Source organism: Micromonospora sp. NPDC049900, from assembly GCF_044461025.1.
Classification (GTDB): domain Bacteria; phylum Actinomycetota; class Actinomycetes; order Mycobacteriales; family Micromonosporaceae; genus Micromonospora.
Genome location: NZ_JBITKM010000015.1, coordinates 57,672 through 113,985 on the forward strand (window position 1 = coordinate 57,672; position 56,314 = coordinate 113,985).

Annotated in this window: 52 protein-coding genes (2 of these 52 only partly in view); 24 read left to right on the top strand and 28 right to left on the bottom strand. The window is 72.4% G+C overall.

Annotated elements, in window-relative coordinates:
* Window positions 1-541, bottom strand: partial view of a hypothetical protein gene (locus ACIBMZ_RS25375; protein ID WP_396697885.1) — the 5' portion only. It extends 410 nt beyond the left edge of the window; only the first 541 of its 951 coding nucleotides appear in the window; its start codon is at window positions 539-541; its stop codon lies off the left edge, out of view.
* A gap of 131 nt (window positions 542-672) precedes the next feature.
* Window positions 673-1,269 (bottom strand): pentapeptide repeat-containing protein, encoded by a 597-nt coding sequence (locus tag ACIBMZ_RS25380; RefSeq protein ID WP_396697887.1) that lies wholly within the window; start codon window positions 1,267-1,269, stop codon window positions 673-675.
* Between the two features lie 74 nt (window positions 1,270-1,343).
* Between ACIBMZ_RS25380 and ACIBMZ_RS25385 the strand changes: the two genes are divergently transcribed.
* The 3 genes from ACIBMZ_RS25385 (at window position 1,344) to ACIBMZ_RS25395 (ending at window position 4,834) form a co-directional block, all read left to right on the top strand.
* The gene (locus ACIBMZ_RS25385) at window positions 1,344-2,576 is read left to right on the top strand and encodes a serine hydrolase domain-containing protein (RefSeq protein WP_396697889.1); all 1,233 of its coding nucleotides are present in this window, start codon (window positions 1,344-1,346) and stop codon (window positions 2,574-2,576) included.
* A 74-nt stretch (window positions 2,577-2,650) separates the two neighbouring features.
* Window positions 2,651-3,292 carry an NAD(P)-dependent oxidoreductase gene (locus ACIBMZ_RS25390; RefSeq protein WP_396697891.1) on the top strand — a complete coding sequence of 214 codons (642 nt, stop codon included), beginning with the start codon at window positions 2,651-2,653 and terminating at the stop codon, window positions 3,290-3,292.
* A 180-nt stretch (window positions 3,293-3,472) separates the two neighbouring features.
* Entirely contained in the window at window positions 3,473-4,834 is a 1,362-nt protein-coding gene (locus tag ACIBMZ_RS25395; protein WP_396697893.1) for a M28 family peptidase, read from the top strand.
* A gap of 55 nt (window positions 4,835-4,889) precedes the next feature.
* Here ACIBMZ_RS25395 and ACIBMZ_RS25400 read toward each other — a convergent pair whose 3' ends face one another.
* Both ACIBMZ_RS25400 and ACIBMZ_RS25405 read right to left on the bottom strand, forming a co-directional pair.
* Complete coding sequence (locus ACIBMZ_RS25400; RefSeq protein WP_396697895.1) at window positions 4,890-5,354, bottom strand: PPOX class F420-dependent oxidoreductase; 465 nt, start codon at window positions 5,352-5,354, stop codon at window positions 4,890-4,892.
* Between the two features lie 19 nt (window positions 5,355-5,373).
* The gene (locus tag ACIBMZ_RS25405; RefSeq protein ID WP_396697897.1) at window positions 5,374-6,003 is read right to left on the bottom strand and encodes a DUF6642 family protein; all 630 of its coding nucleotides are present in this window, start codon (window positions 6,001-6,003) and stop codon (window positions 5,374-5,376) included.
* Between the two features lie 303 nt (window positions 6,004-6,306).
* Here ACIBMZ_RS25405 and ACIBMZ_RS25410 point away from each other — a divergent pair, with 303 nt between their 5' ends.
* Entirely contained in the window at window positions 6,307-7,095 is a 789-nt protein-coding gene (locus tag ACIBMZ_RS25410; RefSeq protein WP_396697899.1) for a D-Ala-D-Ala carboxypeptidase family metallohydrolase, read from the top strand.
* A gap of 75 nt (window positions 7,096-7,170) precedes the next feature.
* Here the strand turns inward: ACIBMZ_RS25410 and ACIBMZ_RS25415 are convergent, their stop codons facing one another.
* From ACIBMZ_RS25415 to ACIBMZ_RS25425, 3 genes are all read right to left on the bottom strand, one after another.
* Entirely contained in the window at window positions 7,171-7,701 is a 531-nt protein-coding gene (locus ACIBMZ_RS25415; RefSeq protein WP_396697901.1) for a hypothetical protein, read from the bottom strand.
* Window positions 7,702-7,828: 127 nt separating this feature from the next.
* On the bottom strand, window positions 7,829-8,524 hold the full coding sequence (locus tag ACIBMZ_RS25420; RefSeq protein ID WP_396697903.1) for a response regulator: 696 nt from the start codon (window positions 8,522-8,524) through the stop codon (window positions 7,829-7,831).
* Window positions 8,521-9,759, bottom strand: coding sequence for a sensor histidine kinase (locus ACIBMZ_RS25425; protein ID WP_396697905.1), 1,239 nt, complete (start codon window positions 9,757-9,759; stop codon window positions 8,521-8,523). The genes ACIBMZ_RS25420 and ACIBMZ_RS25425 overlap by 4 nt, the downstream gene beginning before the upstream one ends.
* Before the next feature lie 133 nt (window positions 9,760-9,892).
* Here ACIBMZ_RS25425 and ACIBMZ_RS25430 point away from each other — a divergent pair, with 133 nt between their 5' ends.
* From ACIBMZ_RS25430 to ACIBMZ_RS25440, 3 genes are read left to right on the top strand one after another with little or no spacing between them, the layout of a single operon-like run.
* Window positions 9,893-10,822: an ABC transporter ATP-binding protein gene (locus tag ACIBMZ_RS25430; RefSeq protein WP_396697907.1), complete on the top strand. Its 930-nt coding sequence runs from the start codon at window positions 9,893-9,895 to the stop codon at window positions 10,820-10,822.
* On the top strand, window positions 10,819-11,610 hold the full coding sequence (locus ACIBMZ_RS25435) for an ABC transporter permease (RefSeq protein ID WP_396697909.1): 792 nt from the start codon (window positions 10,819-10,821) through the stop codon (window positions 11,608-11,610). Before ACIBMZ_RS25430 ends, ACIBMZ_RS25435 begins: the two co-directional genes overlap by 4 nt.
* Window positions 11,607-12,308, top strand: a complete 702-nt coding sequence (locus ACIBMZ_RS25440; RefSeq protein WP_396697911.1) for a hypothetical protein — start codon at window positions 11,607-11,609, stop codon at window positions 12,306-12,308. The genes ACIBMZ_RS25435 and ACIBMZ_RS25440 overlap by 4 nt, the downstream gene beginning before the upstream one ends.
* A gap of 45 nt (window positions 12,309-12,353) precedes the next feature.
* Here the strand turns inward: ACIBMZ_RS25440 and ACIBMZ_RS25445 are convergent, their stop codons facing one another.
* The 8 genes from ACIBMZ_RS25445 to ACIBMZ_RS25480 form a co-directional block, all read right to left on the bottom strand.
* Window positions 12,354-13,982 (bottom strand): M28 family metallopeptidase, encoded by a 1,629-nt coding sequence (locus tag ACIBMZ_RS25445; protein WP_396697913.1) that lies wholly within the window; start codon window positions 13,980-13,982, stop codon window positions 12,354-12,356.
* A 124-nt stretch (window positions 13,983-14,106) separates the two neighbouring features.
* Complete coding sequence (locus ACIBMZ_RS25450) at window positions 14,107-14,793, bottom strand: 4Fe-4S single cluster domain-containing protein (protein ID WP_396697915.1); 687 nt, start codon at window positions 14,791-14,793, stop codon at window positions 14,107-14,109.
* Window positions 14,786-15,763: a ComEA family DNA-binding protein gene (locus tag ACIBMZ_RS25455; protein ID WP_396697917.1), complete on the bottom strand. Its 978-nt coding sequence runs from the start codon at window positions 15,761-15,763 to the stop codon at window positions 14,786-14,788. The genes ACIBMZ_RS25450 and ACIBMZ_RS25455 overlap by 8 nt, the downstream gene beginning before the upstream one ends.
* A complete protein-coding gene (locus ACIBMZ_RS25460; protein ID WP_131054253.1) occupies window positions 15,747-15,962 on the bottom strand; it encodes a DUF2997 domain-containing protein in 216 nt (71 codons plus the stop codon). Before ACIBMZ_RS25460 ends, ACIBMZ_RS25455 begins: the two co-directional genes overlap by 17 nt.
* Window positions 15,959-16,414: a hypothetical protein gene (locus ACIBMZ_RS25465; RefSeq protein ID WP_396697918.1), complete on the bottom strand. Its 456-nt coding sequence runs from the start codon at window positions 16,412-16,414 to the stop codon at window positions 15,959-15,961. Before ACIBMZ_RS25465 ends, ACIBMZ_RS25460 begins: the two co-directional genes overlap by 4 nt.
* Before the next feature lie 28 nt (window positions 16,415-16,442).
* Window positions 16,443-18,071 (bottom strand): AAA family ATPase, encoded by a 1,629-nt coding sequence (locus ACIBMZ_RS25470; protein WP_396697920.1) that lies wholly within the window; start codon window positions 18,069-18,071, stop codon window positions 16,443-16,445.
* A 107-nt stretch (window positions 18,072-18,178) separates the two neighbouring features.
* Window positions 18,179-19,651: a serine hydrolase domain-containing protein gene (locus ACIBMZ_RS25475; RefSeq protein ID WP_396697922.1), complete on the bottom strand. Its 1,473-nt coding sequence runs from the start codon at window positions 19,649-19,651 to the stop codon at window positions 18,179-18,181.
* A 44-nt stretch (window positions 19,652-19,695) separates the two neighbouring features.
* Window positions 19,696-20,199 (bottom strand): ArsR/SmtB family transcription factor, encoded by a 504-nt coding sequence (locus ACIBMZ_RS25480; protein WP_396697924.1) that lies wholly within the window; start codon window positions 20,197-20,199, stop codon window positions 19,696-19,698.
* A gap of 111 nt (window positions 20,200-20,310) precedes the next feature.
* Between ACIBMZ_RS25480 and ACIBMZ_RS25485 the strand changes: the two genes are divergently transcribed.
* The 5 genes from ACIBMZ_RS25485 (at window position 20,311) to ACIBMZ_RS25505 (ending at window position 24,384) form a co-directional block, all read left to right on the top strand.
* Window positions 20,311-21,231 (top strand): ParA family protein, encoded by a 921-nt coding sequence (locus ACIBMZ_RS25485; protein WP_396697926.1) that lies wholly within the window; start codon window positions 20,311-20,313, stop codon window positions 21,229-21,231.
* Entirely contained in the window at window positions 21,228-21,464 is a 237-nt protein-coding gene (locus tag ACIBMZ_RS25490) for a Rho termination factor N-terminal domain-containing protein (protein WP_396697928.1), read from the top strand. The genes ACIBMZ_RS25485 and ACIBMZ_RS25490 overlap by 4 nt, the downstream gene beginning before the upstream one ends.
* Before the next feature lie 50 nt (window positions 21,465-21,514).
* Window positions 21,515-22,366 (top strand): aldo/keto reductase, encoded by an 852-nt coding sequence (locus tag ACIBMZ_RS25495; protein ID WP_396697929.1) that lies wholly within the window; start codon window positions 21,515-21,517, stop codon window positions 22,364-22,366.
* 150 nt (window positions 22,367-22,516) lie between these two features.
* Entirely contained in the window at window positions 22,517-23,530 is a 1,014-nt protein-coding gene (locus ACIBMZ_RS25500; RefSeq protein WP_396697931.1) for an ATP-binding cassette domain-containing protein, read from the top strand.
* Window positions 23,527-24,384 carry an ABC transporter permease gene (locus ACIBMZ_RS25505; protein ID WP_396697933.1) on the top strand — a complete coding sequence of 286 codons (858 nt, stop codon included), beginning with the start codon at window positions 23,527-23,529 and terminating at the stop codon, window positions 24,382-24,384. Before ACIBMZ_RS25500 ends, ACIBMZ_RS25505 begins: the two co-directional genes overlap by 4 nt.
* A 69-nt stretch (window positions 24,385-24,453) precedes the next feature.
* Here the strand turns inward: ACIBMZ_RS25505 and ACIBMZ_RS25510 are convergent, their stop codons facing one another.
* The 3 genes from ACIBMZ_RS25510 to ACIBMZ_RS25520 form a co-directional block, all read right to left on the bottom strand.
* Window positions 24,454-27,705: an ATP-binding protein gene (locus tag ACIBMZ_RS25510; RefSeq protein ID WP_396697935.1), complete on the bottom strand. Its 3,252-nt coding sequence runs from the start codon at window positions 27,703-27,705 to the stop codon at window positions 24,454-24,456.
* Between the two features lie 88 nt (window positions 27,706-27,793).
* Window positions 27,794-29,128, bottom strand: a complete 1,335-nt coding sequence (locus ACIBMZ_RS25515; RefSeq protein ID WP_396697937.1) for an AAA domain-containing protein — start codon at window positions 29,126-29,128, stop codon at window positions 27,794-27,796.
* A 195-nt stretch (window positions 29,129-29,323) separates the two neighbouring features.
* Window positions 29,324-30,934 (bottom strand): DHA2 family efflux MFS transporter permease subunit, encoded by a 1,611-nt coding sequence (locus ACIBMZ_RS25520; protein ID WP_396697939.1) that lies wholly within the window; start codon window positions 30,932-30,934, stop codon window positions 29,324-29,326.
* Between the two features lie 280 nt (window positions 30,935-31,214).
* Between ACIBMZ_RS25520 and ACIBMZ_RS25525 the strand changes: the two genes are divergently transcribed.
* Both ACIBMZ_RS25525 and ACIBMZ_RS25530 read left to right on the top strand, forming a co-directional pair.
* Window positions 31,215-31,565 (top strand): PadR family transcriptional regulator, encoded by a 351-nt coding sequence (locus ACIBMZ_RS25525; RefSeq protein WP_396697941.1) that lies wholly within the window; start codon window positions 31,215-31,217, stop codon window positions 31,563-31,565.
* On the top strand, window positions 31,562-32,581 hold the full coding sequence (locus tag ACIBMZ_RS25530) for a hypothetical protein (protein WP_396697943.1): 1,020 nt from the start codon (window positions 31,562-31,564) through the stop codon (window positions 32,579-32,581). The genes ACIBMZ_RS25525 and ACIBMZ_RS25530 overlap by 4 nt, the downstream gene beginning before the upstream one ends.
* 45 nt (window positions 32,582-32,626) lie before the next feature.
* On the opposite strand, the gene ACIBMZ_RS25535 is transcribed toward ACIBMZ_RS25530, so the two are convergent.
* Window positions 32,627-32,995: a globin gene (locus ACIBMZ_RS25535; RefSeq protein ID WP_396697945.1), complete on the bottom strand. Its 369-nt coding sequence runs from the start codon at window positions 32,993-32,995 to the stop codon at window positions 32,627-32,629.
* 603 nt (window positions 32,996-33,598) lie between these two features.
* Between ACIBMZ_RS25535 and ACIBMZ_RS25540 the strand changes: the two genes are divergently transcribed.
* Complete coding sequence (locus ACIBMZ_RS25540) at window positions 33,599-33,790, top strand: helix-turn-helix transcriptional regulator (protein WP_396697947.1); 192 nt, start codon at window positions 33,599-33,601, stop codon at window positions 33,788-33,790.
* On the top strand, window positions 33,780-34,280 hold the full coding sequence (locus tag ACIBMZ_RS25545; protein ID WP_396697949.1) for a hypothetical protein: 501 nt from the start codon (window positions 33,780-33,782) through the stop codon (window positions 34,278-34,280). The genes ACIBMZ_RS25540 and ACIBMZ_RS25545 overlap by 11 nt, the downstream gene beginning before the upstream one ends.
* Here the strand turns inward: ACIBMZ_RS25545 and yidD are convergent.
* Window positions 34,264-34,662: a membrane protein insertion efficiency factor YidD gene (gene yidD, locus ACIBMZ_RS25550; RefSeq protein ID WP_396697951.1), complete on the bottom strand. Its 399-nt coding sequence runs from the start codon at window positions 34,660-34,662 to the stop codon at window positions 34,264-34,266. The genes ACIBMZ_RS25545 and yidD overlap by 17 nt on opposite strands.
* Before the next feature lie 205 nt (window positions 34,663-34,867).
* On the opposite strand from yidD, the gene ACIBMZ_RS25555 reads away from it, so the two are divergent.
* Together ACIBMZ_RS25555 and ACIBMZ_RS25560 are read left to right on the top strand one after the other, a co-directional pair.
* A complete protein-coding gene (locus tag ACIBMZ_RS25555; RefSeq protein ID WP_396697953.1) occupies window positions 34,868-37,075 on the top strand; it encodes a choice-of-anchor J domain-containing protein in 2,208 nt (735 codons plus the stop codon).
* Window positions 37,076-37,185: 110 nt separating this feature from the next.
* Window positions 37,186-37,623 (top strand): VOC family protein, encoded by a 438-nt coding sequence (locus ACIBMZ_RS25560; RefSeq protein ID WP_396697955.1) that lies wholly within the window; start codon window positions 37,186-37,188, stop codon window positions 37,621-37,623.
* A 24-nt stretch (window positions 37,624-37,647) separates the two neighbouring features.
* Here the strand turns inward: ACIBMZ_RS25560 and ACIBMZ_RS25565 are convergent, their stop codons facing one another.
* Window positions 37,648-38,877, bottom strand: a complete 1,230-nt coding sequence (locus ACIBMZ_RS25565) for a multidrug effflux MFS transporter (RefSeq protein ID WP_396697957.1) — start codon at window positions 38,875-38,877, stop codon at window positions 37,648-37,650.
* A gap of 79 nt (window positions 38,878-38,956) precedes the next feature.
* Here ACIBMZ_RS25565 and ACIBMZ_RS25570 point away from each other — a divergent pair, with 79 nt between their 5' ends.
* Window positions 38,957-39,400: a MarR family winged helix-turn-helix transcriptional regulator gene (locus ACIBMZ_RS25570; protein WP_396697959.1), complete on the top strand. Its 444-nt coding sequence runs from the start codon at window positions 38,957-38,959 to the stop codon at window positions 39,398-39,400.
* A 59-nt stretch (window positions 39,401-39,459) separates the two neighbouring features.
* Here ACIBMZ_RS25570 and ACIBMZ_RS25575 read toward each other — a convergent pair whose 3' ends face one another.
* On the bottom strand, window positions 39,460-40,566 hold the full coding sequence (locus ACIBMZ_RS25575; protein ID WP_396697961.1) for a hypothetical protein: 1,107 nt from the start codon (window positions 40,564-40,566) through the stop codon (window positions 39,460-39,462).
* A 280-nt stretch (window positions 40,567-40,846) separates the two neighbouring features.
* Here ACIBMZ_RS25575 and ACIBMZ_RS25580 point away from each other — a divergent pair, with 280 nt between their 5' ends.
* A complete protein-coding gene (locus ACIBMZ_RS25580; protein WP_396697963.1) occupies window positions 40,847-41,074 on the top strand; it encodes a hypothetical protein in 228 nt (75 codons plus the stop codon).
* On the opposite strand, the gene ACIBMZ_RS25585 is transcribed toward ACIBMZ_RS25580, so the two are convergent.
* The 5 genes from ACIBMZ_RS25585 to ACIBMZ_RS25605 all read right to left on the bottom strand — a co-directional run bounded on the left by ACIBMZ_RS25585 (window position 41,052) and on the right by ACIBMZ_RS25605 (window position 47,415).
* The gene (locus ACIBMZ_RS25585; protein WP_396697965.1) at window positions 41,052-41,336 is read right to left on the bottom strand and encodes a putative quinol monooxygenase; all 285 of its coding nucleotides are present in this window, start codon (window positions 41,334-41,336) and stop codon (window positions 41,052-41,054) included. The two genes, ACIBMZ_RS25580 and ACIBMZ_RS25585, sit on opposite strands and share 23 nt — an antisense overlap.
* A gap of 88 nt (window positions 41,337-41,424) precedes the next feature.
* Window positions 41,425-42,183 (bottom strand): MerR family transcriptional regulator, encoded by a 759-nt coding sequence (locus tag ACIBMZ_RS25590; RefSeq protein ID WP_396697967.1) that lies wholly within the window; start codon window positions 42,181-42,183, stop codon window positions 41,425-41,427.
* 74 nt (window positions 42,184-42,257) lie between these two features.
* The gene (locus ACIBMZ_RS25595; protein ID WP_396697969.1) at window positions 42,258-44,546 is read right to left on the bottom strand and encodes a putative bifunctional diguanylate cyclase/phosphodiesterase; all 2,289 of its coding nucleotides are present in this window, start codon (window positions 44,544-44,546) and stop codon (window positions 42,258-42,260) included.
* 234 nt (window positions 44,547-44,780) lie between these two features.
* A complete protein-coding gene (locus tag ACIBMZ_RS25600; protein ID WP_396697971.1) occupies window positions 44,781-46,277 on the bottom strand; it encodes a hypothetical protein in 1,497 nt (498 codons plus the stop codon).
* A gap of 40 nt (window positions 46,278-46,317) precedes the next feature.
* A complete protein-coding gene (locus tag ACIBMZ_RS25605; protein WP_396697973.1) occupies window positions 46,318-47,415 on the bottom strand; it encodes a hypothetical protein in 1,098 nt (365 codons plus the stop codon).
* 267 nt (window positions 47,416-47,682) lie between these two features.
* Here ACIBMZ_RS25605 and ACIBMZ_RS25610 point away from each other — a divergent pair, with 267 nt between their 5' ends.
* The 4 genes from ACIBMZ_RS25610 (at window position 47,683) to fxsT (ending at window position 54,718) form a co-directional block, all read left to right on the top strand.
* A complete protein-coding gene (locus ACIBMZ_RS25610) occupies window positions 47,683-47,964 on the top strand; it encodes a hypothetical protein (RefSeq protein WP_396697975.1) in 282 nt (93 codons plus the stop codon).
* Window positions 47,965-48,114: 150 nt separating this feature from the next.
* Window positions 48,115-49,614 carry a hypothetical protein gene (locus ACIBMZ_RS25615; protein WP_396697977.1) on the top strand — a complete coding sequence of 500 codons (1,500 nt, stop codon included), beginning with the start codon at window positions 48,115-48,117 and terminating at the stop codon, window positions 49,612-49,614.
* Window positions 49,611-50,669: a MoxR family ATPase gene (locus ACIBMZ_RS25620; RefSeq protein ID WP_396697979.1), complete on the top strand. Its 1,059-nt coding sequence runs from the start codon at window positions 49,611-49,613 to the stop codon at window positions 50,667-50,669. The genes ACIBMZ_RS25615 and ACIBMZ_RS25620 overlap by 4 nt, the downstream gene beginning before the upstream one ends.
* Complete coding sequence (fxsT, locus tag ACIBMZ_RS25625) at window positions 50,666-54,718, top strand: FxSxx-COOH system tetratricopeptide repeat protein (RefSeq protein WP_396697981.1); 4,053 nt, start codon at window positions 50,666-50,668, stop codon at window positions 54,716-54,718. The genes ACIBMZ_RS25620 and fxsT overlap by 4 nt, the downstream gene beginning before the upstream one ends.
* 84 nt (window positions 54,719-54,802) lie before the next feature.
* Here fxsT and ACIBMZ_RS25630 read toward each other — a convergent pair whose 3' ends face one another.
* On the bottom strand, window positions 54,803-56,314 hold the 3' portion of the coding sequence (locus tag ACIBMZ_RS25630) for an HEXXH motif domain-containing protein (RefSeq protein ID WP_396697983.1). Its footprint extends 342 nt past the window's final position; 1,512 of the gene's 1,854 nt are visible here — the last part of the coding sequence; its start codon lies off the right edge, out of view; the stop codon is at window positions 54,803-54,805.

The window sequence follows — 56,314 nt, forward strand, 5'->3', positions numbered from 1 at the left end:
GGTCGGCGGAGCCGCCGCGCTTGCGGACCGGGCTGGTGGCACCGGCCAGGCCCCAGTGCAGCCAGTCGCGGACGCCCGCCTCGGTCAGGTCCACTGTCGCGGGGATGTCGGACCGGCTGACCGTGAGCGTCGGTGACGGGGCCGACGGGGTGGGCGTGGGCGCCACGGTGGCACTCGGCGAGGGGCTCGGGCTGCGTTCCCTCGGCCGCAGACCCGGCACAGCCTCGGCGGTGGCGCTGCCGCTGGGCAGCGCCGGACGCCCGACCACCGCCGGCAGGCCGTCCGGGTCCGGCTGGTCGTCCGGGGCCGGCTCCGACCACCAGTTGACGTAGCCGACGAGGGCCAGCAGGCCGGCGAGGGCGGCGACGGCCTCCACCGTGGTACGCCGACGTCGGCGGGCACGGACGAGCCTGCGGGCGGCGGCCCGGGTCGTCCCCTCGACCGGCGATGGCGCGGACCGGGTCGATTCCGCGCGGCGGCGGTCCGACCGGGTGCGGCGCGACACCGGCTCGACCGGCCGCGCGGGCTTCTCCTCCGCCACCGACTCTCCACTTCTGCCGGACCGGATCCGCGCCGGCACGCTCGACCCGGACGCGGGGCCGTCTCACATTCGCATCACCGACACCCGTCGCGCTAGTGCGGGTGTCGTGTCCGGTTCGTCGCCCGGACGACTCAGCCGAGGACCTGGAAACCGAGGGCACGGACCATCGTGACGGCCTGCACCGCGTCGACGATCGCGCCGGAGCGCTGCACCGCGGTCGGATCCAGCCCGGAGAGGTCACTGCCGCGCAGGTCCGCACCGGACAGCCGGGCCCCACGCCACTGCACGTCGGACAGGTCGCCGCCGCTCACGGTCGCCCCGGTCAGATCGGCGCCGGACAGGTCGGTCTCCCGCATGCGTACGCCGGTGAGGCGCGCGCCGCGCAGGTCGGCACCGGCGAGCGTGACGAACGACCAGTCGCCGCCGTCGACGGTCAGCGGACGCAGGTCGCACCGGTCGAAGCTGCTGCCGACCAGCTTGCAGCCGGTGAACTCCGCCTCGAACAGGTTGCAGCGGGTGAACACGCACCGGGTGAAGGCCGAGTCGACGTGCCGGGAGACGTTGAACAGCACGTCGCCGAAGGTGCAGGCGTCGAAGACGGCACCCCGGCTGGTGGCCTCGGTCAGGTCGACCCGGTGGAAGGTGCACCCGACGTAGTGCCGGTCGATCAGCTCCTCGGCGTACCAGTCCTCGTCGTGGAAGGTGACGCCCTCGATCGGCTCCGGCATGAGGCGGAGCGTAACCAGTGACACCGACAACCTTCCGTTTCCCGGCACCCGTACCGGCCGGTAGGTTCGATCGGATGAGCACGCTACCCCGCATCGAGCCGGCCGAGGTCGGTCTCGACCCGGCCCGGCTGGCCCGGATCGACGCGCACTTCGGCCGGTACGTCGACGACGGTCGGCTCGCCGGGTTCCAGGTCCTCGTCGCCCGGCGCGGCGAGATCGCGCACAGCACGACGTACGGGCTGCGGGACCGGGAGGCCGGTACGCCGGTCGAGGCGGACACGCTCTGGCGGATCTACTCGATGAGCAAGCCGATCACCTCGGTGGCGGCGATGCTGCTCTGGGAGGAGGGCCGCTTCGAACTGACCGACGAGATCGGGCGCTGGCTGCCCGAGTTCGCCGACATGCGGGTCTATTCGAAGGGTTCGACGCTGAAGCCGTACACCGTGCCGGCGATCGAGCCGATCCGGGTCTGGCACCTGCTCACCCACACCTCCGGGCTCACCTACGGCTTCATGCAGACCTCGGTGGTCGACGGCCTCTACCGGGCCGCCGGGTACGACCTGTACCCGCCGTCGGACGTGGACCTGGCGCAGGCCTGCACGGTCTTCGGTGAGCTGCCGCTGCTGTTCCAGCCCGGCACCGCCTGGGGCTACTCGGTCGCCACCGACGTGCTCGGCCGACTGGTCGAGGTGGTCTCCGGGCAGAGCCTGGACACCTTCCTGCACGAGCGGGTCCTGCGTCCGCTGGGCATGACCGACACCCGCTGGCACGTGACGGGGGCCGACGCCGAGCGGCTGGCCGCGCTCTACGTGCCGGACCCGGCAACCGGTCGGGCGGTCCGCCACGACCGGCTCGGCGACCTGGCGTACGCGAAGCCGGCGCTGCTCTCCGGCGGCGGTGGTCTGATCTCGTCGGCCGCCGACTACCACCGGTTCACCCAGATGCTGCTGCGCGGCGGCGAACTCGACGGGGTACGCCTGCTCGGCCCGCGTACGGTGCGCCTGATGACCCGCAACCACCTGCCCGGCGGCGCGGACCTGGGCACGCTGTCCACCGGCGGGTTCGCCGAGACCACGCTGGACGGCATCGGGTTCGGCCTCGGCTTCGCGGTGGTCGACGACCCGGTGCCGAGTCGGCTGCCGAGCAGCGTCGGCGAGTACTACTGGGGCGGGGTGGCCAGCACCGCGTTCTGGGTCGACCCGTCGGAGCAGCTCACCGCCCTGCTCTTCACCCAGCTCATGCCGTCGAGCACCTGGCCGTTGCGCGCGCAGCTCCGGCAGCTCGTCTACTCCGCACTGCTGGACTGAGGGACGGTCGCACCGCTGGCGGAAGGATCGCCGTTCTGCCGACGTGCGCCGGGGCGGGTCCATAGCCTGGGGTGGTGAGCAACATCGTCGTGTTCGGGGCGGGCGGCACCGCGGGTTCGCGGATCGTCGTCGAGGCGTTCGAGCGGGGACACCGGGTGGTGGCCGCGGTACGCCGACCGGAGGCCGTCTCGTACCTGCCGCCGGGCGTCCGGGTGGTCACCGGCGACGCCACCAGCGAGCGCAGCGTACGGGAGGTGGCGCCGGACGCGGACGCGCTGGTGGTGGCGATCGGCGGCGGTGACCGTACGCTGTGGCCCGATGCGGCGAGGACTCTGCTCGACGTGCTGAGCGGGATGCCGGCCGCACCCCGGGTGATCCACGTCGGTGGCGGGTCCACCCTGCTCACGCCGAGCGGACGCCGGTTGCTCGACGAGCCGGACTTCCCCGCCGAGTACCGGGAGGCCGCGCTCGGCCAGGCCGACGCGCTGGACGTCTACCGGTCCGCCGCCGACGGGGTCACCTGGACCTACCTGTCCCCGCCGCCGTTGGAGTTCCATCCCGGCGAGCGCACCGGCCACTACCGCACCGGGACCGACCAGCCAGTGACCGACGACGATGGCCGCAGCGCGCTCAGCTACGAGGATCTGGCGGTCGCGGTGGTCGACGAAATCGAAAGCCCACGTTTCCGGAATATGCGTTTCACTGCCGCGTACTAATTCCTCGATCTTGAGAACGAGCAGCTAGCGGGTTAGATTCGAGCCGCAGTGACCCGGGGTGTTCACCCCTGACTCCCGGGTCCGTACCTCGAATCAGGAGGCTTGCTCTTGTCATCCCTCGACGACGCCGTGACACCCTCACACGAATCGTCCCGCTCCACTGTGTTCAACCGTCGGCGCATGCTGACCGTCGCGCTCGGTGGCGCCGCCACCGTGGCGCTCCCGGCACCGGCCTGGGCCGCCGACGACACGCGGCCGGGCGCGCACCGCCCGCCCAAGCTCACCCCCCAGGACCGCAAGGTCATCGCCCAGCTCTCTCCCCGCCGGGCGCTGGAGCACCTGAAGGTCCTCTCCGAGGACATCGGCCCGCGCATCGGCGGCACCGAGTCCGAGCGCCGGGCCGCGAACTACCTGGCGGGCCAGTTCGACAAGCTGCGGTACGACACCACGCTGCAACCGTTCCCGGTGGCCGACAAGTTCCTCGCCCAGCTCAGCTCCCCCGCCGGCCTGCCCACCGACCTGAACTGGCAGGTCGGGGCCAGTGCCCACGCCGCGTTGGACACCTCGGTCACCGCCGCGGTCATCGACGTGCGGGCCGGTACGGCGGCCGACTTCACCGCCGACGTCGCGGGCAGGATCGTGCTGGTGGACTACGTCGCCGCCCAGCGCGAGGCGGTGGCGGCCCGGGCGGTGGCAGCCGGTGCGGCCGGTGTGGTCTTCCTCCCGGCCGACCTGGTCGAGCCGCGCCGGGCGTCGGCGTTCTCGCCCACCCTGCCCGGCTCCGCCGCCGCGCCGCTGGGCATCCCGGTGGTCGGCGTCGCCCAGGCACAGAAGCACCGGCTGCGGGCGCTGCTTGCCTCGGGACCGCTCACCCTCACCATCGCCACCACCGCGCATCGCGGCCTGACCTCGTACAACGTGCTGGCCGAACGGCGTGGACGGTCCGGGGCCAACGGCCCGGTGGTCATGGTCAGCGCGCACTACGACTCGGTGATCGGCGCGCCGGGGGCCAACGACGACGGCTCCGGCACCGTGCTCTGCCTGGAGCTGGCCCGGGTGCTCAAGGCGATCCCGATCAACGCCACCGTCCGGTTCGGCCTCTGGGGCTCGGAGGAGCAGGGCCTGATCGGGTCGCGCTACTACGTGCGGGAGCTGCCGCAGGTGGAGCGGGACCGCATCCTCGCCGTCTACCAGAACGACATGGTCGCCACGAGCTGGGACCCGGCAACGCGCTACTGGTTGCTCTCCTTCACCGGCGAGGCCAACCGGGCCACCGACGAGGTCTCCGCCGCGGCACTGCGGCTCGGCTACCAGCCGCAGATCTCCCCGGTCACCCAGCGCGGCGCCAGCGACCACCAGTCGTTCCAGGAGGTCGGCATCGCCAGCGCGAACTTCTCCTGGCGGGGTGAGGAGTCTCCGGCGCTGCTGGAGCCGCCGTACCACAGCCCGGAGGACACCATCGCCAAGAACATCAGCCTGGAGCGGTTGCAGGTGTCAATGGAGCTGATCGGCTGCGCGACGTACGCGACGGCCGGACACTGACACCCACCACCGGGGCGGGCGGGGCGCGGCGGGAGCCGTACCCCGCCCGTCGGCGTCAGTCGGCCAGACGGGCCGGGAAGCCGCCGGTGGCGATCGGCCCCCACGAGGTGATGGTCACCCGGATCAGCGACTTGCCCTGCCGCACCATCGCCTCCCGGTACTCGTCCCAGTCCGGGTGCTCCCCGGAGATGCTGCGGAAGTACTCCACCAGCGGCTCCAGCGCGTCGGGCAGGTCGAGGACCTCGGCGGTGCCGTCGAGCTGCACCCACGGTCCGTTCCAGTCGTCGGAGAGCACGCACGCCGAGACCCGGGGGTCGCGGCGGATGTTGGCGACCTTCGCGCGTTCCGGATAGGTGGAGATCACCAATCGGCCGGCGGCGTCCACCCCGGCGCTGACCGGCGAGGACTGCGGGCGGCCGTCGGGGCGGGTGGTCATCAGCACCACCCGGTGCCGGGGGCGGACGAAGTCGAGCAGGTCGTCGCGGTCGACGCGGGTGTTGCGAGCGATCGTGCGTGGCATCGTTCGTTTGTACCAGCCGTCAGCCGATCCGGCCCGGGGACGGCTGTCGGGGCACCCGGGTACGGACCGAGGGCCGCCAGGCGCGGCCGTTGGCGTAGATCACCCGGAAGCCCAGGTACGACGCGAGCGGCGCCCAGTGTGCCGAGCCCATCCGCAGCTCGGCGGCGTTGTGCCGTCGGCCGTTGGCCAGCACGTCGAGCAGGACGGTCTCGAACGCCGCCGACTCGACCCAGTCGACCTCGCGGGTGAACCCGCAGATCAACGCCGCGCCGGTCACCTCGAGGAACTCCCGCAGCACGGATTCGGGGGCGCGCAGCACCGAACAACTGCCGAAGTAGAGCCGGCGGCCCTCGCAGCGCCCGGCCATCAGCTCCATCACCTCGGTCAGCTCGACCGACTGCCAGTCGGTCAGGCACAGCCGGTTCGGCTCGCCGTGCATCGCGAAGAAGCCCAGCCGGTGGTCGGCGTACTGCTTGAGCAGCCAACGGTCGACGAAGTAGAACAGCTCGTCCCGGGTGGCCGCGTCCTTGTGGATGAAGCGGACCTTGCCCAGCCGTTCGAGCAGTTCGAGGGTGGGCAGCACGGATCCCCGCTCGTTGAGGTCCCGGTGCCACTGGCCCTCGACGCAGAAGATGCCTCCGCGTGCCACGCCCGCCTCCCCGTCGTCGCCCGCGCTGAGGTTACCGGGCCACCTCGGCCCGGCGACATCACCCGTCCTGCGGTCCGCTGCGACTTTCCGTACCGGGACGGCGGCTTTGCGGCGTGGCCGACGTGAATGCCCGTTTCCCGGAATCGGATTAATTCCGGGTCAACCGGCAAGTACGCATCATCCCGAGAGGAATTCGCGTTAACCGTCACCAACCGGCTGTCGAGGTGCGAGTGTGGATTCACGGGACGGCGATCCACGTCCCGGAATGCCACCCCATTCGCTCTCCTAGCAGGAGGACTCTCTGTGCGCGCACATCTGATGAAGCGGGCTGTCCTCGCCCTCGCTCTGGCCGTGCCGGGTGCCGCGATCGCCTCGGCGGTCGCCGCGCCGCCGGCCCACGCCGACGGCTGCTACACCTGGAACCGCACCCTGTCCCGGGGCAGCTCGGGCGGCGACGTCCGCGAGCTGCAACTGCGGATCGCCGGTTGGGCGGGCAACAACAACGTGGTGGAACTCGACGGCCAGTACGGCCCGAAGACCGCTGCCGCGGTACGCCGTTTCCAGTCCGCGTACGGCCTGCGCTCCGACGGGGTGGCCGGGCCGCAGACATTCGCGAAGCTGTACCAGATCCAGGACAACGACTGCACCCCGCGCCACTTCACCTGGAACGAGATGGACGACGGCTGTGGCCGGGGCGGCTGGACCGGTGGTCCGCTGACCACCGCGCAGACCCGGCAGAACGCCCTGCGCACGATGTGGAAGCTGGAGGCGCTGCGCAAGGGCCTCGGCGACCAGCCACTGAAGGTGACCAGCGGATTCCGCAGCCGCACCTGCAACAGCCAGGTGGGTGGGGCCTCGAACAGCCAGCACCTCTACGGCAACGCGGCCGACCTCGTCTCCGACAACCACTCGCTGTGCCAGATCGCGCGCGCCGCGCGCAACCACGGCTTCAGCGGCATCATCGGCCCCGGCGTGAGCGGCCACAACTCGCACGTGCACGTGGACTCACGCCGCGAGAACAACCGCGACGGGAGCACGAACAACACGTACTGGGCGGCACCCGACTGTGGGATCACACCCGGCTACCGCTGATTCGCGACGCCGGCCCGGGCGTGGGCGGGGGGATGCCCGTACCGCCCCGGGCCGGCGTCGTACCGGCGAGCCCGCTCAGCTCGCCCGCGGCCAGCGCGGCGCGGTGGCGGGGGGTGCCACCGGCCGGCCGGGGGTCCGGACACCGGCGCGGGCGGCCGGTGCGGCCACCCTCGGCACCGGGCCCCGCGCCGGGTAACCGGCGGGGTTCGTCCGCGGCGGATACCCGGCCGCGCCCGCACGCATCTGGTGACCGGTGGACCGGTCGGCGCCCGCCGGGCGGGCGGCCGGGGGACGGCCCTGTTGCGGCCCGTTCACCAGGAACGGGAACGGTACGTGGACGAACGGATTCCCGTGCCGGATGAGCGCATCGAGCTGTCGTTCGTTGAGCCCGTGGTCGAGCAGTACCTTCCGACCCCAGCGATGCAGCCGGCAGGGGAACCTCGCGCCGTCGTTGCGGCAGAGCGCCCCGGTGGGCCATTCCTCCGCCGCGTGTACCACTACCGCCCGTACCGCCAGGCGGACATCCTCGGGGGTCAACGGCGTCGGGACCGGCAACTCGCCCAGGATCTGATCGATGGGATCCGTCGACTGACCATCAACTCGCACGGCAGGCCTCCCGCAGTTCGGTGGCGATGCGCCTGAGCATCGCACCTCGCCCATTGATACGGCCGGGCGAGCGGGAAAGTTCAAACCTCCTCGGCCCGCCGTTAACCGAGAGTGCCGGACGGCCCGATCAGACCAGCCCGGCGTCGTGCACGAGGAGCGCGACCTGCACCCGGTTGTTGAGACCGAGCCGGGTCAGCAGCCGCGAGACGTACGCCTTGACGGTCGCGACGCTCATGAACAGCTCGGTGGCGATCTCGGCGTTGGTCCGCCCCTGGCCGATGGCCATCGCCACCGCGCGTTCCCGGTCGGTGAGACCGCCGAGCAGTCGGGTGGCACGTTCCTGTCGGGGATCGGTGGCGGTACCCACCGTGACGTGCGTGATGAGGGTCCGGGTGACCGTCGGTGACAGGGTCGCCTCCCCGGCCGCCACCCGACGTACCGCCTGCACGATCTCGGCGGGCGGGGTGTCCTTCAGCAGGAACCCGCCGGCACCGGCCCGCAGCGCCCGCAGCACGTGCTCGTCGGCGTCGAAGGTGGTCAGCACGAGCACCTCCGGCGGCTGGGGCAGCGCCCGCAGCGACTCGGTGGCGGCCAGCCCGTCCACCCTCGGCATCCGGATGTCCATCAGCACCACGTCCGGCCGGCAGGTGGCGACCGCCTGGACCACCTCGCCGCCGTCGGTCGCCTCGCCGACCACCTCCAGGTCGGGGGCACCGCCGAGGATCATCGACAGCCCGGCGCGGACCAGCGCGTCGTCGTCCACGATCAGGACGCGGATCGGACCCGGATCGGTCACCGGCGGTGCCTGCTGCGGTTCGGTCACGACGCCGGCCAGGGCAGCCAGGCCGCGAGCCGGAAGTCGCCGCTGTCGTCACGACCGTGCTCCAACCGCCCACCCGCCAGGGTGACCCGTTCGGCGACCCCGACCAGCCCGGTGCCGGTACCCGGGATCGACGGCACGGCCTCGCCCACCGGCCACCGGTTGCGGATCTCCACGGCCAGCCCGTCACCGGGCGCCCCGCTGAGCCCGACCGTGACGGCCGCACCCTCGGCGTGCTTGCGGGCGTTGGTCAGCCCCTCCTGCACGATCCGGTAGACGCTGCGCCCCAGCCCGGCGGGCAGCCGCTCCGGGTCGCTGACCCGGTCCCACAGGTCCACCCGAATGCCGGCGGCCCGGGACTCGGCGACGAGCGCGGGCAGGTCGTCGAGGGTGGGCTGCGGACGTTCCGGCTCGGCGGTGAGCGAGGTGTCGGCCCGCAGCACGCCGATCACCTCACGCAGATCCTGCAGGGCGGCGTGCGCGCTGCCTCGGATCACCCCGGCGGCCCGGGAGACCTCCTCCGGGGTGGCGTCGGGCCGGAACTCCAACGCTCCGGCGTGCAGGCTGAGCAGGGAGATCCGGTGGGCCAGCACGTCGTGCATCTCGCGGGCGATGCGGGTGCGCTCCACCTGCTGGGCCTGGGCCACCCGGAGCTGCTGCTCGGCCTCCGCCCGTTCGGCGCGTTCCCGCAGCGACACCACCAGTTGCCGACGCGCCCGCACGAACATCGCCCAGGCCATCACCAGCAGGGTGATCACCAGGCCCCAGATGGTGGCGAGCCAGTAGCTGCTGTGCGGGTCGGGTCGGAACAGGGCGAAGAACATGTTGCAGACCAGCCCGGCCGAGGTGACCGCCAGCGCCACCGCGGTCCGCCGGTGCAGCACCACGGTGAAATAGATGATCAGCAACGCGGCGATGGAGGTGATCGAGACCATGGTCAGCGGCAACGTCACCAGCACCAGCCCGAGCGGCCAGCGGCGGCGGAGCCACAGCGCCACCGTGCAGGCGAGCCCGAGGACCGCGTCCGCGACGATCATCCAGGAGTACGGCAGCCGCTCGGCGAAGGTCGGGGTCGGCGAGGCGGCGTCGACGGTGGCCAGCACCACCCAGCCGAGCGAGACCAGGAAGCAGGTGCTGTCGATCAGCCAGTCCCGCATGGTGCGCCGGGGGCGGCGGTCGGTCGCGCCGAGCGCCCCGGGCAACAACCACGGGTGCTCGGGGACGGCAGGGCTGGTCACAGCCGTAATGGTAGGCAGTCGCCGAGGGCTCGGACCAGCTACCAAAGTCGGCCCTCAGGGGTCGACCTTGGTCTAGCCGGTGCCGACCGGCGGCCGCTGCGGACAGCCGGGTGACCTCGGCAGCCTGATCGGCATGATTGTCGTAGACCAGCTCACCAAACGGTACGGACGGCACACCGCCGTCGAGGACGTGTCGTTCCGCTGCGAACCGGGCACGGTCACCGGCTTCCTCGGGCCCAACGGGGCCGGCAAGTCGACCACGATGCGGATGCTCTGCGGGCTGAGCACACCGACCTCCGGCACCGCCACCGTCGCCGGACACCCCTACCACCGGCTGCCCAACCCGGGTCGCGTCGTCGGTGTCCTGCTGGACGCCTCCGCCCAGCACGTCGGGCGCAGCGGCCGGGAGGCGTTGGCGGTGGCGGCGGCGACGATGGGCGTGGACCGTCACGCCGTGGGCCAGGTGCTCGACCGGGTGGGCCTGGGCGAGGTCGCGGCCCGGCGGCGGGTGGGCGCGTACTCGCTGGGGATGCGTCAGCGGCTCGGCCTGGCGCACGCGCTGCTGGGCGACCCCCGGGTGCTGGTCCTGGACGAGCCGGCCAACGGCCTCGACCCGGAGGGCATCTTCTGGATGCGCGGCCTGCTGCGCGACTTCGCCGACCGGGGCGGCACCGTGCTGCTCTCCTCCCACCTGCTGCGCGAGGTCGAGGCGGTCGCGGACCGGCTGGTGGTGATCGGGGGCGGCCGGATCGTGGCGCAGGGCGACAAGCAGGAGTTGCTGGCCGACGGCGGCACGCTGGTGCGCTCCCGCGACCGGATCGCGCTGCGGGCCGCGCTGGAGCGCGCCGGCCTGCCGGTCAGCGAGAGCACCGACGGGCTGGTGGTCCGCGCCGACGCCGACGTGGTCGGCGAGGCCGCGCTGGTGGCCGGCGTCGCCCTCACCGAGCTGCGGCCCGCCGGGAGCGGTGGCCTGGAGCAGCTCTTCCTCACCCTCACCGCGACCGGCGCCGCACCGAGCGCCACGACCAGCGCCACCGAGCCGATCAGGGAGTCCGTCCGATGACCACCACCACCGCCGCCCCCGAGGCACTCCGGCCGGTCAGCCGGGCGGCCGAACGGGCACCGTCCCTGGCCCGGCTGACCCGGGTGGAGCTGCGCAAGCTCGTCGACACCCGGGCCGGTCGTTGGCTGTTGATCACCATCGCGCTGGTCGCCGCCCTGATCGCCGGCATCCAACTGGTGTACGCCGAGGACGCCGAGCAGACCTTCGTCGACTTCTTCATCCCGTCGCTGCTGCCGATCGGGCTGCTGCTGCCGGTGCTGGGCATCCTGTCGATCACCAGCGAATGGTCGCAGCGGACCGCGTTGACCACCTTCGCCCTGGTGCCCCGCCGGGCCCGGGTGATCACCGCCAAGCTCGTCGCGGTGGTGCTGGCCGCCCTGGCGTCGGTGCTGGTCAGCCTCGCCGTGTCCGCCGTGGCGAACTTGATCGCGAACGCCACCGGCGGTGCCGGGACCTGGCGGATCGAGGGGGCGCTGATCCTGCACGCCGTCGTGTTCCTGGTGTCCACCGTGCTGATGGGTGCCGCGTTCGGCCTGCTGTTCCTGCACACGCCGCTGGCCATCGTCTCCTACCTGGTGCTGCCGAACGTCTGGATGATCCTCGGCGGGTTGATCCGGCCGCTGAACCGCAGCGCCGAGTGGTTGGACACCGGGCGCACCATGGGCCCGCTGTTCACCAACGAGGTGACCGCCGGGCAGTGGGCCCGGCTGGCGGTCTCGCTGCTGGTGTGGCTGGCCGTGCCGCTGGCCGTCGGGTTGGTGCGGACGATGCGTCGGGAGGTGGCGTGACGGCGTACGGCACGCCGACCGTGGTCAGCGGGGGTCGCCTGGAGACGCTGCTGCTCTGGGTCGGGTTCCCGCTGGCCGGTGGTGCCGCAGGGGCGGGGCTGGCGGCCGGGGCGGGCTGGATCGCCAGCCTGTCCTGGGCCCCCGCGCAAGGGCTGTTCCGCCTGCTCGACGGCATGCCCGACCAGCAGGCACTGGCGGCCGGGGCGGCGGTCGGCGTCCTGGCCGGGCTGGTGTTCGGTGCCGTCGCAGCCGCCGATCGGGTCGCCGTCGAGGTGGCCGTGGACCGGGTACGCGTGCGGCACGGCGGCAAGGAGCGGGAGTTCGCACGGCGCGACGTCCGGATGGCCCACCTGGACGGCAAGGAACTGGTGCTGCTCGGCCCGGACGACGAGGAACTCCTCCGGCGGCGCTCCGACCTTCCCGCCGCCGACCTGGCCGGGGCGTTCCGGGAACACGGCTGGCCCTGGGCGGACGATGACCCGCACCGGGCCGCGTACCGGCTCTGGGTGCCCGAGCTGCCCGGGTTGCCGCCGGGCGCGGACGCGCTGCTGAAGGCCCGGCAGCGGGCCCTGGACGACGACCGGGGCGACGAGGCCGGTGAGTTGCGGACCGAGCTGACCCGGTACGGCGTGGTGGTCCGGGACGAGGGCAGGCGACAGCACTGGCGGCTCTCCCGGTCGGCCGCGCCGCCGGAGTGAGCCGGTCCGGGCCGGGCCCCACGGGGGAGCCCGGCCCGGTCGACGTCACCGCCAGGAGTGCCCGTGCGGGTGACCGTGCTTGGGGCCGTGCCCCTTGCCCTTGCCCTTGCCCTTGCCGGGAGCCTTGCCCGGTACGCCGTTCACGGCCGAGGTGTCGTACGCGAACGTGATCACCGAGGCGGCGATCGCGTCGGAGTTGACGTCCAGCGCGTGCACGTTGACGTTGCCCCGAAGCTTGTACTTCTTGTTCAGGGCCCGGTACAACACCGGGTCGGCACCGTCGGCGACCGGCGTCAGACTGTCACACGCCTGGTGGTAGCAGGGGTCGTACGCCTCCCCGGCCAGCCCGCCGAAGAGGGCGGCCTCCTCGGCCGTCTTGATGCCCTCGGCACCGGTGAAGAGGCCACCGGCCGGGATATCGACGGCGATGAACGCCCCGTAGTCCGAGCGACCGGTGAAGTCGGACGGCACGGTCGGCAGCTTGCGGGAGGCGAAGAACCGCTCGAACACCTGCTCGATCTGCGCCGACCCCTCCGGTCCCGGTCCGGCGCCCTGCTGCGCCGAGTCGTCACCGTCGTAGACCCCGAACACGTAGTTCGGCGAGCCGATCATGTCGAAGTTGAGGTAGAGGGCGATGTCGCCGACCTGCTGCTCGGTCAGACCGTCCACGTAGTACTGCGAGCCGACCAGGCCCGCCTCCTCCGCACCCCACCAGGCGAACCGGACCGCGTTGGCCGGCTTGACCTTCGCCATCTGGAGGGCCACCTCCAGCAGCGCGGCACTGCCGGTGCCGTTGTCGTTGTAACCCGGTCCGGCCGGGTCCGAGTCGAGGTGCGCGCCGGCCATGACGACGTTGTCGGTGCGGCCGTGCCGGGTCTGCGCGAAGACGTTCTCGGTGCTGCGGACCTCCGAGGTGGTGTCGGCCTCGATGCGCAGGACCAGCCCCGCCGTCGCCGCGAACTGCGCCCCGGCCTCGTACGAGACGCTGACGGCCGGGATGCCGACCGGTGCACCGAGGGTGCCGGCGAACAGGTCGTAGCGGTCCGGGTTGGCCTCCGGCGTACCGTTGCCCTGGTTCATCACGATCGCGCCGACCGCACCGGCCGCCTCGGCGTTGGCCACCTTGTCGCCGAACCCGCAGGTGCCGCGCTGCATCAGAGCGATCTTCCCGACCACGTCGACGGTGGCGAAGTCGCTGGCCTCGCAGCCGGACGTGGAGGCGCGCGGCGGCGTCAGGTTGAGGTCCACCGCGACGACCTGGCCCTGGCCCACCCCGTCGCCGGAGTAGTCCATCAGCTCGTAGTCGACGCCCTCGGCGTAGTCGGTCGCGTTCGGCGCCACCTGGGCGAAAGAGGAGCCGAACTCCTCATAGAAAGCGAAGTCGAACTGCTGGCGGGTGACCTGGTAGCCGGCCTTCTTGAGCAGCTTCGCCACGTAGTCGGCGCTCGCGTCGTAGCCCGGCGTACCGGAGGCGCGCGTGCCGTCGTTGGCGTCGGCGATGGCCTGGAACCGGTCGAGGTGTTTGATGACGCCCTTGACCGTCACCGCCTTGGTCAGCTTCTTGACCGTGTTGTTGTTCGGGCTCGCCGTCGCCGGTCCTACCAGCGCCACCGTGCCCACCAGGGTGCCCGCCGCGATGGCGGCGATCACCCTCCTGCCGGAGAAAGGCACCACGATGTGCCACGTCCTTCCTCTTCGGTAATCCGGCTCCCCGACCCCCGTGTGCCGGATGTTGCGGCCATCCTGATACACATCGATGACAACGGCAACGGGACTGTTCGGCCACCTCAGGCCGCCGTCAGGCCCGGTCGGGCCAGCCGATCACGCCGTGTCGTCCCGGCTGCGGACGGCTCACCGAGGCCAGCAGTTCGTCGAGGGCGTCCGCCTCGGCCCACCCGTTCACCGCGATCCGCCCGCTGGTGTCCACAGTGATCTCGACCCGGTCCGGGCTGGCCGACACCTCGTCGAGCAGGTCCGGAAAAGCGTCGCTGAGCAGCACGAACTCCTGGTTGGTGGAGCCCACCCAGGGGCGCCGCCGGTCGATCCGGTCGGCCTCGAAGGGCCCGGCGACCAGCAGGTCGGTCACGGCCAACAGGGCGGCGACGTCGTCCCGGCCGCCGTCCGCCGCCGCGCGCAGACGCGCGTACGTGTAGCCGCTGAACGTCATCACCGAGCGGCCCTCGGCGCGTACCCCGGCGGCCACCTCGGCGAGCGGAGCCGCCTGGTCGAAGGGCTCGCCGCCGAGCAGGGTCAGCCCCTCGGTCGGTGCGTCGAGCACGCGCCGCACCAGGTCGGCGGGGTCCACCTCGTCGCCGCCCCGGAAGCTCCACAGGTGCGGGTTGAAGCAGCCGACGCAGCGCACCGCGCAGCCCTGGACCCAGAGGGCGGTCCGCAGCCCCGGGCCCTCGGCGCGGGTGGCGGCCAGGAACCGGGCCAGCGCGACGGTCGCCGCCGCGCGCGGCGGAGCCGGACCGCGCTCAGACATCCAGGACGCGACCGGACGGCGGGTACCCCGGCCGATGGCCGCCGGGCGGCGTGCAGGTGAGACGGTCACGCAGCCGGGCGTACTCGTGCGGGGCCAGGTGGGCGGCGGCGGTGAACTCGGCGAGCCCGCCGAAGCCGCCCCGACGGTCCCGCGCGTCGACGACCTGCCGCGCCCGTCCCGGGTCGAAGCCGGGCAGCGCCGCGAACTCCTCCCACCCGGCGGTGTTGACGTCGAGCGGTCCGGGCACGCCGCCGTGGTCGACGGTCGTCGCCCCCGACCGCTGCCCCGGCAACGGCGGCGGGTGGTCGGCCAGTGGGGACGGGTGGTCCGGAAGCGGCGGCGGATAGTCCGGCAGCGGCGGCGGGAGTTCCAGCGACGGCTGTGCCGCCGTGACCGGCGGGTACGCCGGTGACACCGGCGGCTGTGTGGCCGTGGACGGCGCGTACGGCGGCGAGACCGGCTGGTATGCCGCAGTGGGCGGGAAGACCTGGCCGGGCGGTGCGCTCCAGCCGCCCTGCGGCGGATAGGCGGTCGGGGCGGGAGCCCCGGGCGGGGGTGCCAGCGTGCCGGGCGGGTACGCACCCTGCTGCTCGGCGTACCAGGGGCGGAAGCCGGCCCGCCAGCGCAGCCAGGCCGGGTTGATCACGAGGGCGTGCACGATGCTGGTCACCCAGATCGCCAGGACGCCCCCGACCGCCCAGTCGGTGACCGTCTCACCCAGTTCGCCGACCAGGATGAAGGCGGTCCAGCCGAGCACCAGGTAGGCGATGCCGGAGATCCACCACGCCGCCCGCCGCGCCTTCAGCCCGACGAAGAGGAACCCGAAGCCGCCGAGGCAGCTCATGCCGACGATCGGCAGCAGCAGCCACCAACTGTGCAGCATCCGCCACTTCCAACTCGCGGCCGGGTTCGCCGCCTGTGCCGTCGGGACGCCTTTGTGGGCCCAGCCCGGGTCAGGCGCGGTCGACATCTCGGTCCTCCTGTCGTACGACGTCCCGGGTTCGCGCGTGGTCGGCGGTGTAGGCGCTGCTGACCGTCCGGGCGGCCAGCAGGTCCTCCAGCACCGCGACGTAGTCCAGGCAGCGGTCGCCCAGGATGCCCCTGGTCTCGGCGCTGACCACACCCTCGCTGCTCACGGTGACCACGAGTCGTGGCTGTTCGGCGGTCACGACCGGGCTTCCTGCACGGCGAAGACCAGGCGGACCGCGTCGTCCTCGGTGACCTGTTCGGACTCCAGCCGGAGCCCGGCGGCCGGTGCCTGCTGCCGCAGCCGTTCCAACACCGCCCGCTGGACCTGCCGGCCGTACGCGACGTCGACCGCGCGGACCACCTCCACGGCCCTCGGCTCGTCGATGTCGCCGGTGAAGTGCGCCGACCAGATGCCGGCCTCGTCCCGCTGGAAGCTCGCCCGGACACCGGCCCAGTCCGCGGTGATCGAGTCCGGCGCGACGGCGACCACGGCGGCGGTGTCGTGCAGCGCGGCGGCGAGCAGGTTCTCGTCCCGCATCCGGGTCTGCACCTCGCAGACGATCCGGCCCTCCTGTTCGGAACGGGTGGTGACGCCGTGGGCGGCGGCCACCGCGGCGACGGCGAGGGGTAGCAGCACCAGCGAGATGCTCACCGCAGGCTCCTTCCGGTCGACTCGGCCATCAGAACTCGACCGCCCGTCCGCCGCGCTGGGTCGGCGCGGTGTGCCGGGCGCTCCGGTCGGTGGGGGCGCCGCTGTCCCAGTCCTCGGCGGCGGTGGCGGCCACCGCGCGGGCGTCGGCCCAGGCGCGGATGGCGTCGATGCGTTCGGCCTGGGTCACGCTGAGCGGGACCATGCCGACCACCGCCTGGGCCAGGTCGTCGCGGAGCAGCGGGCGGCGTTCGCCGAACGCGTCGAAGAGCCCGGCGACGACGGCCTGCTCGATCTCGGCACCGGAGTAGCCCTCGCTGAGGTCGGCGAGTTCGGCGAGCAGCGACTCGTCGAGCGCGAGCCCACCGGCGACGGCCGGGTTGCGCAGCCGTCGGGCGAGGTGGACCCGCCAGATGGCGGCCCGTTCGGCCCGGGTCGGCAGGTCGACGAAGAAGATCTCGTCGAAGCGCCCCTTGCGCAGCAGTTCCGGCGGCAGTTTCTCGATGTCGTTGGCGGTGGCGATGACGAAGACGGGCCGGTTCTTCTCCTGCATCCAGGTGAGGAAGGAACCGAAGACCCGGGTGGAGGTGCCGGAGTCGCCGCCGCCCCCGGCGAAGCCCTTCTCGATCTCGTCCACCCAGAGCACGCAGGGTGCGGTCGCCTCGGCCGTCCGGATGGCGGTGCGCATGTTCTGCTCACTGCTGCCGACCAGCCCGGCGAAGACCCGGCCCACGTCCAGCCGCAGCAGCGGCAGCTCCCAGGCCGCCGCGATCGCCTTCGCGGTCAACGACTTGCCGCACCCGGGCACGCCGGTGATCAGGACGCCCCGGGGCGCGGGCAGGCCGTACGCCGCCGCCTCGGCCAGCCAGGAGCCGTCCCGCTTGGCCAGCCACCGCTTCAGGTTCTCCAGACCGCCGACGTCGGCGAGGTTCACGTCCGCCTCGACGAACTCCAGCAGCCCGGACTTGCGTACGGTCTGTCGCTTCTCCTCGTGCACCACGTCCAGGTCGCGACCGTCCAGCACACCGTCGTTGACCATCGCCCGGGCGAAGGCGTTCTCCGCCTCGTGCAGGGTCAGCCCGAGGGCGGCCTTGGCGAACCGCTCGCGCCCCAACTCGTCGAGGGCGATCTGGATCCGGCCGTCGGCGGAGTTGGCGTGGATGATCGCCTCCAGCACCTGCCGGATCTCCGTCTCGCTGGGCAGCGGGAAGTCGACGATCGTGACGTCCTTCTCCAACTCGACCGGGATGCGCAGCACCGGCGAGACCAGGATCAGGGTGCGCGGCACCGCGCCGGACTTGAACGCCGCCGCCAGGTCCCGCAGCCGGCGGACCACCCCGGCGTTACCGGGCCGCTCGCCGTCGCCGTGCGAGGAGTGCAGATCCTTGAAGATCACCACGCTCGGCTGGTCGATCCGCAGTGCGGCGTCCAGGGCGTCGGCCGGCTCGTTGGTGCCGGTCCGCCAGACGCCGTCCGGCTGCACCAGACCGGTGGTCAGCGACCAGGTCCACACCGCACGCGGGGTACGCACCAGCGCCGCGTCGTGGGCCACGGCCGCGACCTCGGCGACGGCGCGCTGTTCCTCGGCGGACTCGATGTACAGGATCGGGAACCGCGCCTTGAGCATCTGCGACAGCGCATCCCGGAACGACAGTGCCATCCTCGCCTCCCCAGCCGGCCTGGACTGGGCGGACTTTAACAGCTTTGATCAAGCTCGAAGCGGAGCGGTTGAACGCCGCCGAGCTGCGCATCGACCGCCGGCCATGCTCAGCCGAACACGACGACCGTCACCACCGCCGCCGCGACCAGCGAGGCGACCGTCACCACGACCCGCCGCCACGGCACGGCGGCCCGGTTCGTCGGCAGCCCACGCCAGCGGTACACGACCAACGCCGCCCCGGCGGCACTCAACGCCGGACCGACCGCCCAGAGCCAGCCGGGCACCGCCGACCAGTCACCGAGCGCACGCCCCAGCGCGGGGTAGACCACCGCCCAGGCCCCGGCGGAGAGCACGGTCAACCGGTCCAGCGCCGGGCGGTGAGCGACACCGAGCAGCGACAGCCCGCCGATGACGGTGAACAGCAGGGCGACACCGGCCCCGGCCCAGACCGGCAGCGCCGGGGCGGGACTGCCGGCCTGATCCGGCGGTACGCCGAGCAGCCGCAGCCCGATCGACTCCACCCGCTTGTCGGTGTTGCCCAGCACCACCACCCCTCGCCCGGTGACCCGGTCGAACCCGACGTACGAGGAGAAGCCGCCGGTGGCACCGTTGTGCCAGGTGATCTCCTGGTCGCCGTAGCGGGTGGTGAACCACCCGTACCCGATGCGGGTGCGCTCGTCGTCGTCGAAGCGCGGGTCGCGCGCGTCGGCCCCGGGCGCGGTGCCGGCGGCGGTGGCCGCGACCAGCCGGGCCAGATCCTCGGCGGTGGACCAGTAGCCGATGCCGGCGGAGGCGTACCCGGTGCCGGTCCACGGGTCCGCGACCCGTCCGTTGCCACGGGCACCCTGCGCGTGCCCGGCCGGCAGGGCACCGGGATCGGCGGCGTGGACGGTCGCGGTCAGGCCCAGCGGGGTGAGCAGTTCCCGGTCGACCAGCGCGGGGAAGCCGAGTCCGGCCTCGGCGGCGAGCGCCTGCCCGAGCACCGCGGAACCGAGATTGGAGTAGCCGACGCTCCCCCGGCCGTCGCCGGGCGCGTGCGCGTCGGCGGCGGCCCGGACCCGGTCGGTGTCCAGTCCGGCGTACGGGTTGCCGGCGGCGACGTTGGCCCGGAGCATCCGGACCCATGCGCCCACCGAGCCGAGGTCGAGCCGGGGCAGGCCGGACCGGTGGCTGGCCAGCTCGGCGAGGGTGACCTCGCGGGCCGGACCGTCCACCGCCGGCCAGACGGCGCCGAGGGTGTCCTCGGGCCGTACCGCGCCGGCCTCGGCCCGCCGGGACAGCAGCATCCCGGTGAACACCTTCGACACCGAGCCGATCTCGAACGGGGTGCCGGGTTCGACCGGCGCGCCGTCCCGGTCACGGTCGCCGAGGCCGGCGGTGCGGACCTGGCCGTCGTCGATCAGCGCGACGGCGAGACCGCGGTATCCGTCCGGGTCGGCCACCGCGGCGCGGGCCGAGGCGGCGAGGCCGGCGTCACCGGTGGTCGACGCGGTCAGCCGTGGTTCCCGGGGTTGCGCGGCGAGGCCGGCGAGACCCGCGATGATCCCGGCGACCAGCGCGACGGCGGTCGGCTTACGCATGGGGGTGGTCCTTCCGTGCGGGGTGGTCGGCGGTCCGGGGGTGGTCAGCGGTGGGCGGCGCTGAGGACGGCCAGCAGCGGCACCACCCGTTCGGCCGGGACGGCGTACCGGCCGCGCCCGGTGCTGTGCAGCCAGCCCGCTGCGGTGAGCTGGCGCAGGTGGTGGTGCAGTTGGCCGGTGGTGCCGAGCTCCTCGATGTCGGCCAGCTCGGCGGTGCTCTGCCGGCCGGTGAGGATCTCCCGCAGCAGGCGCAGCCGCACCGGGTGGCCCAGGGCGGCGAGGATGCCGGGCAGCTCGGCCCAGTCACCGGCGAGCAGGTCGTCCACCTCTCTGCCGTACTGCCAGTCGTAGGACCGCCCGGCGGCCCGGACGGTGCCGGTGTAGAGCACGGCGCCCGCGCTCTCGGCGGGCAGGCGCTGCTTGAGTCCGTCGAGAGCCCAGAAGGCGCCCTCCGCCGGGGTGGCCGCCTCGGTCGGCACACCGAGCCGCTCGACAAGTGCCGCGACCTGCGCCTCCAGCGCCGCCAGCCGCTCCTCCACATCCGCCATGGCTCGATAATACGAACATACGTAGTTACGTGCTACACGGAAAAGTCGCGCGGATGATCGAATTCACCCAGGGTGGCCGACTACCGTTCCCAGGTCTGGGGAGGTACGTCGATGTACGTGGTGTCCGTAATCAACTACAAGGGTGGGGTCGGCAAGACCACGGTGACCGCCAACCTCGGGGCCGAACTGGCCAACCGAGGGCTGAAGGTGCTGCTCATCGACCTCGACCCGCAAGCCAGCCTGACCTTCGGCTTCTACGACCCGGACGACTGGCGGGAGCGGCTGCGCGACTCCCGGACCATCAAGCGGTGGTACGACGGCCTCCGCGAGGGCGACACCGCCATCACCCTGGGTGACCTTGTGGTCTCCCCCGGTCCGGCGAACAGCCGGCTCTCCGGAGCCGGGCGACTCGACCTGATCGCCTCGCACCTGCAACTGGTCGACATCGACCTGGCCCTGGCCCGCAGCGTCGCCGGTGGCGAGGAGTACGACGCCGAGCTGTTCCGGGTACGCGGCTCGCTCGCCGAGGGGCTGCTCGCGGACGGGCTGGAGCCGTACGACATGGTGCTGATCGACTGTCCGCCGAACTTCAACGTGGTCACCCAGTCCGCCATCATCGCCAGCGACCATCTGGTGATCCCGGCCAAGGCCGACTACCTGTCCACCCTCGGCATCGACTATCTGCACGGCAACGTGCGGGAACTGGTCGACCAGTACAACGCCGACGCCCGGCGGTTCGCCACCGTACGCCGACACCAGAAGGTCGCCCCCGGCGTGGCCGGCGTGGTCTTCACGATGATCCAGTTGCTCGCACAGCGGCCGATCGCCACCCACCAGGGCTACATGGACCAGGTCCGCAACCTGGGGCTGCCGGTCTTCCCGACGGCGCTGCGGGAGAACGTCACCCTCTATGCCACGAACACCCCGCGCGGGGTGCCGGTGGTGCTGCGCGACCGGGTCACCGTGCCCGCCGTCCGCGCGGAACTGCGCCAGCTCGCCACCGAGTTCCTCGACCACCTGCAACCCGCGTGAGGGCGACGGAGGCCACCGACCCGGCGCGGTCGATCGTCCGACTGGCGGCCATGACCAGCCGCGCCGACGGTACGACGTTCCTGTCCGAGCGGTCGGCACGCGAGTTGCGGGAGTTGGCCGCGCAGATCGGGCTGCGCGGCCTCGGCGGGCTGCGCAAGGCGGAACTCGTCGAGCGGATCGTGGACGCCACCATCGGCTACCGCCTGAACTCCACCGCCCTGCGCCGCCTCTGAGGCCGGACGCGGCGCGTGAGAAGAGGCCGGTCAGCGGGTATGTCGATCCCATGGCAAGCACGATTCCGGACATTTCCCTCAACGACGGCAACTCGATCCCGCAACTGGGGTTCGGGGTGTTCCAGATCGCCCCGAAGGACACCGCCGACGCGGTCCGCACCGCACTGGACGTCGGCTACCGGCACATCGACACCGCCGAGATGTACGGCAACGAGGCCGAGGTCGGCCAGGGCATACGCACCGCCGGGGTGGCCCGGGAGGACGTCTTCGTCACCAGCAAGCTGAGCAACGCCTGCCACCGCCCCGACGACGCGCGCACCGCGTTCCAGGCGACGCTCGACGCGCTGCGGACCGACTACATCGACCTCTTCCTCATCCACTGGCCGCTGCCGACCCGCTACGACGGCGACTTCGTCTCCACCTGGAAGGTGCTGGAGGAGTTCCGCGCCGACGGTCGGGCCAAGTCGATCGGCGTGTCCAACTTCCAGGTGCCGCACCTGGAACGGCTGGCCGCCGAGACCGAGGTGGTGCCGGCGGTGAACCAGATCGAGGCGCACCCGTACTTCCCCAACGACGAGGTGCGCGAGTACGGCGCCAAGAACGGCATCGTCACCCAGGCGTGGTCGCCGATCGCCCAGGGCGCGGTGCTCGGTGACCCGACCATCGCCGACATCGCCGAGCAGGTCGGCCGGACGCCGGCCCAGGTGGTGCTGCGCTGGCACGTCCAGCGGGGCGACGTGATCTTCCCGAAGTCGACCACCCCGAAGCGGATCGAGGAGAACGTCGACATCTTCGACTTCGAGCTGGACGACGCCACCATGGAACGCATCACGCTGCTGGGCCGGGGCGAGGCCGGTCGGCAGGGCGCCCATCCGGACACCTTCGACTACATCCCGTCCTGACCCCCGGGGCTCCGCCACCCCGAGGTACCGACCACAGCCGCCGCTAGATCCGATCTAGCGGCGGCTGTCCGTCGTCTCGCGCCTGAACCACGACGACGTCGTTGTAGCAGGCGGACGGCGACGGGACGAACGGAAGGAAGCACCGAGATCATGACTAGACGCACCACCGGCCTCGCCATCGAGGCCGAGGGCCTGACCCGGTCGTTCGGTGAGACGCGGGCGCTCGCCGGACTCGACCTCCAGGTGCCCGCAGGTGCCGTGTACGGGGTGCTCGGGCCGAACGGCGCCGGGAAGACCACCGCGGTCCGGGTCCTGGCGACGTTGCTGCGGCCGGACGGCGGGCGGGCCCGGGTCTTCGGGCACGACGTGGTCACCGAGGCCGACGCGGTCCGCGCCCGGGTCAGCCTGACCGGCCAGTACGCCTCGGTGGACGAGGACCTGACCGGCACCGAGAACCTGGTCCTGCTGGGCCGGCTGCTCGGTCTGCGCAAGCCGGCCGCGCGGGAGCGGGCCGAACGGTTGCTGGCCGCGTTCGGGCTGACCGAGGCGGCCGGGCGACAGGTCAAGAAGTACTCCGGTGGTATGCGCCGCCGCATCGACATCGCGGCGAGCATCCTCAGCACCCCGGATCTGCTCTTCCTCGACGAACCCACGACCGGGCTGGACCCGCGCAGCCGCAACCAGGTGTGGGAGATCGTCCGGGCGGTGGTGGCACACGGCACCACGGTGCTGCTGACCACGCAGTACCTGGACGAGGCCGACCAGTTGGCCGGACGGATCGCGGTGGTCGACCACGGCCGGGTGATCGCGGAGGGCACCCCGGGCGAACTCAAGTCCTCGGTCGGCTCCGGCACCGTGCACCTGCGGCTGCGGGAGGCGGACCAGCGGCCCGAGGCGCGGCGGCTGCTGGAGGCCACGCTCGGCGTGGCGGTGCAACTCGACGGCGACCCGGTGGCGATCACCGCGCGGGTCGGCGAGGCCGGCAGCGACCTCGACGCCAGCGCACAGGCCGCCCGGGCACTCGGCGAGCTGTCCCGCGCCGGGATCGTGGTGGACGACTTCTCGCTCGGTCAGCCGAGCCTGGACGAGGTCTTCCTGGCTCTCACCGACCGTCCCGCCGAGCCGACCGCCGAACGCGACGACGAGTTGGAGGCAGCCCGATGAGCAGCGACACCGCCACCTCGACCGGACCGTCGCCGTCGGTCTACGTACCCTCCTCGGAGGCGTTGGCGACGGTGCTCGCACCGGCGGCACGCCCACCACGCCCGAGTCCGCTCGCGGCGTCGCTGACCTTCAGTTGGCGCGCCCTGTTGAAGATCAAGCACGTGCCGGAGCAGCTCTTCGACGTCACCATGTTCCCGATCATCATGGTGCTGATGTTCACGTACCTGTTCGGCGGCGCGCTCGCCGGAGATCCACGTGACTACCTGCAGTTCTTCCTGCCGGGCATCATGGTGACCAGCGTCGTGATGATCACCATGTACACCGCCGTCGGGCTGAACACCGACATCGAGAAGGGCATCTTCGACCGCTTCCGGACGCTGCCGGTCTGGCGGCCGGCCGCCCTGGTCGGCATGATCTTCGGGGACGTGCTGCGCTACGTCCTCGCCGCCACGGTGATCCTCACCCTGGGACTGGTGCTCGGTTTCCGTCCCGAGGGCGGTCCACTCGGCGTGCTGGCCGGGGTCGGCCTGCTGGTGGTCTTCTCGTTCGCGTTCTCCTGGGTCTGGACGCTGTTCGGGCTGATCATGCGCAACGAGAAGTCGGTGATGGGCGTCAGCATGATGGTGCTGTTCCCGCTGACCTTCCTGAGCAACGTCTTCGTCGAACCGTCCACCATGCCCGGCTGGCTCCAGGCGTTCGTCAAGGCGAACCCGATCACCCACCTGGTGTCCTCGGTGCGGGCCGCGATGGCCGGCACCACGGACACGTCGGCCATGATGTGGACCATCGGCTGGAGCGTGCTGTTCGTGGTGGTCTTCGGCAGCCTCACGATGTACCGCTACAACCGCCGCTGACCCTCGACCACCGCGGCCCGGTTCCGAGCAGCGCCCCCGCCTGAGAGGGTGCGCCCGGGACCGGGCCGGTCACAGTCGCCAGGGCAGCGGCGCGGCGGGGAGATAGTGGCAGGCGGCACCGGTGGAGACGGTCGCGCGCAGGTACGCGGCCAGCGGCGGATGCCGTTCGTCGAGCCGACGCAACGTGTCCCTGATCCGTGCGGTGACTGTCTTGCGGGCCCGCTCCGCCTCGTCACCCAGCCGGCGGGTCCGTCCGGCCAGCCCGGCGGCCGACCGCAACTGCGCGATCAACGCGCCACGTTCGGCGTCCAGCGCGGCCACCCTCGACGTGTCGCCCCGGCCGGCCGCCCGGTCGATCTCGTCGTCGAGGCGGGTCAGGTGACGCCGATAGCGGTTCCTCGCCTCCTCGTCGAGCACCTCGTCGCCGCCCATGCGCCGGGCCGCCACCAGATCCGGGCCGGCCGCCGGGTCCAGCAGCTCGACGGCGGACACGTCGACCCCGGGTCGGCCGAGCAGCAGCCGCAGGTCGTGCAGCCCCTTGGCGTCCGGCAGGTGCACGGTGACGCCCTGGTAGGTGAGCCGCCAGACCGCCCCGTCGCGGCGGAACTCGTACTCCGGAGTCGGTGGCGTCGGGTCCGGCGGCGTGGGCGCCGTCCGGGGCGCCGGGGTCTCCTCGGGGAGTCGGGCGAGCACCTGTGGCAGGCCGAGCCCGCGAGCCTCGTTCCGGGCCGTCGCGCGGATCGCCTCGGCGGTGACGACGTCCCCGGAGAACCCGCGGGCGACCAGAGCGTCGGCGAGCGCCACCCGGGCGAAGAGGGACCACGGCCGGGCGCCCATCCGCTCGGCGGCGTCGCGGGCGGCGGTGAACCGGGTGACCGCGTCGTCCCACCGCCGGTCGGCGGCGTCGACCACACCCAGCCAGTGCTCCACCGGGCCGCTGAGGTCACAGCCGAACAGCGAGACCAGCCACTGACCCTGGTACGGCAGCAGCGCCGCTCGCGCCTCGGCGCAGCGCCCCGGTTCAGCGACCGTGGCCTGGGCACGCAGTCGCAGCCAGAGCGGCGCCACCGGACCGGAGTACGCGGCCCCGGCGGCCTCGATCTCGGCGGCGATCCGGGCGGCGGTGCGGTGGTCGCCGCGTTCGGCGGCGGTGATGCCCCGCAGCAGCGTCCGGTACGGGTGTCCGCCGTCGCTCAGCCGGTCCAGCAGGTCGTCCGCCGCGTCGAGGTCGCCGCGCAGCGACAGGTACGACCAGCGCAGGTGATGGCCGAGGAAGCTGTGGTCGGCGTGCTCCCACTCGTCGAGGTCGCCCAGCTCGAAGTAGCAGGTCTCGGCCGCGGCGAAGTCGCCACGGAAGGCGCTGGTGATACCGGCGTCGATGGCCGCCGCCATCTGGTGACGGGGTCTGCCGGTCTGCCGGGCCTCGGTCACGAACGCGGTCAGCTCGTCCTGGTAGCGCGGATCGCCGAGTTCGAGCAACGCCACCCAGCGCAGCGAGGTGGCCCACAGCTCGGTCTCCCGGTCGCCGCCCCGGCGGGCCACCTCCCGGATCTCGGCGGTGATGGCGACCCGGTCGGCCGCGGTGCCCGGCCCCCAGGTGGCGTCGTGCCGGGCCCAGAGGCTGAAGGCGAGCGCGTCGTCGTCGTGCACCCGGCGGGCCAGGGCCTCGGTGGCGGTGATCAGGTCGGCTTCCAGCCGACGGAGCGGGGCCACGTCGGCGGGCTCGCCGACCATCCGCCGGTACGCCTCGCGGACCAGCCCCTCGGCGTCGACGGCGATCCGGGCGTTGGTCTGACGGTGCCGGTACACGTTGAGCGCGAACCGGGCCAGCAGCGCCGGATCGTCTGTGCTCAGCGCCAGGGCGGCGGTGTCGGCGAGGATCTGGTCGGCCTCGTCCCGGCCACCGGTGTGAAAGAGACGGTCGGTCAACTCGATCATGATCTTGACGCGTTGGGAGGGGTCCGTCGCCACCGTCGCCGCCCGACGCAGGTGCACGGCCGACTCCTCCAACGCCAACCGGCAGGCCGCGTCCCGGGCGGCGGCGAGCAGCAGTTCCGCCCGCCGGTACGCCTCCAGGTGCGCGTCGGCGAGCCAGGCGTGCCGGGCCAGGTCGGCCGGGATCAGACGCTCGGCGAGCGCGGCGTGCGCGTCGACGGCACGGACGACGGCGGCGTGCCGCACCCGGCGCTCCGCGTCGGCGAGGCCGTCGTACAGGGTCTCCCGGACCAGGTCGTGCGCGAAGGTGTACCGGCCGTCGCCGCCGGAGAGCACCAACCGTGCGGCCACCGCCACGTCCAACAGGGCGTCGAGCCGGGCCGCCGGCAGACCGGCGCTCGCCGCCAGGACGGCCGCGTGGAACTCCCGCCCGAGGACCGCGGCGACGGTCAGCACGTCGACCACCTCGGCCGGCAGCCGGTCGAGCCGCCGCCGCACCACCTCGCGTACGCCGGGCGGGATGCCGGCCAGTTGCCCGTCGGAGTGCCACAGCCGGGCGGTCTGCTCCACGAAGAAGGGGTTGCCGCCGGTCCGCCGGTACACGTCGTCGACACAGTGCGGATCCGGCTCCCGACCGGCGGTACGGATCATCAACGCGCCGACCTCGTCCCGGGACAGCCCGGTGAGGACGATCGGGGTGGCCTTGGCCACCAGCGACATCAGCAGCGGCCGCAACGGGTGGTCCTCCGCCTCCACCTCCGCGTCCCGGTACGTGCCGACCAGCAGCAGCCGCTCGAACCAGGTGTGCTGGGCGGCGAACCGCAGCAGCCGCACCGACGCCGCGTCGGACCAGTGCAGGTCGTCCAGGACCACCAGCACCGGCCGGCGCTGGGAGACGGCGACCAGGGCGGCGGTGACCGAGTCGTAGAGCGCGAACGCCTCCCGGTCGGCCGCGTCACCGTCAGCGGGCCCGATCCCCGGTGGCAGCAGCCCGTCCCCGCCCGGGGTGGCCGGCGTCATCAGCGACGAGCCGTGCGACCTCGGCGCGGCACTCACCTCGCCGAGCAGCAGCCGCAATGCCGGCTCGGCCGACTCCCGGGCCACCGCCCAGTCCTCCGGCGACCGGCGCAGACCGCGCAGCACCTGCACCCACGGCCAGTAGCCGGGCGCGCTGGCCGAATCCCAGCAGGCCGCCCCGAGCACCAGCGCGCCCTGCCGACGGGCCTCGTCGGCGGCGGACGTGACCAGGGTGCTCTTGCCGATCCCCGGCTCGCCGGTGACCAGGACCAGCCCGCCGTGACTGGCGGCGGCCCGGTCGACCTCGGCGCGCAGCAGACCGGCGGGATGGTCCCGTCCGATCATCACGCCGCTGGGCCGCGCCCTCATGGCACCCGACGGTAGCCGACACGACCGACAGACCCGCACCGGTCGGCGACGCCGGACGGGACCGGCCGCCCGGTCGGGGCGCCCGAGGTCACGCGTCCGGGCCCACCGGCCCGAGCGCCGCCAGGTGGGCGAGGACGGCCTGGTTGGCCTCCCAGCCGTCGGGGAACTTCACCGGTACGTCCAGTTGCGGCGCCTCGGTCGACGGGTGGGCGTCCAGCAGCTCGCCGATGCCCGCCCGCGCCACCACCACACACGCCTGCCGGTGCCGGGAGGCGAGCACACAGAGTCGCCCCGACTCCAGGTGGAAGGCGGTCGCGTCGCGGCGTCCGGAGAGCGGGTGCAGCACGATCGTCATGTCGTACTCGCGCCCCTGGAGCCGGTTGGCGGTGTCCACGGTGACGCCCGCCCCGGCCTCGCCGAGCAGCGACCGGATCACCGCGACCTGGTCGCGGTGCGCGGCACCGACGGCGATCCGGTCCGCCGTCACCGGCGCGCCGGCGGGCGACTGCTCGCAGATCGCGACCGCCCCGCGCCGCAGTACCCGCAGGGCGAGCGCGGCGCAGGCGGCGGCGGCCTCCACGTCGGTCCGCAGGGTGTGCCGGGCCGGCAGTTCGTAGAGCGCCCAACCGTCGGCGGCGGCCAGCTCCACCGCCCGGTCGACGGCGTCACCCGGCCCCGGCTCGGTGAGGTGCAGCGCCCGCTGGGTGGCGACCGTGCCGGCCCGGAACTCGGTGAAGGGGTAGAACGCGCGCGACACGACCGGGGCGGCCGAGGCGGGCAGCCGCCAGGACACCGGTAGCCGGTGCACCGGCAACTGCGGGTTGTGCCGCAGCAGCACGGCCACCGCCGACTGCATCGGATCCCAGGTCAACCCCGCCCACCGGCCGGTCTCGATCGTGGAGAACGGATCGAGCTGCCCGGGATCGCCCACGAACAACGCGCGTTCGAACCTGCCGGCCACGCGCAGCAACGCGTCCGAGCGCATCTGGTACGCCTCGTCCACGATCGCCCACGGCCACGAGCCCTCGGCGACCGTGGCCCACTTGGCGGCCGTACCGATGACCACGGCCGAGGCGGCGAGGTCGGTGACCTTCGCGGCGATCCGAACCTGCTCGTGCGCGCGCACCCGTTCCGACGGGCGGTAGTCCCCGGCGGAGAGCCGACCGACCCGCAACTCGGGAGCCTTCCGGGCGAGCCGGTCGATCAGGTCGTCGACCTGCTCGTTGGTCTGCGCGATGATCATCAGTGGCTCGCCGGTGCCGGCAAGCTCGACGGCGGCCCGCACCACGAGCGTGGACTTGCCCGCACCGGGCGGCGAGTCGACCACCACGCCCCGATGCTCGCCGGACCGCAGGTCCGCCAACACGGTCGTGATCACCCGTTCCGCCTCGATGCCCGGCGGCACCGCCAACTGCGGCAGCATCGTCCCCACCCCCATTCGGCGTCCCGCGACCCTACCGCCGTACGCACCACCCCCCGGCGCGCCGCACCTCGACCGCCGGGGCTGACCACCCAAGAATGTGCTCGATCCGGGATCGAGTGGCGTCACGAGCGCGACGAAACCACTCGATCCTGGATCGAGGGTGATCTTGCGCGGCAGGCAGTGCGGGCGCGGGGCTCAGTGCACGATGACCGGGGCGCGGGGTGCCTCGCCCGGCTGCTCCCCCGGCTGGTCGTCGAGCAGGTGCGACCGTTCGCGCCGCCTCGGCAGGAACGCGGCCGGGATGAACGTCGCCGCCACCAGGGCGAACGCGACCCAGAAGGTGGTCGCGAAGGAGTTGGCGGCGAAGTCGAGTCCGCGCTCGATGATCGACGGGTCGGGCAACTGCTCGGCGAGTTCCGGCCGCTGCTGGGCGGCGACGGCCAACCCGGCCTCGGTGACCGGCTCGCCGTTCGGGCCGGTCAGGCCGGGGATCGGCTGGGACTTGTTGAACTCGTTGGTGAGGATCACCGACATCACCGCCGCGCCGACCGAGCCGCCGATCTGCTGGAGGATGTTCACCAGCGTGGAGCCCCGTGCGACCTCGTGCCCGGTCAGCGTCTTCAACGCCGAGGTCATGATCGGCATCATCGTGCCGCCCATGCCCAGGCCCATCACGAACAGCGAGCCGCAGAGCAGCACGTACGAGGTGTCCGCGTCGAGCTGGGTGAAGGTGAAGAACCCGGCGAGGATCAGCACGAGCGCGAACGGCACCGTCCGGCCGACCGGCACCTTGTCGGCGAGCATGCCGGCGATCGGCATGGTGACCATGGCACCGAGGCCCTGCGGTGCCATCAGCAGACCGGCGTGCAGCGTCGACTCGCCGCGCACCTGGAGGAAGTAGCTGGGAAAGAGCAGACCGGCGCCCATGAACGCGATGATGAAGACGAACATCGTCACCGCCGCGATCGTCAACCGGCGGTTGCGGAACAGCCGCAGGTCCAGCAGCGGGTGCTGGGGCTTGAAGGAGTAGAACACGAACGCCACCACCAGCACGGCGCCGACCAGCATCGGACCCCAGACCTCCGGCTCGGCGAAGGTGCCGGTCTCGGGCAGCGTGGAGACGCCGTAGAGGAACAGGGCCAGACCGGGCGAGAGCATCAGCATGCCGACGAAGTCGAAGGACTGGGATGGCTGGGCGGCGTCCTTCGGCAGGGCGAGCTGCGCGTAGATCAGCGCGACCACACCGATCGGCAGGTTGATCAGGAAGATCCAGTGCCAGCTCGCCACGTCGATCAGCCAGCCGCCGAGGATCGGGCCGCTGATCGGGCCGAGCAGCATCGGGATGCCGAGCACGGCCATCAACCGGCCGATCCGGTTCGGGCCGGCAGCCCGCGTCATGATCGCCATGCCGATCGGCATGAGCATGCCGCCGCCGAGGCCCTGGAGCACCCGGTACCCGATCAACTGCCCGATGGTGTCGGCGGTGGCGCAGAGGCCGGACCCGATGGTGAACAGCGCCAACGCGATCATGTAGAGGCGCTTGGTGCCGAACCGGTCGGCGGCCCATCCGCTGAGCGGGATGACCGTGGCCAGCGCCAGCGTGTAGCCGGTCATCGTCCACGCGACGCGGGCGTACGAGGCGTCGAACTCGCTCTGGAACGTCGGCAGCGCGACGCTCACCACCGTCACGTCGAGGATCGACATGATCGCACCGAGCACGACGACGCCGGCCACCTTGAGCACCGCGGCGTCGAGTTTGTCCGATGTCGGGACAGGTTGCGATGCCGCGACAGATTGCTGTGCCACGAGGGTCTCCTGTTGTCGGATCTGGCCGAAGGACGAGTGGTGGTGGCCGACGCGGTGCCGGCGGAAGACCGGCCCGACGTGCGGAGGAGGCGATGCCCGCAGCGCACATTAGCCCCCAACCCCGACACTCCGCCGCCCGTTTAGCGGCCGGCAGACCGGTGTTCCTCGTCACCGTCCGCTTCCACGGCCACTTGCCGGAGACGACTAGTCTGAGATAGAACTAGTCAAGGATCGGAAATACCTCGTCGATGCAACTAGTCCGAAGGCGGTGCTACCAACGATGGGTGCCACAGTCGACCCGGCGACAGGTTGGCTCCGCGCGAGCCTGGGGCTGGCCGTCCTGGCCGTCCTCACCGAGGGCGAGCGCCACGGCTACGCCCTGGCGCAACGGCTGGCCGACCACGGCTTCGGCGCGGTTCGCGGTGGTGCGCTCTATCCGGTGCTGGGCCGACTGGAGGCCGACGGGGCGGTGCGCTCCGACTGGCTGCCCGGCGACCGCGGCCCCGGACGCAAGGCCTACTCGATCACCACGGCGGGCCGGCAACGGCTGGCGGCGGAGCGCGCCCGCTGGGGCGAGTTCACCACGGCGTTCGACCGACTCCTGACCGCAACCCGAGAGGACACGAAATGACGGAGCCGTTCGAGCGTTGGGAGTTGCCGACCCGACTCGCCCTCAGCGACCAGGGCGTCGGCCACCACCTGGCGAACCCGATCATCGCGGACGTCCGCACCCACTGCGAACTCAGCGGCCAGAGCCCGTACGACGCCTTCGGCGACCCGGAGGAGTTCGCCCTGACCGCGGCGGCCGAGCAGCCGGCACACCTGCGACAGAACGTGGACCGTAACGGCATGCTCCCGGCCGACTACCTGACCGGCTCGGTCTTCGCCCTGGTCCTGCTGGGCCTGGGCGCCATGATCTTCTACGCGATCCTGGAACGGACCCTCACCTTCACCACCACACCCGCCGGGCTGGCCGGTCTGATCATGGCCTGCCTCGCCTTCACCGCCTGCGCCGTCCCCGACGCCCTGCGCGCCGCCGGGCGCCCACGACTGGCCACCTGGTCGTTCGCGCTGGTCGGCCTCTTCGTCGGGCTGGGCGCGTCGTGCTTCGTACTCCTGCCCAAGGAGCCGGCCGCCCGCGTCCCCGTGCTCGGCATCGTCGTGGTCGCGCTGCTCCTGCTCTGGCTGATGACCCGGCGACCGGCCACGCCGAAGCAGCCGGTCGACTACGTCCCGCCCACCCCGCGCACCGCACCCGACGACGACCCCGACGCCTGGTACCGCCGCCTGTCCGGCCTGCTGGTCGGCCGTTACGACCTTCCGCCCGAGCGCGCCACCGACCTGGCCCGCGAGGCCCGCGACCACCTCACCGCCGCCGGTGGCACCCCCACCGCCGAGTTCGGCCCGGTCGAGGAGTACGCCCGCGACCTCGCCGAACACGAGCCGCAGCGACGCGTACCCTTCTGGCGCACCACCTGGGCGGAGCTGATCGCCACCCTGGTCGCCGTCCAGCTCAGCGTCGCCGCCTTCTTCGCCTGGACCGACGAGGGTCACGTCTGGGCCGCGTACGGCGTCGCCCTGCCCGGCACCCTGATCGCCGTAGTGATCGCGATCCGCCTGGCCCTGCGCCTGTTCAGGCGCGGCTGACCCGGCCCGACGCCCTCTCGTCACCCGCGGCGAGAGGGCGTCGCCCTACCCGCGCTCCGCGCCCACGACGCGCTGCACGGCAATGATCGTGTCCGTCGGCAGGTCGAGTCGCCACAGCACCGCCGCCAGGTAGTCGAGCACGCGCCAGTGCTGCTCCGGGGTCAGCCCAAGCCGCCGCCACACCCCGCCGACCGACCCGATCGCCCTGCCCGGACCACCCAGGGCCGGGGTGAGCTGGGCCGCGAGATGGGTGGCGAGCCGCCGTCGGTCGATCCCCAGCAGGTACGGCGCCAGCTCCGCGTCGGCCGCCACCAGACGCATCCAGCGGTGCACCACCCCACGTACCCCGGCCGGCCCGAGCCAGTCGATCGCATTGCGCGAGCAGGCCACCAACTCCGTCGTCCGCATGACCATCAGTACGGACCGTCCCGGTTGATCAGTTCACCCGTCGCACCCCGACCGTCCGATGAGCACAGTGTGACCGGGCCCGTGGGTGACCAACTCGGGTTCGGGGCCTGTCGAGCTGACGGCATCGACGGATCGCAGGAACCAGCACAGTGAACGGCGGACCATGATCCGATCGACCTCCTCCTCATCCCCCCGGGTCTCAGTGAAGATCGCGCTCGATCCGGGATCGAGTGGTTATCGTCCGGTTCTGATGCCACTCGATCCCGGATCGAGCGTGATCTTGCGGTGGGGGGCGAGAGAATCCGGCGCGAGTGACTGACGCCGAGCCCCGCCCGACGAACCGTGAGCTGGTGCAGTCCTACCCCCTCACGGCCGCCCTCCGCCCATACGTCAGGCCCTCCTGGTACAACGCCGCCCGATCAGCACAAGCACCTCTCAGCAAGAGCGTGGCGGTGTAGCTGTTCGACACGCCGGGCCCGCAACAGTTGCACTGCCACGATCCCGGCCACCCGCATGTCGCACGCCGTCCTGTAGACAAGCACGCTTGACACTGAGTCCGATGTCAAGCATCCTTGACGTGACAAGGTCGCTTGACATCGGAGGTGTTGGTTGCGGAACGATCTCCGCGAGCTTCGGCAGGCTGCCGGGCTGTCCCAGCGGGAACTGGCCGAGGCCCTGAACGTCTCCCGGCAGACGGTCAACTCGATCGAGACCGGCCGCTACGACCCGTCCCTACCACTCGCGATCGCCATCGCCCGTCACTTCCACCACCCCGTAGAGGAGATCTTCCATGTCGACTGAGGGTCGCGGCACGCCAGCGGACCACCACACACCTGAGGGTCACGGCGCACCTGAGGGCCACCGTACGACCGACGGTCGCAGCATCCTGCGGAAGCTGTCGGTCGCCGCCATCCTGACGGCGGTCGCTGCGCTGATCGTCGCCGTGGGCCTGCTGCTGCGGGAGCACGGCCCCGGCAACATGGGTGTCGGGTTCCTCCAGGGAGCGGCGGTCGGACTGCTCGCCTTCCTGCTGATGGTGTGGCGGCTGAGCAAGCGGCCGGACCGCGCCACCACGTTCGAGCGGGCCTGGTCGCAGACCGGGGACGAGCGCGACGACGCCGTGCTGACCCGCGCCCTGGCCGTGCTGGGTCTGGCCGCGTTCCCGCTCACCTCGGTGGCGGCCGTCGCCGTCGCACTCGGCGCCGAGCCGAGCATGGTGTTCGCGCTGCTGCTCTTCGCCGAGATCGTCGTCGGCGGGGTCGCCTTCGCCGTGGTCAACCGCCGGAGCTGACCGGGCCGACGCCCCGGGAAGCGCGCGGAGAGTCGGGCACCGGGTCGTGGGTGCCGGGTGGCGTGTGCGCGGTGCAGCGTCGCAGCCGGTCCGCGGCCATCCGACCACCGACCGCCAGGCCGTACCGTTCGACGGCCGTCAGGCCGTACGCGCTGCAGGTGGGCGTGAAGCGGCACCGCCCCGGCCAGCGGGGGGACAGCCACCGGCGGTAGCCGAGGATCGCCACCCGCCCGGAGCGGTCGGCCAGGGGCGCCGGGACCACCCGGGCGGACGCCGAGCCGAGCGTCAACAGAATGGTGAACAGGGAACAGTCGCAGGCATAGCATCCCGGCTCCACGCAGGATCGATCCTTGCGCTGCCGACGCCCGGCCGTCTTGGTCATGGCGACATCATGATCCCGCCGCGCCACCCGATCGCATCGGGGATGCGCACGCGACAACGAGGCCGATCATCGACTTCGATCCTGTCAAGGCTTGATTGATCGATGCACTTGTGCAAAGGATACGAGGACGCTCGATCAGCGCGCGTAGATCCATAACCCCTGGTCACCCAGGGTTGAGTGGGTCTGTCGGCTATGAGGAGGTTCTGTGGCTCGACGCCGCTTTGCGGGGATAGCAGCCTGCGCCATCGTCCTACCATTCTTCGTCGTCGCCCAGTCGGCGGCGGCCAGCCCGAGCACGACGGCGGCCCAGCCCGCTCCGGCTCCGGCGACCGGGATCGCGAGCGACGTCCGCGACCTCACCAGGAAGGACTTCACCTTCAACGGCAAGCCGGTCGAGGTGCCCCGGCAGTACCAGCCGCAGGCGCAGCGCCGGTCGGCGCAGGCCGCCGAGACGCCGCCGGTGGGTACGGTGCGACAGTGGCTCGCGCTCGACGACTACCAGGGCGTGATCTACCTCAAGGACTACACGCTGCGGGGTGTGGGCGACAACATCGAGGTCTGGGTCGCCAACGACACGGAGTTCCCGGAGGGTGACTGCCGCCGGCAGATCGCGAACTCGACGGTGGTCACCGACGCGCAGGTGAATCGCCTGGTCGACGAGTTCGACAGCAACATGTATCCGAAGTCGACGGCCGCGTTCAGCACGCCGCCGGACCGTGACGGCAGCAACGCCCAGATCGACGGCGACTACACCGGTGCCGGCAACCGGACGGTGACGCTCGTCGACAACGTCCGGGACGACAACTTCTACGATTTCCCGGCCGCGCCGACGTACATCGCCGGGTTCTTCTTCTCGCTCTTCAACGAGTTGCTCGACCGCAACATCATGACGATCGACGCGTTCGACTGGGCGCACCGGACGGGCGTCGCCCCGCCGAACGAGCCGACCGACGACCTGTGCACCAGCCGGCCGGCGCGCCCGAACCTGTACGAGTCGACGTTCATCCACGAGTGGCAGCACCTGGCGCACTACTACACCGACCCGTTCGAGAGCATCCTGATCAACGAGGGGCTCTCCGACTTCGCCCAGACGCTCGGCGGCTATGCCGACGCCTCGGCCCGGGTCGACCAGCCGGGCGCGGACAGCCACATCTACTGCTTCCAGGGCTTCGGCACGGTGCAGACGGCCTACAACACGAATCCCCGGGACTGCGGCGGGCCGGAGAACTCGCTGAACCTGTGGGACGAGGGCGGTAACCCGAACGCGGTACTCGCCGACTACGGCAACGCGTACTCGTTGATGTTGTTCCTCTACGACCGGTACGGCCTGGACTTCATCTCCCGACTCCACCGCGACGGTGACACCCAGGGGCTGGCCAGCATCAAGGCGGCGCTCGCCGCCGAAGGGGTGACGGACCTCTACGGCGTGATCCACGACTACCAGACGATGAACCTGGTGGACCGGATCGTCGGCAACTCGAAGCTCGGTGTGATGCTCGGCCGTGACAAGCGCAAGGTCACCTCGGCCAGCCTGAACGCCACGGTGAACCTGGCCAACCCGGCCACGCACGCGACGCCGGGCGCGGCACCGAACGGTGCCGACTACGTCCAGTTGCGCAAGGCCAACGGCAAGCCGCTGGGCCGCGGCGAGCTGAGGTCGATCAGCTTCAAGGGCGCCAAGACCCTGCCGGCGGTGCCGCTGGCCTGGACGACGGTGACCAACGACCCGGACCGTCCGGGCAACCCGGTGCTGTGGTCCGGCAACGGCAACAGCACCGACGCCGCCGCCGTGACGCCGGTGAGCGTGCCGGTCGGCAACCCGACGCTGACCTTCCTGGCCAAGTACGGTGCCGAGGCCGGCTACGACTACGGCTACGTCAGCGTCTCGACCGACGGTGGCAAGAGCTACACCGCGATCGAGGGTGACAAGACCGTCCCCGGGCCGCTCGGGCCGTCGCTGAACGGCACCACGAGCGGCTTCGAGCCGCACTCGTTCGACCTGTCGGCGTACGCAGGGCAGGACGTCCTGTTGAGCTTCCGCTACGTCAGTGACGGTGGGGTCAACGAGGGCGGTCTGCTGGTCGACGACATCACGGTCGGCGGCACGTCGGTCAGCGACGGGTCGAACCTGGACGCCTTCGCCTCGCCGTCGGAGATCTTCCCGACGCCGGTCGCGAACTGGAACGTCCGCTTCGTCGGCTACGACGAGAAGCTCCGGACGGCCGTGCAGTTCGAGGTCGACGGCAAGACCGGCTTCACCCTCGGGGTGGTGCAGACGGCACTGCTCACCGCCTTCCCCACGGTGGTCGCCATCGTCGCCTACGACGAGCCGACCGAGCAGGTCACGCAGTACGCGCCGTACCAGTTGACGGTGAACAAGGTCGTGCAGCCCGGCGGCGCGCCGCTGAGCTGACCGACCTTTGACGAGGACTCCCGGTGCCGTGGTCGCGGCACCGGGAGTTCTGCGTTCCGTCGCACCTGCGGCAGGCGGCGAGGCGACCCGGGCCGGGTTAGATTGCCCGGATGGAGCAGCGTCTCAGCCTGATCACCCTGGGCGTCACCGACCTGGCCCGGTCCCGGGCCTTCTACGGGCGGCTCGGCTGGCGGGGCCAGGAGGTGGAGCGGACGGTGTTCATCCAGGCCGGCGGGATCGCCGTGGTGCTCTGGGCCCGCGAGTCGCTGGCCGAGGACGCCGGTGTGCAGGCAGGCCCCGCCGGTGGCTTCGGCGGGATCGGGCTGGCGCACAACGTCCGCGAACGCGACGAGGTGGACCGGGTGATGGCCGTCGCCGCCGAGGCGGGCGCGGTCGTCACCCGACCGGCCCGCGAGACGTCCTACGGCGGGTACGCCGGCTACTTCGCCGACCCGGACGGCCACCTCTGGGAGATCGCCTGGAACCCGGGTTTCCCGATCGCCGCCGACGGCACGATCACGGTGCCGGACTTCGGGCCACCACGATGACCATGCGCCGCGTCTGCTCCCCGGTCAGCGGCGGGTGCGGGCCAGGGTGAGTACGACGAGCAGCGAACCGGCCGCCGCGCAACTGACCACCACGGCCATCGGCACCGCGCTGCCCTCGCCACCGAGCCCGACCAGCGGTGCGGCGCCGGACGCGATCAGGGCCTGGAGGCTGCCGAGCAGGGCGGCGGCGGTGCCGGCGTACGCGGAGTGTCGTTCGAGGGCGAGGGCGGTGCCGTTGGGCATCACCATGCCGAGCGACCCGAGGAAGAGGAAGAGGGCGACGACGACCAGCGGCAGGGCGCCGAGCAGTGCCCCGACGAGCAGGCCGAGCGCGGAGAGCAGGCCGAGGCCCAGCCCGCCGATCAGCAACGGACGGGGGTCGTGGCGGTCCAGCAGCCGGGCGTTGAGCTGGCCGACGGCGACGAAGGCCAGGGCGTTGATCCCGAACAGCAGACTGAACGCACCGGCCGAGAGCCCGAAGACGTCCTGGAGGACGAACGAGGAGCCGGAGAGGTAGGCGAACAGGCCGGCGAAGGCGAGGCCCTGGGTCAACGCGTACCCGAGGAAGACGCGGTCGGTGAGCACGGCGCGCCCGGCGGCGGCGGTCGCGGCCAGGCCACCGGTGTTGCGGCGGGCGGCGGGCAGCGTCTCCGGCAGCCGCCACGTGACGGCGGCGGCGAGCAGCACGCCGGTCAGCGCCAGGGCGAGGAAGATCGTCTGCCAGCCGCCGACGCCCAGCACCAGACTGCCGAGCGCCGGGGCCACCATCGGGGCGATGCCGAAGATCAGTACGAGTCGGGAGAAGTACTTCGCGGCGGCGCGTCCGCTGTAGAGGTCGCGGACGACGGCGCGGGCGACGACGGTGCCCATGCCCCCGGCGAAGCCCTGGGCGAAGCGGAGCGCGGCGAGCGTCTCCGCCGACGGCGCGAACGCGCAGGCCAGCGACATCACCACGTACGCGCCGACACCGATCAGCACCGGCAGTCGACGCCCCCAGCGGTCGCTGAGCGGACCGGTGACGAGTTGCCCGAGGGCCATGCCGACCAGGCAGGTGGTCAGGGAGAGCTGGATCTGCGCCTGGCTGGCGGACAGGTCACGGGCCATCTCGGGGAACGCCGGCAGATAGGTGTCCAGCGACAGCGGCCCGATCGCGGTGAGCGCGCCGAGCAGCACCAGTAACCCGACGGCGGCCCGACCGGTGGGGGCGGCGACCCGCTCCGGCTGCCCGACTGTCGGCGCGGCGGTCTGCGGCATCATTGCCCCCTCGGCGGTCGGTTGCGCCGGGCTACGATAGCTCTGTTTACAGAGCCATTCCCGTGGAGAGGGCCGTTCTGTGACGGAAGAGACGCTCGGACAGCTCAGTGACGCCCTGGGCGACCTGCACCGGGTACTGCGCCGGACGGTCACCCAGCGGACCGGCCGGGCCGCCCTACCGGACACGCAGGTCGAGGTGCTGCGACTGGTGCAGCGGCAACCGGGGATCAGCGTCCGGGAGGCCGCACAGCGGCTCGGCATCGCCCCGAACACGGTGAGCACCCTGGTCGGCGAGTTGACCACGGCCGGCCTGTTGCACCGCGAACGGGATCCGGACGACCGGCGGACGGTCCGGCTGACGTTGACCGACGTGGTGTGGGAGCGGATCGCGGCCGCCGGGCAACACCGGCGGGACCTGCTCGCCGCCGCGCTGGCCGGGCTGGACGCCGCCGACCGGGAACTGCTGCTCGCCGCCGCACCGGCTCTGTCCCGCCTGGCCGACCTCGCCGCCGCGCAGCGCTGAGCCGACCGACGAGACCGGCGGGTCGTGGGCGGACCCGCGCCCACGACCCGCCGGAGGTCTCAGCCCCAGACGGTACGGCGGACACCGCCGTGCGTGCCGCACGCGCGCGGGCTGCCACCGGCCAGGCTGACCTTGCCGTCCGCGCACTGCACCAGGTAGCCCCGGCCCTTCCAGAACCCGGGTACGCAGTCGAAGTGCTCGCAGACGTCACGGGCCGGCTCGCTGATCCGCTCGCCGCCGCAGAAGTCGTACCCCATCGGGTTGACCGGGGCGCCGCAGCGCCGCTCCGGGGTGGGGGCGTCCCGTCCCGGCTTGGCCGAGCCGGGACGGGGTGCTTTGGACACGCCGGTGGCGGCGACCGGTGCCGGAGTGGCAGCGACCGCCGTGTCCGTGCCGTCCGGGTCCGGGCCGGAGTTCGCCAACGCCACCGGCACCATCACGACCAGCGCGGCGGCGACCACGGCGGTACGTCGACCACCGGGAATCAGCGCCGACAGCCGGGCCTGACCGGGAGTGGCGATGCCCGGCCGGGACGGGCGCAGCCGGGCGTGCTCGGCGATCAGCTCGTCGAGTTGCGCGATCACCGTGGCCCGCTGCTCGATCGCGTCGGCGAACGCCAGGCTGAGCACGAAGCGGAAGTCGGGTGCCGCGTCGGGGGGTAGCAGCACCCCGGAGCCGCGTCGGCGGTCCAGCACCTGGATCAGGGTGACCGGTGCGTGCGGGTCGTGGGCCAGCCCGGTCATCCGCGCGTACGCCCAGTCCCGGCGGCCCCGCCCGCCGAGCAGCACGAGCCGACGGCTGGTGATCACCGCCATGCCGGCGTCGGTGGCGCGCACTCCTTCGGGAAGCCGTTGGCGCAACCGGCCGACCTGCGGGGCCACGGTCAGGTCGGGCGCGGGCAGGACGGCGTTGTGCCGCACCTCCACCAGTTGGGCGGCGGGTACCACCCGCAGCACCACCTCGTCGGCGTCCAGTTCGAGCGGGAGGCCGTGACCCGCCCCGGTGGATCCGTGACACTGCTCCGCGAGCGCCCGCAGACGACGCAGATCGTCGCCGCGCCGCCGCCACTCCCCCTCGGCGCTGCGGAACGTCCGCAGCCGGCGCTCGTTCTGCCGGCGCGCCCACCGGTACCGCCATGTCGAACCCGTCGAATCAGTCCTTGCCACGCCGACTCCTTCGCCGCGCAGGCCACCAACCGCAGGCCACCTAAGTGGGGTGTCACAGTGTTAACGACCTCGGGAACCACCATGGACACGGCCAAGAGCGGGTGAATTACCCGATCGGTGGACTAATAAGGACAAGATGGCGGTTTCGCGACGTGGCCGTACGGCGTCGTGCGGGTCGCTGTGACGCCACCGGCGACGGTGACGCCAATCAATCGAGTGGACGCCCGTCCGCCCCGGACCCGGCGACCCCGGGGTCCGGTCCTACGCCAGGGAACGCGAGATGAGCCCCGCACCACCGCGCCGCAGGGACAGACACGTGGTCGACCGGCTGCTCGACGGCGATCCGGTCGCCCTGCGCCGGGCCGGCCGACTCGCCGCGCCGCTGCGCGCGGCCCGCGCCCCGGCCCGGCGCGACGAACTGGCGGGAGAGCAGGCGGCGGTGGCGGCCTTCCGCGCCGCCGCCCGCCGCCCGTCCGCTGCCCCGCTCAGGGGGACTCGACGGAGTTGATCCGGAACTTGTGCACCTCGGCACCGACGATGGCGACCTGCTGGTCCGGCTCCGGGCCGGCGCCACGGAAGTCCAACAACTGGTCGTCGGACTCCCAGCGCTCGTAGACGTTGATCCGTCCCGGCTCGACCACGTCCGGGCTGATCGAGAAGTCGACGCAGCCGGGCGCCGAGCGGGCCGCCCGGACTATCTCCGCACAGGTGGCCAGGTAGTCGTCCCGCTCGGCCGGATCGACGTAGAGCGTGCCGGCGACGATCAACAACGGTGCCTCCGGAGATCATGAGGGTCGAACGATGTCAGTCATCCTCCCCCGGCCCGCCGGATTCCGCCCGGCAAACCCCACCCCCGCCTCAGGCCCGGGTGATCGCGTTCGCGTGGATCGCCTCGGCCAGGTACGCGGTCAGTCCCGGTGCGATCGCCTCGTAGTGGGCCGTGAACCGCTCGTCGGCCAGGTACATGTCGGCCAGCCCGGTGTGGATCTCGTACGAGCACTCGTAGAACGACTGGCTGATCTGCCGGCGGTGCTCCTCGGCCAACTCCCGCGCGGCCGGGCCGTCCGCCGGTGCACCGGACTCCATCAGCGTGACGATCCGCCGCCCCCAGTCCTCGCTCTCGGCCTTGATCCGCAGCCAGTCCTCCTTGGTGTAGCGCGACACGCGCCGGTTCGACTCCCGGTACGCCTCGGTGCCGCCCCAACGCTGTTCCGCCTCCTCGGCGTGCGCCTCCGGGTCGAAGTCCCCGAACACCTCGAACCGCTCCTGCGGGGTCAGTCTGATGTCCAACTTGCTCGCCTCCATCGCGAACTCGATCGCCGCGACCATCTCCTGCAGGCGCTTGATGCGTACGGTCAGCAGCTCGTGCTGCCGACGCAGGTGCGCCTCCGGGTCGCTCGCCGGGTCGTCGAGGATCGCGGCGATCTCTTCCAGCGGGAACCCCAGCTCGCGGTAGTAGCGGACCACCTGCAACCGCTCCAGGTCGGCCTCGGAGTAGCTGCGGTAGCCCGCGCCGCTGCGCCCGCTCGGCGACAGCAACCCGATCTCGTCGTAGTGGTGCAGCGTCCGGACCGTCACTCCGGCCAGCCGGGCCACCTCGCCCACGCGGTACGCCATGGTTCCCTCCCTTCCTGGGAACCACGCTCCCGCCTGCCGTTACGTGAGGGTCAAGTGCGATTCTGCGACACCGCTCAGGCGGGGCGGACCGGCCCGGCCAGAACGGTCCGCAACTCGGCCAGCGCCGCCGGACGGCCGTAGCGGTAGCCCTGCCCCTGAACACAGCCGATGGCGGCCACCGCGTCGTGCTGCCGCTCGGTCTCCACCCCCTCGGCCACCACGCCCAGATCGAACGCGTCGGCCAATCGGGTGACCATCTCCACGGTCGCGTACGCCCGCGCGTCGTCGGAGATCCGGGAGACGAACGAGCGGTCGATCTTGAGTTCGGTGGCCGGGATGCGGTGCAGGTAGCTCAGCGAGGAATATCCGGTGCCGAAGTCGTCGATGGCGATCCGGATGCCGAGTTCGCGCAGTTGCCCGAGCCGGTCGAGCACCGCGTCGCTGCCCTCGATCAGCGCCGACTCGGTCAGCTCCAGGGTCAGCGCCCGGGGTGCCAGACCCGCCCCGGCGGTGGCCTCGGTGACCGTGGCGATCAGATCCGGGCGGCGCAGGTGCGCGGCGGCGATGTTCACCGCCACCGTCGCGCTGGGGCCCCGGTCCTGCCAGGTGGCCGCCGCCCGGCACGCCTCCTTGATCACCCACCGGTCGATCGGCAGGATCAGCCCGGTCTCCTCGGCCAACGGCAGGAACCGGGCCGGACTGAGCACCCCCAGTCGGGGATGCCGCCAGCGCACCAGCGCCTCGGCACTGCGGACCGCCCCGGTGGCCAGGTCGACGATCGGCTGGAACTCCAGGTGCAGTTGCTCCTCGTCGACGGCCCGCCGCAGGTCGGCGATCAACTCGGCCCGGCTCACCGCCGACTCCCGTAGCGCCGGTGTGCTCCGCCGGTATGCCGACTTGCCCGCCGCCTTCGCCGCGTACATCGCGATGTCGGCGTCGCGCAGCAGGTCGGTGTAGGAGATGTGCTGTGGCCCGTACTCGGCGATGCCGATGCTGGCCGACGGGTGCACGCCGACCAGTTCCTCGCCGGGCGACGGTTGCAGCGCGGCCAGCAACCGTTCCGCGAGGCGTTCCGGCTCGGCGGGCGGACTGCCGGTGACCAGGACGGCGAACTCGTCACCGCCGATCCGGGCGATCATCCCGTCGTCGCCGACCGCCCGCCGCATCCGTCGGGACAGCCCGGTCAGCAACGTGTCACCGGTGGTGTGCCCGAACCTGTCGTTGACCTGCTTGAACCCGTCCAAATCCAGCAGGAGTACGGCGACCCGGTTCGTGCCGAGCAGCGCCGCGCGCAGCCGACGGGTGAACGCCAACCGGTTGGGCAGCCCGGTGAGCTGGTCCTTGTAGGCGAGCTGCCGCAGCCGACCGACCAGCCGCAGGTTCTCGTTGGCGGCCAGCCCCTGCCGCAGGGCGAGCGTGGCCAGCAGCGCCAGCAGCGCGACGAAGATCGGTTGCGGGATGTAGCCGTCGGGTCGGCTGGCCCACACCACCGCCACGATCGCCCCGCCCACCGGCAGGTACGGCAGCGCCACCCGCCACCAGGGCGGCAGGGGCGACTCGACCGCCTCGTCGGGATCGGCCCGGTAGCGGGGTGGCCCGAGCCGGGTGGCCACCGCGATCAGCAGGTAGCTCACCGGCCAGAGCACGTCGACCAGTCGGCCCGGCTGGTAGGTGCCGGCAGCCACCAGTGACACGTACGCGGCGTCGCCGACCGCGCGGACGGTCAGGCTCGCGCCGAGCACCGTCAGCACCGACCACACCGGTCGGCTCGGGCCGATCACCGCGACCAGGATGGTCAACTGCATCAGGTCGAACATCGGATAGAGCAGCCCGGCGGTGCGCAGCGGCTCGTCGAGATCCGCCATCGCGACGTTGCGGAAGATCAGCATCCAGCCGACCGGGATCAGCGCCAGCCCGACGATCACGCCGTCGAGCAGCGTCCGGACCCGACCCACCGTGGTCTGCGGGGCGGTCACCGAGCACAGCAGGGCCGCGGTCCCGGTGACCAGACCCGCGACGAAGAGCAGCCCGACCGGCAACATGTGCGGCAGGTCCTCGCCGACCAGCCGCAAGGCCGTCCACAGTGCCCGTCCGGCCATCGCCAGTGCCATGGTCGCCGCCAGCAGCAGCCAGAACCGTCGTACCGCCGGCTGTCGGCGGGCGGCACCCAGGCAGGCCGCCCCGGCCAGACCCGCCGTGGTCAGTGCGCCGAGGTCGCTGACCAGTGCACCGGCGGGCAGCTTCAGCAGCAGCCAGACCGCCTCGACGAGCACCACCAGACCGGCGGCGATCAGCCCCGCCCAGCCGACCCGGTCCCGCCCGGGCCACCGCGCGGCAGCCCGCCCGACGTCCTCTCGCGACACAGCGTTCGCTCCGGCTCTCTCTCGTACGTGCACGTGCACCCTCGACGGCGAGGACCGGTCCCGGCAAACCCCGAAAGCGTAGCCACGCGGACGAGCGCCCCGCCAGAGCCGCGCGGACGCCAGTCGGCAACCTGACGGCCCATCCGTACATCCACGAACATCTTCACGCACGCCGGGGTGGCGTGAAAGGAAGGGACCCTTTCTAACGCCTCGTGTATAGAAAGGGTCCCTTCCTTACATCTCGGCGGCGTCCGGGGCGACCGGCGGGTCGTAGGTGGGCGGACCGCCGTGGGTCCACGGGGTCTCCTCGACGGTCGGAAACGTGCCGCTGGGCACGTAGGCCTCGCTGAGCGTGGTGTAGCAGAGCCGCTGCCCCACCTCGGGCACGCTGCCGGGGCTGGCGGTCAGCCCTCGGCCCATCCCGCCGGAGAGTTCCAGCACCACCTCGGTCTTTCCGTCGGCGGTCGGGGTCACGTGGACGACCCGGGCCTTCTGTCCCGGCCGGGCCGGGTTGTACAGGTTCGCGCCGACCGGCACCAGCACCGGTTCGGTGGTCACCAGTTGGAGGCGCGGGCGCAGCACCGGCCGGCGTCCGGTGTCGTCCACCCGCGTCGCGTCGGCCAGCACCACCTCGCCGACGAACGCCTCACCGGTCAGCCGGTACTCCGCCATCACCAGCGGGTCGTCGTAGGCGCGCTGCACGGCGTAGCTCGCGGCGGCCCGTTCCAGCCGGTGCAGCCGGGTGGCGGCGGCCACCGCGCCGTCGCGGCTGGGCTGCGGCGCGCCACCCTCGTCGACGTGCGCGGCGTGCGCGGTGAAGGCGTCCCGGTCGCCTGTCCACCGGCCCGCCACCCGGGCGCCGGGCGGCAGCGCACGCAGCAGCCCCAGGCCGCGCCACATCAGGTCCCAGGTGGGCGTGAGCTGGTCGCGAAGCAGCCTCTCCAGCTCCGCGTACGCGTCGGCGCGAGCCGGGGCGTCCGTGTCGGCCTCGGCGTACGCCTCGATGGCCGGGGCCAGCAGCCGGTTGTCGAAGTCGGGGTCGGTGGCCGGTCCGGCGGGCGGGCACACGGCGGGGTCCTCGGCCCGGGCCGCCGCCTCGGCACCGGTCAGGCCGGACGGCGGGTCGATCCAGCCGAGCAGCGCCGGCAGATGCAGGTCCTCCACCGCGCTCTGCCCGGTCGCCCAGTGCAGGCTCAGCGCCGAACTCAACGCGAGCAGCGTCGACGAGCCCGGATGCTCCGCGCGTTCGGCGAGGAAGGTCAGCCATCGGCCGAGCAGCGGCACCGACGGGTGCACCGGGTGATCGCCGTCGATGCGGCGGAACCGGGTGGCGCGACCGAGCAGCCGCAGGAACGTGACGCCCGCCGGATTCGGCACGACCAGTTGCGGGGCGTCGAGGTACCGCTGTCGGACGTCCTTGCCCCGGTCCACCGCGACCGTCTCGGAGCCGAGGCGGTGCGTGTCGATGTAGGGCAGCAGGATGTCGGCCAGCGCGGCGGCGAACCCGAACCGCTGGTCGCGGTTACGGGGCTGCGGCACGACGAGCAGGTGGCCCCGCCCCGGTGCGGTGCCGACCATCGCCGCCAGCGGGGCGTTCGCCTCGCCCGCCATGGTCAGCGGCACCAGCACCAACGGCCGGGCCGACAGGTGCACGTGCCGGACGGTGGCGACCGGCTGGGCCACCCCGGCGGCCACCGCCTGCGCCGCCGCGAGCGCGCGCAGCGTACTCATGCCGGTGCTCCGGCGGACGCGGCCCGGCCGCGCGCCGGGCTCACGCCGACCCGGCCAGGGCGTCGGCGCGCAGTCGGGCGGCGGTTCGCAGCAGCGCGGCGGCCTGTTCCTGCTCCGGATCGGCGGCGGGTTCGCCGGCGGCGAGCGCCAGGACCCGGTCGACGTCCTCGATGCCGCCGAGCGCCTCCCGCACCGGACGACCCAGCGCACCGGTGTGCCCGTCCGCCTCGTGCCGACAGAAGTACGCCAGCTCGCAGCTCGCCAGGCAGTCGGGGGCGTAGCGGGCCGGCACCTGACCCAGCGAGGCGAGCAGCGCCGACGGGTCGGCGCCCGGGTCGGCGGTGAAGTCGGCCGGTACGTCGTCGAGCAGCGCGTCCAGCCGGTCCATCCGGTCGAGTTGGCGGCGTACCACGAGCAGTTGCTTGCGCACGTCGAGCAGGTGCGCCACGGGTTGGTTGGTGAAGTCGCGCGGGCAGACCAGCACCACCTCGTGCGACACCGACTCCGGCGGCCGACCGGCGGCGACGAGCAGGTCCCGCAGCGCCAGCACGTACACCGCGGACTGGATCGCGGCGGCGGCCAGCTTCGCCGGGTCGGCCTGGCCGTCGATCACCGGGAAGGACTTGACCTCGACCACGTGGAACCGGCCACCGAGTCGGGCGGCCACCAGGTCCGGCTCCAGGTGGACCCGCTGACCGGCGACATCCAGGGCGAGCATCGGGTGGTCGAAGAACGCGGCCGAGTCGTCGGGGCCGTCCGGCACGGTGGTCAGGAGCGCGGCCGAGCGCCGCTGGCGGGCCGCCATGTCGTCGCCGTCACCGAGCGCCGTCCACCGCGCCGAGGTCGGCACCGGTACGCCCAACCGCTCGGCGACCAGCCGCAGCAACTCGGCGCCGTCGTCGGCCTTCACCTGCGCCTCGAACGCGTTCCCCCGGGTGATGGCGAACCGGGACTGCCCGAACCGGGCGGGGAAACCGATCCGCTCGGCCAGCAGGGGCTTGTCCACCCCGGCCCCGTCCAGCACGGCACGCCGGGTGCAGCCCGGGTTGCCGGTCAGCGCGGCGATCGTCCGGGCGTTGTGCCGACGCGGGGGGATGCCGCCGCGGATCGCGGCCAGTCGCTGCTCGCTGCTCGTCACGACAGGCCACGATAGCCGCGCCGACGCACTGGCCCGGCCGACCCGCCAGGACCGGACGGGACCGTCGCGCTACGTGGCGTTTGCGACACTGTCAGCGGTATCGAGGCGTCGCGATCCGAGGAGCCCCACGTCGTGTTCTCCGATCTGTACGCAACTTCCGCGCAGGTACTTCCGGTATTGATGCTCGCCTTACTCTGGGAGTCCCGATTCCTGGAGCGAATTCAGACGCAACCGCGACGGCCGCGCAGTGAGGACCCGGTGCACGGCGTGCGGTTCTGGACCAAACGACGGGTCGGCCTCTATGCCGGTTTCGTGGCGACCACGAGCGTGCTCGGCACGGCTCTCGCGGTCCTGGTACTGGCCGGCGCACTGCCGGACGTACCGACGCTGCGGGTGCTCGTCTGCGGGTGCATCCTGCTGGCGTTGGCCACGCTGCTGACCCGTACGCTGATCGACATCGCGCAGGCCACCGCCCCGACGACACCGATCCCGGCGGGCGTTCCGGAACCCCGCCCGGCCGCCGATGTCGGAAAGGAGACAGCGGAGTAGCCGCCGCGGGATCGTCTACTTCGGACATCGGTGACCTATCGCCTGCGATACCGGCTCCGTCCGGAAAACAAAGGGTCACTCGGCCCTTGCGTCGGCCGGTAACCTGACCTTTACCGAACAGTCGGAAACGTTCGACAGACCGGATGGTCCATGACCCATCTTCCACTGCCGGGCGATAATCAGCGCCGCCGCATCGAGAGGGAGCTGGTCGACATGCTCGCCGCGATGCCGCTGGTGGGGCATGCGGATAGTCGCCGGCAATTGGTGCAGCGTCTGCGCCGGGAACTGCACCACGGCGACCGGCTCGACGACGTGGCCAACCCTCGCGGGCAGAGCCTGGAGATCGCGGGCGCCTGTCTCGGCGAGCCGCCCGAGATGGAGACGCTGGTCGAGCTGGTGCGTCTGTTCGATCCCGCCGCCGACGAACTGCCCACCCTGGAACGGCTGCGCTACGAGGCGGACGCGATCGGCGTGCTCGCCGACAGCGACTGGGCCGAGTTGCGGACCGCCCTGCTGGCCGTCCGGTTGGCCCCGCTGACGCGACTGTTGCAGCGGGCCAGTGAACACAAGCTCGCCAGCCTGCCGACGTGGTGCGCCAACGCGTGGGACGTCTTCGTCTACCTCACCGGCCAGAACGCCCCGCCCCGCGGACTGCCGCCGGGGATGCTGTTCCTCGCCCTGCTGGAGAAGGAGGTGGACACCGGGACGGCCACGCTGATCCGTCGGCGCAACCAGCGGGAGGCCACGGCACTCGACCTCACCGAGGAGCTGGACCGGCGTCGGGCCCTGGTCAACGCCGGGGGCGAGGCGACGACCCGGTATGCGTACCTGGTCATCCAGATCGAGAACGACCTGGAGCCGGGCAGCGAGCGGTACACGGTGTCGCACTACCGGCAGTGGCACGGCGGCGGCGAGTGGAACTCGAAGCTGCGCGGGCGCATCCCCGAGGTCGCCTACGACGACCTGGAGTCCACCGTGGAACGGATCGTCCACGAGATGGAGGTCGAGTGGGCGGACCGCCCGGCCGAGGTGGCGGTGGAGCTGGTGCTCCCGATCGAGCTGCTCAACGAGGACGTGCCCTGGTGGCGCAAGGAGCGGGCCAGCCAGTACCTCGACCAGAAGGTGCTGGCCATGGACTACCCGGTCGTGGTGCGCAGCCTGGACCGGTTGCGGACCACCTCCTGGCGTCGCGCCTGGCGACTGCGTTGGGACCGGCTCCAGGCCGAGCCGTGGAACAGCGGGCTCTATCGCAGCGTGCCGGACGGCCCCGGCTACCTGACCCGGATGGAGGCCGAGCTGAACTCCGACCCGAGTCTGGCCACGGTGGTGCTCAGCGCACCACCCACGACCGACGCCGAGGCGACCGTCAAAGAGATCATGACCGCGCTGCGGGCCGGTCTGCCCGTGGTGGTCTGGCACCGCACCGCGCCGACCGACACCGACTTCTGGGACGAGATCCGGTCGATGACCGCGCGCGCCGGTGTGGTGCGCCTGCCGGAGTCGGCCAAACGGTCCCGGCTGTCGGCGTTGCAGGCCCCGGCCGCCGAGCAGGACCGCCACCACGGCCGACACCTCGTCGTCCTCTGGGACGACCCGTACCGCACGCCGGAACTGGACACGCCCCACGGCACCCCGGAGGTGACCGGATGACGGACCCGACCAGCTCGCCGGAGACCACCGGGTCGACCGGCTGGCGCATCTACACCGGCACCGGACGCGCCGTCGAGGACGCCGAGCGTGACCTGCGGTGGCCGGCACCGCCGCGCTGGCGGGCCTTCGACGGCGGTCCGGACGAGCCGGCACCGCCCCAGGAGGACCCGGAGCTGGTCCGCCGGTTGGGCGAGCCGATCGTCTCCCACCTGGTCGACGAGTACGAGGTCGACGTGGTCAACGCCGCCCTGCACCTGCGGCGACCGCTGCTGGTGACCGGACGCCCGGGGACCGGTCGGTCCAGCCTGGCCTACCGGATCGCCCGGGAGCTGCGGCTCGGCCGGGTGCTGCGCTGGCCGGTCACCACCCAGGTGGGCCTGCGCCACGGGTTGTACGACTACGACGCCGTCGGGCTGGTCCAGGCCACCGGCCAGGCGGCGGCGCAGGGCGGCGACGCGCCACCGCCGCAGGTCGGCGACTACGTACGCCTCGGGCCGCTCGGCACCGCCCTGCTGCCGTACCGGCTGCCCCGGGTGCTGTTGATCGACGAGCTGGACCAGAGCGACATCGACCTGCCGCAGCAGTTGCGCAGCGTCTTCGAGGACGGCGGGTTCGAGATCCCGGAGCTGGTCCGGGTCGCCGGCCGGGCGCCGGAGGCGGTGGTGCACACCGCCGACCCGGGGCGGACCGCCACCGTACGCGGCGGCCGGGTGACCTGCCACGAGTTCCCGCTGGTGGTGATGACGTGCAGCGAGGACCGCGACTTCCCGGCCGCGTTCCTGCGGCACTGCCTGCGCCTGCGCCTGCCCGAGGCGGGCGAGGCCGGGCTCGCCTCGATGGTCGCCGCGCACTTCCCGGACGGCGCGGAGGGGTCCGCCGAGCTGATCCAGGAATACCTCTCCCGGCGTGGCGAGTGGGATCCACCGGCGGTGGACCAACTGCTCGACGCCGTACACCTGCGTACCTCCGGCGCGTTCGCCCCACGGGACCGGGGTGAGTGGCGGCGGCTGATCGAGGCACTGTGGCGCCGGCTGCCGCCGGACGGCACCGAGTGACCGGTCCCGGCGGTGGGCTCACCCGCGTCGAACTGGCCGACTCGATCTGGCTGGCCGCCCGGCTCGGGCCCGGCGCCGGGCTCGCCGGGCCACCCGGCACCGCGCTGACCACCGACCCGTCCCGCCCGGACGGCGGCCCACCGCTGTCGGAGGTCCTGCACCCGTTCCGGCAGTTGGTTCCGGGGCGCGAGCGGTACGAGTTCGACGAGGAGGCCACCGCCGAGCATCTCGCGGCGGGAGTGGCCTGGCCGGTCCTGCGCCGGACGCCGCGCGCCGGCTGGGACGCGGTGGTGGTCGTCGACGACCACCTGTCGATGGCCGTCTGGTCCGGCCGGATCCGCAGTTTCGTCAAACTGCTGCGCCGACACGTCGCCTTCCACGACGTACGGGTCTGCCGGTTGGTCACCGACGTCACGGACCCGGCCGGGGTGGTGCTGCGCGGACGGCGCGGCGGACCGGTCACCGGCCCGTCCACGGCGTTGCCGCCGGTCGGTCGCCGCCGTCTGGTCCTGGTACTCAGCGACGGGGCCGGTCCGGCCTGGCACTCCGGCGCGGTCCTGCCGCACCTGCACGAGTGGGCGGGCCGACAGCCGGTGGCGCTGGTGCACCTGCTGCCCCAGCAGATGTGGCACCGCACCGGCGTGCAGCCGCTGCGCCTGCGGCTGCGGGCCGCCGCGCCGGCGGCGGCCAACTCGCGGTGGGAGTGGCGGCACCACAACACTCTCCAGGCGCTGCTCGCGCAGGAGCCTGCACCGGCCGGCGACCGGGTGCCGGTGCCGGTGGTGGAGTTGCGACCGCGCTGGCTCGGGGCGTGGGTCGAGTTGCTCGCCTGCCGCGCGCCACGATGGATCGACATGCCCGCCCTGCTCGCCACCGACCGGGCGGGCCCGCACCGTGCCGTCGCACCCACCGGTGGGCCCGGCGCCGCCCGGCGGGTACGTGAGTTCATCTCGTGGGCCTCGCCGGAGGCGCTGCGGCTGGCCACCCACCTGGCCGCAGCACCGCTGGACCGGTCGGCCGTCCGGGTGGTGCAGCGGACGCTGCTGCCCCGGTCCACCACCCTGCACCTGGCCGAGGTGCTGACCAGTGCGCTGGTGCGGACCGTCGGCACCGGCGACGACCGCACCTTCGAGTTCCTTCCCGGCGTACGGGCCGAGTTGCTGGCAGCCGGCCGCCGCGCCGACACCGTACGGGTCTGGCAGCTCCTGTCGGCCCGGCTCGGGCGGTTCCGCCCCGCGATCGCGCACTGGGGACGGGTGCTGGACGACCCGACGAGTGTCGAGATTCCGACCGTGACCCCGGCCGACACCGCGCTGGTCCGGATCGAGCAGGACGTGCTGCGGGCGCTGTCCGGGCGGTATCTCCCCCGGGCGCGACGACTCGGCGAGGCGCTGGCCGCGGTCGACCCGGACGGCGGTGCCGACCCGGTCGTCAGGACTCCCGTACCTGCCGATCGGGATGCGATGATAGCTGTCGGCGCTGATGCCGACGCAGACCGTAGCGTAGGTACCGAAGGAGCCGGCTTGACGTCCAGCACTCCCGCAGGCGCCACCGCCCCGACCCGCACCCCGGCCGTCTGGGGCAACATCCCGCCGCGGAACCCGAACTTCACCGGCCGCAAGGAACCGCTCGCCCAGCTCCACCGGCAGGTACGCGGCGGCACCACGGCGGTCCTGCCGCACGCCCTGCACGGGATGGGCGGCGTCGGCAAGTCCCATCTGGCCGTCGAGTACGTCTACCAGCACCAGGGCGAGTACGACCTGATCTGGTGGATCCCGGCCGAACGGCCCACCCAGATCAACGCCTCCATCGTGGAACTCGCCGCGCGGATGAACCTCGCCTCCGGGCCGGACATCGGCAGCGCCCGCGTCGCCGTCCAGGAGGCCCTGCGGATCGGTCGGCCGTACCCTCGCTGGCTGCTCGTCTTCGACAACGCCGAGAGCCCCGAGGCGCTGGTGCCGTACCTGCCCACCGGCGGGTCCGGCGACATCATCATCACCTCACGGAATCCGGGCTGGGCCAACGTCGCCCGTACGCTGGAGGTCGACGTCTTCCCCCGGGAGGAGAGCATCGAGCTGCTGCGCCGCCGGGGTCCGGAGCTGACCTCCGAGCAGGCGGACCGGCTCGCCGAGGCGCTCGGTGACCTGCCGCTCGCGTTGGAGCAGGCGGCGGCGTGGCGGGCCGAGACCGGCATGCCGGCCGAGGAGTACCTGCGGCTGTTCGAGGAGAAGCGCATCGAGCTGCTCGAACAGGCACCACCGATGGACTACCAACTGCCCGTCGCCGCCGCGTGGAACGTGTCGCTGGACCGACTCGTCGTCTCCAATCCGGCCGCCTTCCGGCTGTTGCAGGTCTGTTCGTTCCTCGCTCCGGAGCCCATCCCCCGCACCCTGTTCAGCGGCGCGCAGAACGACGACATCCACCCGGAGCTGAACGCCGCGCTGCGCGACCCGATGCGACTCAACCGCGCGATCCGCGACATCAACCGGTACGCGTTGGCCCGGGTCATCCACCGGACCAACTCGATCCAGATGCACCGGCTGATCCAGGCCGTCCTCATCGACCGGATGGCCGGGCCGGACCGGGAGACCGTCCGCAACAGCGCACACCTGCTGCTCGCCTCCGGTGACCGCAACGACCCCGACTCGCCGGCCAACTGGGGCAGCTACGCCGAGCTGTACCCGCACGTGATGGCCTCCGACGCGGTCCACTCCCACCAGCCGTGGGTGCAGCAACTGGTCTTCAACGAGGCCCGCTACCTCTACTGGTGGGGCGATTTCACGGCGTCCCTGGAACTGGCCGAGCAGGCGTGGCGGGCCTGGAGCAGCAGCCTGGGCGAGGACGCGCCGATGACGCTCACCATCGGCCACTGGCTCGGCTTCATGCTCTACCGCCTGGGTCGGCACCGTGAGGCGGCCCAGCACAACGCCCGCATCCTGGAGCTCTACCAACGCAGCACCGACGAGGACACCGAGGAGTTGCTGCGCGCCATCGGCCAGGTGGCGGCCGACCTGCGGGCGTCCGGGGACTTCCGACGCGCCCTGGAGATGGACGAGGATCTCTACCGGCGGCACATCCAGGCGCTCGGCGAGGACGACCCGAACACGCTCAACGCGGCGCACAATCTGGCCGTCAGCCTCCGCCTGACCGGAGACATCCGGCGCGCGTACGAGGTCGACCGGGAGACGTACGCCCACCGGGTCCTGCTCTTCGGCGAGGACCACGCGCAGACGCTGGAGTCGCACCTCAACCTCATCATCGACCGTCGCGAACTCGGCGAGTACCTCCCCGCCCGGGTCGAGATGCAGAACGTCGTGGACCGGCTGCCCCGGGTCTGGGGCTCGGCGCAGACCCAGACGTTGACCGCGCGACGGCGACTGGCCTCCGCGATCCGCAAGGCCGGCGACCACCGCGCGGCCCTGGCACTGTCCCAGGAGGTACGCGACGGCTTCGCGGCCCGCTTCGGCGAGCACCACCCGGACACCCTGCTGGCCGCCTTCGGTCTGGCCGTCGACCTGCGCGCCACGGGTGATCTGGACGCCGCCGCCACGCTCACCGCCGAACTCGTCACCTGGTATCGGGAACTCTTCGACTCCGACCACCCGTACACGGTGGCGACGCAGCTCAACGGCGCGATCGTGGACCGGCTGCGGGGCAACGTGGCGCGGGCCCGCAGCACCAACGAGCAGGGGCTGGCGGTGCTGACCCGACGGCTCGGCCCGGATCACCCGCTGGCGCTGGCCGCGTTGATCAACCTCGGCAACGACCTCTACCACCTCGGCGAGCACGCCGCCGCGTACGACCTCGACCAACGCACCGCCGCCCGGTGCGCCGCGGTGTTCGGACCGGACCATCCCACCACGCTGATCTGCCTCGGCAATCTCGCCCAGGATCTCGTCTCGCTCGGGCGGGAGGAGGATGCGGCCGGCCTGCACGCCGAGATCACCCAGAAGTTCGCCACGGTGCTCGGCGAGCAGCACCCCGCCACCGTGGCCGGCACCGACCTGACCATCCGGGGCGACTGCGACCTGGACCCGATGCCGTTGTAGCGCCGCCGTCGGGAGTCCCGTCGCCGTCCGGCGCAGAGCCGGGGTGCCTGACCTCGGAGAGGCCGCCACCCCGGCACCCGGCTCTCAGGCCGTGTCGACGCCGATCCAGGCGGCCAGTTCCAGCGGCTCCGGCACCGGCGTGCCCTGGTCGCGCAACCCGAGGTAGACCGCGCGGACCAGTTCCGGCCGGTCCCGCAACGCGTCGGCGGCCGGTCCCGGATAGAGGGCGGCGAGGGTCAGGCCGAGACCGGCCCACGCGGCCGGTGAGCCCGGCTCGGTCGACAGTGCACCCAGGTAGCCCGCCTGGGCCTGGGCCGTCTCGCCGCAGACGTGGGCCAGTTCGGCCGGTCCCGCGCCGGAGACCCGCGCGCCGACCGCCGACGGGTCGGTGCGGAGCCGGTCGAAGCCCTCCGGGTCGGTGATCCGCCACAACTCCAGCACCGCCCGGGTGTCCAGGCGGCGGGCGGTGGCGTCCGCCGCCACGGTCGGCGCGACATCGGGTGCGGTGGGCACCGGCTGTCCCGCGATCCACGCCGCGACCAGGGCCGACACCACCTCCGGGGCGGGCGTCAGGTGGTGCGTGCGCCAACGCGCCCGGTGGTCGGCCACCGCCGCCCGAGCCGCCGCGAGCGGGTCCGCCGGCACCGGCTCGTCCTGCCAGCTCACGGCGGTGGTGGTCAGGCCCGCCACCAGGTGCCGTCCCACGTCGGTGAGCTGCGGCAGTTCGCGCATCATCCGCAGGGTGGCCCACACCTGCTCCCGCCAGCGGGCGAACTCGAAGTGCGCCAGCCCGGCCGTGGTACCGGTCGCCACCTGCCGGTACGCCCGCCAGAACTCGACGATCCCGACGAAGGCGTACACCCCCTGGATCAGCCCGCCGAGCGGGCGGGGGTCGTCGCGCCACGGCGCGTACAGCCGGTGCGGCGGCTCACCGTTCACCAGCGGGGCCAGGTGCAGCAGTCCGCCGAGCTTGATGTGCTGGAACTCGTGGACCAGCGTGACCGCCAGTTCGGGGGCGTCCTCCGGCTCGGAGACGATCATGCTGCCGAAGGCGTCCCCCGCCGAGGCGCTCATGGTCCGGAACCGTTCGGCGGCCGGTTGGGGCACCACCGAGGTCAGGCCACGGGCGATCGGCAGCGCCAGGTCGGGGCAGGCCCGCACCAGCAGCGCCCACGCCTGGTCGAGCAGTTCCCGCCACCGCTGGACGTCGGCGGCGATGTCCAGGTGCGGCGCGGTCGGCGTACGCAGGTTGCGGTAGGGGTCGATGAAGTCGAGCGTGACCTCCAGGGTGTGCCCGCCCGCCGTGGATCGGACGGTCGGCAACGGCACCCAGCCGTCGGTGCCGGCGCCGTTCGCGTCGAACTCGATGACCGTGCCGGCCACGGTCAACGTCGCCCGCCCGTCCCCGCCGACGACCTCCGCCTCATCCCACTCGTGGGCCTTCGGGACCTGGGCACCACCGAGCGTCGGCAGGACGACGAAGCCGTCCCGCACCGGCACCCGCATGGTGAAGTCGCATCCGGTACGGACGGCAGCGGCCACCGCCAGCGCGTGCAGGTACCCGAGGTCCACCCAGAGCGGACCGGTGGCGGAGAC

Bases quoted from the DNA above. Each gene is read 5' to 3' on its own strand.
- ACIBMZ_RS25615 (WP_396697977.1), top strand. From the start codon at position 48,115: ATGACCCATCTTCCACTGCCGGGCGATAATCAGCGCCGCCGCATCGAG.
- ACIBMZ_RS25590 (WP_396697967.1), bottom strand. From the start codon at position 42,183: ATGGCGTACCGCGTGGGCGAGGTGGCCCGGCTGGCCGGAGTGACGGTC.
- ACIBMZ_RS25545 (WP_396697949.1), top strand. From the start codon at position 33,780: ATGTCGACTGAGGGTCGCGGCACGCCAGCGGACCACCACACACCTGAG.
- ACIBMZ_RS25510 (WP_396697935.1), bottom strand. From the start codon at position 27,705: ATGAGGGCGCGGCCCAGCGGCGTGATGATCGGACGGGACCATCCCGCC.
- ACIBMZ_RS25380 (WP_396697887.1), bottom strand. From the start codon at position 1,269: ATGCCGGAGCCGATCGAGGGCGTCACCTTCCACGACGAGGACTGGTAC.
- ACIBMZ_RS25470 (WP_396697920.1), bottom strand. From the start codon at position 18,071: ATGGCACTGTCGTTCCGGGATGCGCTGTCGCAGATGCTCAAGGCGCGG.
- ACIBMZ_RS25400 (WP_396697895.1), bottom strand. From the start codon at position 5,354: ATGCCACGCACGATCGCTCGCAACACCCGCGTCGACCGCGACGACCTG.
- ACIBMZ_RS25450 (WP_396697915.1), bottom strand. From the start codon at position 14,793: ATGTCTGAGCGCGGTCCGGCTCCGCCGCGCGCGGCGGCGACCGTCGCG.
- ACIBMZ_RS25565 (WP_396697957.1), bottom strand. From the start codon at position 38,877: ATGCCGCAGACCGCCGCGCCGACAGTCGGGCAGCCGGAGCGGGTCGCC.
- ACIBMZ_RS25600 (WP_396697971.1), bottom strand. From the start codon at position 46,277: ATGAGTACGCTGCGCGCGCTCGCGGCGGCGCAGGCGGTGGCCGCCGGG.
- ACIBMZ_RS25580 (WP_396697963.1), top strand. From the start codon at position 40,847: ATGAGCCCCGCACCACCGCGCCGCAGGGACAGACACGTGGTCGACCGG.
- ACIBMZ_RS25430 (WP_396697907.1), top strand. From the start codon at position 9,893: ATGATTGTCGTAGACCAGCTCACCAAACGGTACGGACGGCACACCGCC.
- ACIBMZ_RS25560 (WP_396697955.1), top strand. From the start codon at position 37,186: ATGGAGCAGCGTCTCAGCCTGATCACCCTGGGCGTCACCGACCTGGCC.
- ACIBMZ_RS25455 (WP_396697917.1), bottom strand. From the start codon at position 15,763: ATGTCGACCGCGCCTGACCCGGGCTGGGCCCACAAAGGCGTCCCGACG.
- ACIBMZ_RS25500 (WP_396697931.1), top strand. From the start codon at position 22,517: ATGACTAGACGCACCACCGGCCTCGCCATCGAGGCCGAGGGCCTGACC.
- ACIBMZ_RS25480 (WP_396697924.1), bottom strand. From the start codon at position 20,199: ATGGCGGATGTGGAGGAGCGGCTGGCGGCGCTGGAGGCGCAGGTCGCG.
- ACIBMZ_RS25485 (WP_396697926.1), top strand. From the start codon at position 20,311: ATGTACGTGGTGTCCGTAATCAACTACAAGGGTGGGGTCGGCAAGACC.
- ACIBMZ_RS25515 (WP_396697937.1), bottom strand. From the start codon at position 29,128: ATGCTGCCGCAGTTGGCGGTGCCGCCGGGCATCGAGGCGGAACGGGTG.
- ACIBMZ_RS25620 (WP_396697979.1), top strand. From the start codon at position 49,611: ATGACGGACCCGACCAGCTCGCCGGAGACCACCGGGTCGACCGGCTGG.
- yidD (WP_396697951.1), bottom strand. From the start codon at position 34,662: ATGACCAAGACGGCCGGGCGTCGGCAGCGCAAGGATCGATCCTGCGTG.
- ACIBMZ_RS25505 (WP_396697933.1), top strand. From the start codon at position 23,527: ATGAGCAGCGACACCGCCACCTCGACCGGACCGTCGCCGTCGGTCTAC.
- ACIBMZ_RS25525 (WP_396697941.1), top strand. From the start codon at position 31,215: ATGGGTGCCACAGTCGACCCGGCGACAGGTTGGCTCCGCGCGAGCCTG.
- ACIBMZ_RS25395 (WP_396697893.1), top strand. From the start codon at position 3,473: ATGCTGACCGTCGCGCTCGGTGGCGCCGCCACCGTGGCGCTCCCGGCA.
- ACIBMZ_RS25535 (WP_396697945.1), bottom strand. From the start codon at position 32,995: ATGGTCATGCGGACGACGGAGTTGGTGGCCTGCTCGCGCAATGCGATC.
- ACIBMZ_RS25385 (WP_396697889.1), top strand. From the start codon at position 1,344: ATGAGCACGCTACCCCGCATCGAGCCGGCCGAGGTCGGTCTCGACCCG.
- ACIBMZ_RS25435 (WP_396697909.1), top strand. From the start codon at position 10,819: ATGACCACCACCACCGCCGCCCCCGAGGCACTCCGGCCGGTCAGCCGG.
- ACIBMZ_RS25475 (WP_396697922.1), bottom strand. From the start codon at position 19,651: ATGCGTAAGCCGACCGCCGTCGCGCTGGTCGCCGGGATCATCGCGGGT.
- ACIBMZ_RS25495 (WP_396697929.1), top strand. From the start codon at position 21,515: ATGGCAAGCACGATTCCGGACATTTCCCTCAACGACGGCAACTCGATC.
- ACIBMZ_RS25530 (WP_396697943.1), top strand. From the start codon at position 31,562: ATGACGGAGCCGTTCGAGCGTTGGGAGTTGCCGACCCGACTCGCCCTC.